General features: G+C 66.4%; 62 protein-coding genes, 1 tRNA gene and 1 pseudogene (1 of these 64 only partly in view). 25 read left to right on the top strand and 39 right to left on the bottom strand.

All coding sequences use genetic code 11. The annotated features are described in order from the left end of the window. Positions 1-321, top strand: partial view of an MFS transporter gene (locus tag AWC31_RS03975; RefSeq protein WP_234816718.1) — the 3' portion only. Its footprint begins 903 nt before the window's first position; only the last 321 of its 1,224 coding nucleotides appear in the window; its start codon lies beyond the left edge, outside the window; it ends in the stop codon at positions 319-321. Here the strand turns inward: AWC31_RS03975 and AWC31_RS03970 are convergent. From AWC31_RS03970 to tgt, 3 genes and pseudogenes are all read right to left on the bottom strand, one after another. After that, a pseudogene (locus AWC31_RS03970) lies at positions 288-1,504 on the bottom strand (saccharopine dehydrogenase family protein). The gene AWC31_RS03975 and the pseudogene AWC31_RS03970 sit on opposite strands and share 34 nt — an antisense overlap. A 75-nt stretch (positions 1,505-1,579) precedes the next feature. After that, the gene (locus AWC31_RS03965) at positions 1,580-2,812 is read right to left on the bottom strand and encodes a cytochrome P450 (RefSeq protein ID WP_085142926.1); all 1,233 of its coding nucleotides are present in this window, start codon (positions 2,810-2,812) and stop codon (positions 1,580-1,582) included. A 41-nt stretch (positions 2,813-2,853) separates the two neighbouring features. Further along, the gene (gene tgt / locus AWC31_RS03960; RefSeq protein WP_085142924.1) at positions 2,854-4,086 is read right to left on the bottom strand and encodes a tRNA guanosine(34) transglycosylase Tgt; all 1,233 of its coding nucleotides are present in this window, start codon (positions 4,084-4,086) and stop codon (positions 2,854-2,856) included. Positions 4,087-4,153: 67 nt separating this feature from the next. Here tgt and AWC31_RS03955 point away from each other — a divergent pair, with 67 nt between their 5' ends. Next, complete coding sequence (locus AWC31_RS03955; RefSeq protein ID WP_234816717.1) at positions 4,154-4,600, top strand: lipoprotein LpqH; 447 nt, start codon at positions 4,154-4,156, stop codon at positions 4,598-4,600. On the opposite strand, the gene AWC31_RS03950 is transcribed toward AWC31_RS03955, so the two are convergent. Further along, on the bottom strand, positions 4,587-5,495 hold the full coding sequence (locus tag AWC31_RS03950; protein WP_085143414.1) for a haloalkane dehalogenase: 909 nt from the start codon (positions 5,493-5,495) through the stop codon (positions 4,587-4,589). The genes AWC31_RS03955 and AWC31_RS03950 overlap by 14 nt on opposite strands. A 136-nt stretch (positions 5,496-5,631) precedes the next feature. On the opposite strand from AWC31_RS03950, the gene AWC31_RS03945 reads away from it, so the two are divergent. The 5 genes from AWC31_RS03945 to AWC31_RS03925 all read left to right on the top strand — a co-directional run bounded on the left by AWC31_RS03945 (position 5,632) and on the right by AWC31_RS03925 (position 10,306). Beyond that, entirely contained in the window at positions 5,632-6,150 is a 519-nt protein-coding gene (locus AWC31_RS03945; protein WP_085143413.1) for a lipoprotein LpqH, read from the top strand. Positions 6,151-6,228: 78 nt separating this feature from the next. Beyond that, positions 6,229-7,524, top strand: coding sequence for a PE-PPE domain-containing protein (locus tag AWC31_RS03940; protein WP_234816716.1), 1,296 nt, complete (start codon positions 6,229-6,231; stop codon positions 7,522-7,524). Positions 7,525-7,536: 12 nt separating this feature from the next. Beyond that, on the top strand, positions 7,537-8,190 hold the full coding sequence (locus AWC31_RS03935; RefSeq protein WP_085142920.1) for an SGNH/GDSL hydrolase family protein: 654 nt from the start codon (positions 7,537-7,539) through the stop codon (positions 8,188-8,190). 10 nt (positions 8,191-8,200) lie between these two features. Continuing rightward, the gene (locus AWC31_RS03930) at positions 8,201-9,973 is read left to right on the top strand and encodes a penicillin-binding transpeptidase domain-containing protein (RefSeq protein WP_085142918.1); all 1,773 of its coding nucleotides are present in this window, start codon (positions 8,201-8,203) and stop codon (positions 9,971-9,973) included. Between the two features lie 96 nt (positions 9,974-10,069). Continuing rightward, positions 10,070-10,306: a hypothetical protein gene (locus AWC31_RS03925; protein WP_067851581.1), complete on the top strand. Its 237-nt coding sequence runs from the start codon at positions 10,070-10,072 to the stop codon at positions 10,304-10,306. On the opposite strand, the gene AWC31_RS03920 is transcribed toward AWC31_RS03925, so the two are convergent. The 4 genes from AWC31_RS03920 to AWC31_RS03905 form a co-directional block, all read right to left on the bottom strand. Next, complete coding sequence (locus AWC31_RS03920) at positions 10,303-12,093, bottom strand: diol dehydratase reactivase ATPase-like domain-containing protein (protein WP_085142916.1); 1,791 nt, start codon at positions 12,091-12,093, stop codon at positions 10,303-10,305. The two genes, AWC31_RS03925 and AWC31_RS03920, sit on opposite strands and share 4 nt — an antisense overlap. Then, the gene (locus AWC31_RS03915; RefSeq protein ID WP_067851577.1) at positions 12,033-12,365 is read right to left on the bottom strand and encodes a diol dehydratase small subunit; all 333 of its coding nucleotides are present in this window, start codon (positions 12,363-12,365) and stop codon (positions 12,033-12,035) included. The genes AWC31_RS03920 and AWC31_RS03915 overlap by 61 nt, the downstream gene beginning before the upstream one ends. Beyond that, complete coding sequence (locus tag AWC31_RS03910) at positions 12,362-14,581, bottom strand: propanediol/glycerol family dehydratase large subunit (protein WP_085142914.1); 2,220 nt, start codon at positions 14,579-14,581, stop codon at positions 12,362-12,364. The genes AWC31_RS03915 and AWC31_RS03910 overlap by 4 nt, the downstream gene beginning before the upstream one ends. An 86-nt stretch (positions 14,582-14,667) precedes the next feature. Further along, a complete protein-coding gene (locus AWC31_RS03905; RefSeq protein WP_085142912.1) occupies positions 14,668-16,023 on the bottom strand; it encodes a WS/DGAT/MGAT family O-acyltransferase in 1,356 nt (451 codons plus the stop codon). A 92-nt stretch (positions 16,024-16,115) separates the two neighbouring features. Here AWC31_RS03905 and AWC31_RS03900 point away from each other — a divergent pair, with 92 nt between their 5' ends. From AWC31_RS03900 to AWC31_RS03875, 6 genes are read left to right on the top strand one after another with little or no spacing between them, the layout of a single operon-like run. Beyond that, positions 16,116-16,526: a hypothetical protein gene (locus tag AWC31_RS03900; RefSeq protein ID WP_067851573.1), complete on the top strand. Its 411-nt coding sequence runs from the start codon at positions 16,116-16,118 to the stop codon at positions 16,524-16,526. After that, positions 16,486-18,279 carry a peroxidase family protein gene (locus tag AWC31_RS03895; protein ID WP_085142910.1) on the top strand — a complete coding sequence of 598 codons (1,794 nt, stop codon included), beginning with the start codon at positions 16,486-16,488 and terminating at the stop codon, positions 18,277-18,279. The genes AWC31_RS03900 and AWC31_RS03895 overlap by 41 nt, the downstream gene beginning before the upstream one ends. Then, positions 18,276-18,746 carry a hypothetical protein gene (locus AWC31_RS03890; protein WP_085142908.1) on the top strand — a complete coding sequence of 157 codons (471 nt, stop codon included), beginning with the start codon at positions 18,276-18,278 and terminating at the stop codon, positions 18,744-18,746. Before AWC31_RS03895 ends, AWC31_RS03890 begins: the two co-directional genes overlap by 4 nt. A 5-nt stretch (positions 18,747-18,751) precedes the next feature. Next, a complete protein-coding gene (locus AWC31_RS03885) occupies positions 18,752-20,101 on the top strand; it encodes a hypothetical protein (protein WP_133060107.1) in 1,350 nt (449 codons plus the stop codon). Continuing rightward, positions 20,098-21,513, top strand: a complete 1,416-nt coding sequence (locus AWC31_RS03880; RefSeq protein ID WP_085142904.1) for a Dyp-type peroxidase — start codon at positions 20,098-20,100, stop codon at positions 21,511-21,513. Before AWC31_RS03885 ends, AWC31_RS03880 begins: the two co-directional genes overlap by 4 nt. Then, a complete protein-coding gene (locus AWC31_RS03875; RefSeq protein ID WP_085142902.1) occupies positions 21,510-21,959 on the top strand; it encodes a DoxX family protein in 450 nt (149 codons plus the stop codon). Before AWC31_RS03880 ends, AWC31_RS03875 begins: the two co-directional genes overlap by 4 nt. An 8-nt stretch (positions 21,960-21,967) precedes the next feature. Here the strand turns inward: AWC31_RS03875 and AWC31_RS03870 are convergent. The 3 genes from AWC31_RS03870 to AWC31_RS03860 form a co-directional block, all read right to left on the bottom strand. Next, positions 21,968-22,058 (bottom strand) — tRNA-Ser (locus AWC31_RS03870). Positions 22,059-22,175: 117 nt separating this feature from the next. Then, positions 22,176-22,628, bottom strand: a complete 453-nt coding sequence (locus tag AWC31_RS03865) for a nucleoside deaminase (RefSeq protein WP_085142900.1) — start codon at positions 22,626-22,628, stop codon at positions 22,176-22,178. After that, positions 22,625-23,131 carry a tRNA adenosine deaminase-associated protein gene (locus AWC31_RS03860; RefSeq protein ID WP_085142898.1) on the bottom strand — a complete coding sequence of 169 codons (507 nt, stop codon included), beginning with the start codon at positions 23,129-23,131 and terminating at the stop codon, positions 22,625-22,627. The genes AWC31_RS03865 and AWC31_RS03860 overlap by 4 nt, the downstream gene beginning before the upstream one ends. Positions 23,132-23,230: 99 nt before the next feature. On the opposite strand from AWC31_RS03860, the gene AWC31_RS03855 reads away from it, so the two are divergent. After that, positions 23,231-24,175 carry a prephenate dehydrogenase gene (locus AWC31_RS03855; protein ID WP_085143412.1) on the top strand — a complete coding sequence of 315 codons (945 nt, stop codon included), beginning with the start codon at positions 23,231-23,233 and terminating at the stop codon, positions 24,173-24,175. On the opposite strand, the gene AWC31_RS03850 is transcribed toward AWC31_RS03855, so the two are convergent. From AWC31_RS03850 to AWC31_RS03830, 5 genes are read right to left on the bottom strand one after another with little or no spacing between them, the layout of a single operon-like run. Next, positions 24,138-24,746, bottom strand: coding sequence for a putative glycolipid-binding domain-containing protein (locus AWC31_RS03850; RefSeq protein WP_067851557.1), 609 nt, complete (start codon positions 24,744-24,746; stop codon positions 24,138-24,140). The two genes, AWC31_RS03855 and AWC31_RS03850, sit on opposite strands and share 38 nt — an antisense overlap. Beyond that, entirely contained in the window at positions 24,743-25,549 is an 807-nt protein-coding gene (locus AWC31_RS03845; protein ID WP_085143411.1) for an ABC transporter permease, read from the bottom strand. The genes AWC31_RS03850 and AWC31_RS03845 overlap by 4 nt, the downstream gene beginning before the upstream one ends. Then, the gene (locus AWC31_RS03840) at positions 25,546-26,208 is read right to left on the bottom strand and encodes an ABC transporter permease (RefSeq protein WP_067851554.1); all 663 of its coding nucleotides are present in this window, start codon (positions 26,206-26,208) and stop codon (positions 25,546-25,548) included. The genes AWC31_RS03845 and AWC31_RS03840 overlap by 4 nt, the downstream gene beginning before the upstream one ends. A gap of 3 nt (positions 26,209-26,211) precedes the next feature. Then, a complete protein-coding gene (locus AWC31_RS03835) occupies positions 26,212-27,318 on the bottom strand; it encodes an ABC transporter ATP-binding protein (protein ID WP_067851552.1) in 1,107 nt (368 codons plus the stop codon). Continuing rightward, positions 27,315-28,256, bottom strand: coding sequence for an ABC transporter substrate-binding protein (locus AWC31_RS03830; protein ID WP_067851549.1), 942 nt, complete (start codon positions 28,254-28,256; stop codon positions 27,315-27,317). Before AWC31_RS03830 ends, AWC31_RS03835 begins: the two co-directional genes overlap by 4 nt. A gap of 116 nt (positions 28,257-28,372) precedes the next feature. Here AWC31_RS03830 and AWC31_RS03825 point away from each other — a divergent pair, with 116 nt between their 5' ends. Beyond that, entirely contained in the window at positions 28,373-28,735 is a 363-nt protein-coding gene (locus AWC31_RS03825; RefSeq protein WP_085142896.1) for a LapA family protein, read from the top strand. Positions 28,736-28,747: 12 nt separating this feature from the next. On the opposite strand, the gene AWC31_RS03820 is transcribed toward AWC31_RS03825, so the two are convergent. Together AWC31_RS03820 and AWC31_RS03815 are read right to left on the bottom strand one after the other, a co-directional pair. After that, the gene (locus AWC31_RS03820) at positions 28,748-29,767 is read right to left on the bottom strand and encodes a phosphotransferase family protein (RefSeq protein WP_085142894.1); all 1,020 of its coding nucleotides are present in this window, start codon (positions 29,765-29,767) and stop codon (positions 28,748-28,750) included. 3 nt (positions 29,768-29,770) lie between these two features. Next, complete coding sequence (locus tag AWC31_RS03815; protein ID WP_085143410.1) at positions 29,771-30,379, bottom strand: histidine phosphatase family protein; 609 nt, start codon at positions 30,377-30,379, stop codon at positions 29,771-29,773. Positions 30,380-30,438: 59 nt separating this feature from the next. Here AWC31_RS03815 and AWC31_RS03810 point away from each other — a divergent pair, with 59 nt between their 5' ends. Then, positions 30,439-31,194, top strand: a complete 756-nt coding sequence (locus AWC31_RS03810; protein ID WP_085142892.1) for an SDR family NAD(P)-dependent oxidoreductase — start codon at positions 30,439-30,441, stop codon at positions 31,192-31,194. Here AWC31_RS03810 and AWC31_RS03805 read toward each other — a convergent pair. Continuing rightward, entirely contained in the window at positions 31,191-33,068 is a 1,878-nt protein-coding gene (locus AWC31_RS03805) for an alkyl/aryl-sulfatase (protein ID WP_085142890.1), read from the bottom strand. The two genes, AWC31_RS03810 and AWC31_RS03805, sit on opposite strands and share 4 nt — an antisense overlap. Before the next feature lie 103 nt (positions 33,069-33,171). On the opposite strand from AWC31_RS03805, the gene AWC31_RS03800 reads away from it, so the two are divergent. After that, complete coding sequence (locus AWC31_RS03800) at positions 33,172-33,909, top strand: GntR family transcriptional regulator (RefSeq protein ID WP_085143408.1); 738 nt, start codon at positions 33,172-33,174, stop codon at positions 33,907-33,909. On the opposite strand, the gene AWC31_RS03795 is transcribed toward AWC31_RS03800, so the two are convergent. The 5 genes from AWC31_RS03795 to AWC31_RS03775 form a co-directional block, all read right to left on the bottom strand. Then, a complete protein-coding gene (locus tag AWC31_RS03795) occupies positions 33,906-35,231 on the bottom strand; it encodes an MFS transporter (protein WP_085143409.1) in 1,326 nt (441 codons plus the stop codon). The two genes, AWC31_RS03800 and AWC31_RS03795, sit on opposite strands and share 4 nt — an antisense overlap. Positions 35,232-35,320: 89 nt before the next feature. Next, entirely contained in the window at positions 35,321-36,019 is a 699-nt protein-coding gene (locus AWC31_RS03790; RefSeq protein ID WP_085142888.1) for a phosphonatase-like hydrolase, read from the bottom strand. A 16-nt stretch (positions 36,020-36,035) separates the two neighbouring features. After that, positions 36,036-37,181, bottom strand: coding sequence for a TIGR03364 family FAD-dependent oxidoreductase (locus tag AWC31_RS03785; RefSeq protein WP_085142886.1), 1,146 nt, complete (start codon positions 37,179-37,181; stop codon positions 36,036-36,038). Positions 37,182-37,247: 66 nt separating this feature from the next. Continuing rightward, positions 37,248-38,132, bottom strand: coding sequence for an NAD(P)-dependent oxidoreductase (locus AWC31_RS03780; protein ID WP_085142885.1), 885 nt, complete (start codon positions 38,130-38,132; stop codon positions 37,248-37,250). Next, positions 38,129-38,995, bottom strand: coding sequence for an NAD(P)-dependent oxidoreductase (locus tag AWC31_RS03775; protein WP_085142883.1), 867 nt, complete (start codon positions 38,993-38,995; stop codon positions 38,129-38,131). The genes AWC31_RS03780 and AWC31_RS03775 overlap by 4 nt, the downstream gene beginning before the upstream one ends. Positions 38,996-39,098: 103 nt before the next feature. Here AWC31_RS03775 and AWC31_RS03770 point away from each other — a divergent pair, with 103 nt between their 5' ends. Then, positions 39,099-39,437 carry a winged helix-turn-helix transcriptional regulator gene (locus AWC31_RS03770; RefSeq protein ID WP_085142881.1) on the top strand — a complete coding sequence of 113 codons (339 nt, stop codon included), beginning with the start codon at positions 39,099-39,101 and terminating at the stop codon, positions 39,435-39,437. Between the two features lie 2 nt (positions 39,438-39,439). On the opposite strand, the gene AWC31_RS03765 is transcribed toward AWC31_RS03770, so the two are convergent. Continuing rightward, the gene (locus tag AWC31_RS03765) at positions 39,440-39,856 is read right to left on the bottom strand and encodes an MmcQ/YjbR family DNA-binding protein (RefSeq protein ID WP_085142880.1); all 417 of its coding nucleotides are present in this window, start codon (positions 39,854-39,856) and stop codon (positions 39,440-39,442) included. After that, positions 39,853-40,353: a metallophosphoesterase family protein gene (locus AWC31_RS03760; protein WP_085143407.1), complete on the bottom strand. Its 501-nt coding sequence runs from the start codon at positions 40,351-40,353 to the stop codon at positions 39,853-39,855. The genes AWC31_RS03765 and AWC31_RS03760 overlap by 4 nt, the downstream gene beginning before the upstream one ends. A gap of 178 nt (positions 40,354-40,531) precedes the next feature. On the opposite strand from AWC31_RS03760, the gene AWC31_RS03755 reads away from it, so the two are divergent. The 3 genes from AWC31_RS03755 (at position 40,532) to AWC31_RS03745 (ending at position 41,651) form a co-directional block, all read left to right on the top strand. Next, positions 40,532-40,885 carry a Fe-S protein gene (locus tag AWC31_RS03755; RefSeq protein WP_085142878.1) on the top strand — a complete coding sequence of 118 codons (354 nt, stop codon included), beginning with the start codon at positions 40,532-40,534 and terminating at the stop codon, positions 40,883-40,885. Positions 40,886-40,996: 111 nt separating this feature from the next. After that, positions 40,997-41,410 (top strand): hypothetical protein, encoded by a 414-nt coding sequence (locus AWC31_RS03750; protein WP_234816714.1) that lies wholly within the window; start codon positions 40,997-40,999, stop codon positions 41,408-41,410. A gap of 67 nt (positions 41,411-41,477) precedes the next feature. Continuing rightward, complete coding sequence (locus AWC31_RS03745; RefSeq protein ID WP_067851523.1) at positions 41,478-41,651, top strand: CsbD family protein; 174 nt, start codon at positions 41,478-41,480, stop codon at positions 41,649-41,651. Between the two features lie 10 nt (positions 41,652-41,661). Here the strand turns inward: AWC31_RS03745 and AWC31_RS03740 are convergent, their stop codons facing one another. Then, positions 41,662-42,324, bottom strand: a complete 663-nt coding sequence (locus AWC31_RS03740) for a hypothetical protein (RefSeq protein ID WP_234816713.1) — start codon at positions 42,322-42,324, stop codon at positions 41,662-41,664. 330 nt (positions 42,325-42,654) lie between these two features. Between AWC31_RS03740 and AWC31_RS03735 the strand changes: the two genes are divergently transcribed. Continuing rightward, the gene (locus AWC31_RS03735) at positions 42,655-43,227 is read left to right on the top strand and encodes an LppU/SCO3897 family protein (protein WP_085142874.1); all 573 of its coding nucleotides are present in this window, start codon (positions 42,655-42,657) and stop codon (positions 43,225-43,227) included. Positions 43,228-43,637: 410 nt separating this feature from the next. Next, positions 43,638-43,961, top strand: a complete 324-nt coding sequence (locus tag AWC31_RS03730; RefSeq protein WP_085142872.1) for a hypothetical protein — start codon at positions 43,638-43,640, stop codon at positions 43,959-43,961. Positions 43,962-44,010: 49 nt separating this feature from the next. Here the strand turns inward: AWC31_RS03730 and AWC31_RS03725 are convergent, their stop codons facing one another. Then, positions 44,011-44,199, bottom strand: coding sequence for a helix-turn-helix domain-containing protein (locus tag AWC31_RS03725; RefSeq protein ID WP_085142870.1), 189 nt, complete (start codon positions 44,197-44,199; stop codon positions 44,011-44,013). Between the two features lie 223 nt (positions 44,200-44,422). On the opposite strand from AWC31_RS03725, the gene AWC31_RS03720 reads away from it, so the two are divergent. Continuing rightward, complete coding sequence (locus AWC31_RS03720) at positions 44,423-45,295, top strand: hypothetical protein (protein WP_085142868.1); 873 nt, start codon at positions 44,423-44,425, stop codon at positions 45,293-45,295. Between the two features lie 257 nt (positions 45,296-45,552). Here AWC31_RS03720 and AWC31_RS03710 read toward each other — a convergent pair whose 3' ends face one another. Then, positions 45,553-45,825, bottom strand: coding sequence for a hypothetical protein (locus tag AWC31_RS03710; RefSeq protein WP_133060106.1), 273 nt, complete (start codon positions 45,823-45,825; stop codon positions 45,553-45,555). A gap of 62 nt (positions 45,826-45,887) precedes the next feature. Between AWC31_RS03710 and AWC31_RS03705 the strand changes: the two genes are divergently transcribed. Continuing rightward, complete coding sequence (locus AWC31_RS03705; RefSeq protein ID WP_133060105.1) at positions 45,888-46,445, top strand: hypothetical protein; 558 nt, start codon at positions 45,888-45,890, stop codon at positions 46,443-46,445. A gap of 7 nt (positions 46,446-46,452) precedes the next feature. Here the strand turns inward: AWC31_RS03705 and AWC31_RS03700 are convergent, their stop codons facing one another. The 10 genes from AWC31_RS03700 to AWC31_RS38245 all read right to left on the bottom strand — a co-directional run bounded on the left by AWC31_RS03700 (position 46,453) and on the right by AWC31_RS38245 (position 54,296). Next, positions 46,453-46,761 (bottom strand): hypothetical protein, encoded by a 309-nt coding sequence (locus tag AWC31_RS03700; RefSeq protein ID WP_133060104.1) that lies wholly within the window; start codon positions 46,759-46,761, stop codon positions 46,453-46,455. Continuing rightward, a complete protein-coding gene (locus AWC31_RS03695) occupies positions 46,748-47,194 on the bottom strand; it encodes a hypothetical protein (RefSeq protein ID WP_133060103.1) in 447 nt (148 codons plus the stop codon). Before AWC31_RS03695 ends, AWC31_RS03700 begins: the two co-directional genes overlap by 14 nt. Positions 47,195-47,675: 481 nt before the next feature. Beyond that, positions 47,676-48,014 (bottom strand): hypothetical protein, encoded by a 339-nt coding sequence (locus AWC31_RS03690; RefSeq protein WP_085142856.1) that lies wholly within the window; start codon positions 48,012-48,014, stop codon positions 47,676-47,678. 26 nt (positions 48,015-48,040) lie between these two features. After that, positions 48,041-51,733, bottom strand: coding sequence for a hypothetical protein (locus AWC31_RS03685; protein WP_085142854.1), 3,693 nt, complete (start codon positions 51,731-51,733; stop codon positions 48,041-48,043). Further along, the gene (locus AWC31_RS03680) at positions 51,717-52,829 is read right to left on the bottom strand and encodes a hypothetical protein (protein WP_085142852.1); all 1,113 of its coding nucleotides are present in this window, start codon (positions 52,827-52,829) and stop codon (positions 51,717-51,719) included. Before AWC31_RS03680 ends, AWC31_RS03685 begins: the two co-directional genes overlap by 17 nt. Then, positions 52,826-53,062: an SMP domain-containing protein gene (locus AWC31_RS03675; RefSeq protein WP_085142850.1), complete on the bottom strand. Its 237-nt coding sequence runs from the start codon at positions 53,060-53,062 to the stop codon at positions 52,826-52,828. Before AWC31_RS03675 ends, AWC31_RS03680 begins: the two co-directional genes overlap by 4 nt. Then, positions 53,037-53,402, bottom strand: coding sequence for a helix-turn-helix domain-containing protein (locus AWC31_RS37090; RefSeq protein WP_133060102.1), 366 nt, complete (start codon positions 53,400-53,402; stop codon positions 53,037-53,039). The genes AWC31_RS03675 and AWC31_RS37090 overlap by 26 nt, the downstream gene beginning before the upstream one ends. Positions 53,403-53,405: 3 nt before the next feature. Continuing rightward, entirely contained in the window at positions 53,406-53,711 is a 306-nt protein-coding gene (locus tag AWC31_RS03670) for a WhiB family transcriptional regulator (RefSeq protein ID WP_085142848.1), read from the bottom strand. Continuing rightward, complete coding sequence (locus AWC31_RS37085) at positions 53,708-53,887, bottom strand: Trm112 family protein (RefSeq protein WP_133060101.1); 180 nt, start codon at positions 53,885-53,887, stop codon at positions 53,708-53,710. The genes AWC31_RS03670 and AWC31_RS37085 overlap by 4 nt, the downstream gene beginning before the upstream one ends. 286 nt (positions 53,888-54,173) lie before the next feature. Continuing rightward, complete coding sequence (locus AWC31_RS38245; RefSeq protein WP_420087017.1) at positions 54,174-54,296, bottom strand: zinc finger domain-containing protein; 123 nt, start codon at positions 54,294-54,296, stop codon at positions 54,174-54,176. Positions 54,297-54,663 lie beyond the last annotated feature (367 nt).

Here is a 54,663-nt window from a genome sequence, read left to right as displayed (position 1 = left end):
ACCGTCGCCACCCTCATCGGCCTGGCGCTGTTCGATGCGGGCTTGTTCGCCGCCCAGGTCGCGAACCAAAGCACGGTCCTGGCAATCGAACCCGCCGCACCGGCGCGGTTCAACAGCGCCTACATGGTCGTGTACTTCATCGGCGGCAGCCTGGGGACCGCGTTCGGAGCGGCTGCCGTGGGATGGGTGGGCTGGCCGGGCACGGCCGCCGTCACCGTCGCGATGATCGCGGTTGCCATGGTGCTCACCGCGGTACCGGCGAAACGTGACGTATCCGAAACGGCCGCTCAGAGTTCCTTGATGCCCCATGGCGAGCCGTAGTCCTTGAGCAAGTCCAGGAACGGCACGGCGTCGAACGCCTCTGGGCCGAGCACCCCTGCGCCACCCCACGCACCGGTTGACAAGAGTTCGAGGGCGACAACAGGATTGATCGCGGTCTGCCACACCACGCACTGGTGTCCGTATTCGGCCATCGACCACTGGTTGTCGACGACGTGGTACAGGTAGGTCGACCGCGGCCGGCCGTCTTTTCCGGTGCCGGTGACCCACAGGCCGGCACACGTCTTGCCGTGCATCTGCGGGCCGAGGGTCGCGGGGTTGGGCAGGCAGGCCGCGACGACGTCGCGCGGGCTCACCTCGACAGAACCGCTCGAGCTGCCGACCCGCACCTTCTCCGTCCGATCGAGCCCGAGCTTGTGCAACGTCTTGAGAACACCGATGAACTCCGAGCCGAGGCCGTACTTGAACGTGGCGCGTTTGCACTCGACCCATCGTGGCATCAACAGCACCTCTTCGTGCTCGACGTTGACGCACTCAACCGGGCCGATACCTTCGGGGAAGTCGAAAACCTCAGGCTACTGAAGGGTTCGGTGACGAACCAGCCGCGGTCACGCTCCCAGACGACCGGCGGGTTCAGGCATTCCTCGATCGTGGTCCAGATCGAGAACGACGGCGCGAAGTCATACTCATCGACCACCAGATTGGACCCGTCGCGGGTACCGAGTTCGTCGATCTCGGAGAACAAATGGTCGGCGGCGTAGCGCGCGAACACATCGGAGAGCCCGGGCTCGACGCCGATACCGACCAGTGCGAGCCGGCCCGCGGCGGCCCAGTCGTCGGCAACCGCGAACTGGTCGTCGCCGAGTTTGACGCCGGTGAGCTCGTACGGCCGGTCGGGGTGGCGCTGCGACAGACTCATCGCCATGTCGAGATAGTCGGCACCACCGGCCAACGCACCGTTGAAGATCGGCATCACGAACCGCGGGTCGACGGCATTCATCACGTGCGTGATGCCGTGTCGGCGGACCAGTTCGGCGACCGCCTCGGCCGACGTCGCATCCACTTGCGCAGCGCTAAACCGCGCGTCACCGACCCTGTCGACGGCTTGCCGCGCCCGGCTCTCGTCGTAATCGCACACCACGATCTGATCGAAGAAATCGCGCCGCGCGGCGATCGCACAGAATGCCGAGCCCACGCCACCGGCGCCCACCAACAAGATGCGCATGCGGACGACCGTACCGCCGACGTGCGGTTTCCGTCGGGTTTGCCGGATTCTGCTACGAGATCAGCGTGAGCACCGTTATATGGCGACGGAAAGCGTCGACATACCCCGCAAGGTCAGGTTTCGCTTGTACACCGGTTCCTCAGCGAGCCGGGCCTGCGGAAAGCGCCTCGTCACGGCGGACAGCGCGACCGCGGCCTCCAACCGGGCCAACGGCGCGCCCAGGCAGAAGTGCGGCCCCTTGCCGAACCCGAGGTGGCGGATCGCGCCGCGGTCCGGGTCGAACTCGCCGGGCCGGTCGGTGACCGCGGCGTCGCGGTGCGCGGCTGCCAGAAGCAGCAGCATCGTGTCGCCCTTGGCTATCGCGGTGTCGCCGATTGTCATGTCGTCACCGGCAATTCGCGACACCAGCTGCACCGGCGGGTCGTACCGCATGGTTTCCTCCACCACGGCCGGGGCCCGGGCCGGGTCCGCGGCGAGCGCCGACCATTGTTCGGGGTGACGAAGCATCGCCAGGATCGCGTTGGCGATCAGGTTCACCGTGGTCTCGTGGCCTGCGATCAACAGCAGGTTGCACGTCGCGATGATCTCGTCCTCGGTGAGCTGGTCCCCGGACTCCTCGACCGCGATCAACCCTGACATCAGGTCGTCCCCCGGTGCACGCCTGCGTTGTTCGATGAGCTCGCGCAGGTACTCGCGCAACCACTGCCCGGCCTTCATCTGCTCGTCGAACAGATCGGACGATTCACCGGTCACGGTGAAGAACGGGTCAAGTGCCGACGCCAACAGCTCCGAGGCGTGGCTGAACTTGGGCTCGTCCTCGATCGGGACACCGAGAAGCCGGCAGATCACCGCGACCGGCAATGGGTAGGCGAGATCGGCGATCACCTCGAACCGGCCTCGCTCCTCGACGGCGTCCAGCAGCCCGTCGACCAGTGCGGTGATATCGGGTTCGAGCGCGTTGATCACTTTGGGCACAAAGGCTTTGCTGACCAGCTTGCGCAGCCTCGTGTGATCGGGCGGGTCGAGGAACAGGAAGCTGGTGGTGCCCCGCGGCCGGGGTTCGGTCTCCTCGGCCATCTGGCGCTGCGTCATCGTCGACTTCATCGGGTCGCTGCACGACGAGGGATGCCGCAACACCTCGTCGCAGTCCGGGTAAGAACTGAACACCGTGAGAGCCGCGTCGGCCAGACACAGCGGCCCGCAGTCCCGGATCCGGTCGTACAGCGGATACGGATCGGCCCGGTTCGACGGGTCCAACATCTGAAGCATCAAGGCCTCTGCGGCCTCACCATCCGAGATGGTCGTCATCTCTTTATTGTGCACACGTCGAAGAGGGAGCCAGGTCAGCGCTACCGCACGGGCGTCCCGTAGTAGCGCCCGAGCACATGCGCTCGGAGCTCGTCGAATTCGTCCGCGACGATGGCGGCCCGGATCTGGTCGACGAGCCGGATCACGAACCGCTCGTTGTGGATCGTGCACAGCGTCGCCGACAACATCTCCTTGGCCTTGAAGAGGTGGCGGATGTAGGCGCGCGAGTAGTTGGCGCACGTGTAGCAATCGCATTCGGCGTCGATCGGCGTGAAGTCCCGTTTGTACCGCGCCCCGGTGATGTTGAAGCGCCCGGTCGCCGAATACACCGCGGCGTTGCGGGCCACGCGTGACGGCGACACACAGTCGAACGTATCGGCGCCCGCGGCCACCGCGTCGAACAGATCATCGGGCTCGCTGATCCCGAGCAGGTGCCGCGGCTTGTCGGCGGGCAGCTCACTGCTGACCCATCCGACGATGGTCGCGAGGTTCTGTTTCTCCAGCGCCCCGCCGATACCGTAGCCGTCGAAACCCTCGCCGTTCGGCCCGACGATCGTGGTCAGCCCGTGCGCGGCCTGGCGCCGCAGATCCTCGTATTGCGCACCCTGCACGACACCGAACAGCGCCTGCCGCGGCCGCTCGGGCGTCGACTCCTGCAGCCGCTGGTGCTCGGCCAGGCATCGCACCGCCCACTCGTGCGTGCGTTGTACCGAACGTTCCTGATAGCCACGGGTGTTGACGAGCGTGGTGAGTTCGTCGAACGCGAAGATGATGTCGGCGCCGAGCTGATGCTGGATGCCGATCGACACCTCCGGCGTGAACCGGTGGGTCGAGCCGTTGAGGTGCGACCGGAACGTCACGCCGTCGTCGTCGACGACCGCGAGGCGTTCCTTGCCGTCGGCGATGATGTCGTCGGCCTGCACGCGCTGGGTGTCCATGGCCAGCACTTTCTTGAATCCGACGCCCAGCGACAGCACCTGGAACCCGCCGCTGTCGGTGTACGTCGGCCCCGGCCAGTTCATGAACGCGCCGAGGCCGCCCGCCTCGGCCACGATATCGGGGCCCGGCTGCAGGTACAGGTGGTAGGCGTTGGCCAGGATAGCCTGGGCGCCAATCTGTTTCATCGTTTCCGGCAGCACCGACTTGACGGTCGCCTGGGTGCCCACCGCGATGAACGCCGGGGTGTGGATGTCACCGTGCGGCGTGTGGATGGTGCCGACCCGGCCGAGTCGGCCGGCTAACTCGGCCTCCACGGTGAAATACGGCTGGTCCACAGCAGGTATTCAACCGGATGCGCGTCCGATTTCCGTCATCGGGGCGGACGCGACCATACTGCTGCTCGTGAAGCACCGATTCGCCGTCACCACCGCTGGGTGCGCGGCCATGCTGGCCGCCGTTGTCGGGTGTTCGTCAGAGGAGTCCGGTTCGGCGGGCGGCTCGCAGTCGGGTGAGGCCAAGGTGACGTTCGGCAGCAACGACGCCGGGCCCGTCACCTCGGTCGGCTGCGAGACGAAAGATGGTTTCACCACCATCAACATCGAGGGCAGCCTGCACACCACCGTGATCGTCACCGACGGCGAGGCTCCTGCGGTGGAGTCGGTGAGTATCGGCGAGGTGGGAACTGACAAGCCGTCACTCGCCTACATCGAAGGGCTCTCGAGCCAGCCGGTGGTCGCCTCGCGCGACGCCAAGAGCTACACCATCACGGGTACCGGCGCGGGCACCGATGCAGCGAACCCCGGCACGCCCGTCGACATGCCGTTCGACATCGCGGTCACCTGTCCCTGAGAAACGCCACGATCGCCGCGGCGAGTTCCTCGCCGGCATCCTCTTGCAGGAAGTGGCCGGCGCCGGCGATCAGCGGATGATCGATGCCTCGCGCGCCGCGCATCTCGCGCTGGAAGATCGCGGCCATGGGCCCGGTGATGGGATCACCGTCGCTGAACGCGACCAGCATCGGAGTTTCGCTCGCGGACAACACTTCCCACGCCGAGCGGTTGGCCGCGGCGGCGGGGTCGTCGGGCGTGGTGGGCACCAGACCGGGCATCGCCCGCGGCCCGGCACAGTACGAATCGTCGGGAAACGGGGCGTCATAGGCGGCGCGGACCGCATCGCTCATGGGCCGCAGGCATCCCGACGCGACGAACCTCCCGACTTCGATCGTGGGCAGACCTTGGATGGCCGAACGGAACTGCCACCAGATGTCCGGCATCGGGATGTCGCCGGTGGGCAGCCCGGTGTTCGCCACGACGATGTTGGCGAACCGCTCGGGGTGTTCGGCAGCCAGCCGCAGCCCGATCAGGCCACCCCAGTCCTGACCGACCAGGGTCACCCGGTGCAGGTCCAGCACGTCGAAGGCCAGTGCGCGGACCCATTCGACGTGCCGCGCGTAACTGTGGTCGTCGATCCGCGCCGGTTTGTCAGATCGGCCGAACCCGACCAGGTCCGGGCAGATGACCCGGTGGCCGGCCGCCACGAGGGTCGGAATCATCCGGCGGTACAGGTAGGACCACGATGGTTCCCCATGCAATAACAGGACCGGTTCGGCGTGGGCCGGACCGTCTTCCACCCAAGCCATCCGCAGCGTTCCGCCCTCGCTGTCATCGACCTCGCAGTACTTTGGGGCATAAGGGAATTCGGGTAGGTTGGCGAACCGTTCGTCCGGCGTTCGCAGTGTCTGCATGAAGGCGAACTTACGGGCCGCCACCGCCCGGCCCGAGCAATTCGCGCAATCGGGTACCGGACAACGGAGCTGACCCCATACTTTCCGAGACGGTCTGCTGATCTTGACGGGCCGCACAACCGTGAGGAGAACAGTGGTGAAGCGTGGGTTTCTGGTAGCTGTCGGCGGCGCCGCGATCGTCGTCGCCGGTCTGTCTGGCTGTTCGTCTGATGAGAAGGGTTCGGATTCGACCGAGGCGTCACCGACGGCGACCGCCTCGGTTTCGCCGTCGGCATCGGTGCAGGCGGGCGATGCCACAGCAACCACCGGCTCGGGCACCGCGCGGGTCGTCATCGACGGCAAGGAAACGCCGGTAGAAGGCAGCGTCGTGTGCGCGACCGTCGCCGGCAATGTCTCGGTCACGGTCGGCCAGGGCATGTCAGCCGTCACCGCCACGCTCTCCGAAGGTGATCAACCGACCGTCAGCGCGGTCGCGCTCGGCAACATCGACGGCGTCAGCCTCGGTTACACGCCAGGCGTGCCCGGCGGCAGCGCCGAAGCCACCAAGGACGGAAACAAGTACACGATCAAGGGCAACGCGACCGGCGCCGACATGGCCAATCCGATGGCGGGCGCGGTCACCAAACCGTTCGAGCTCGAAGTCACCTGCCCGTAAGTTCTACCCAGCCGAGTGTGGGCCCGGGACCATCCCGGGCCCACATCCCATTTCCGTCCATTCGATCCGAGGAGCACGGTGGCAAGGCATCGCAAACGTCAGCGCCGATCCGCAGTCATGGTGGCCGGGGCCACCGCAGGCATCACCACGGCACTGGCATTCGGCCACGCCCCCAACGCCACCGCGATCGCGATTCCGCCTAACGACGTCGTCGTCGGGGTGGGCGGCGCCGGCAATACGACCAGCGACCGCATCAAGAACAAATTCCAGGGCCAACTCGTCGCGAACGATCATCCTTTCGTCGGCGTGCAGTATCCGGCTCTGCTGCCGGTCGATCCGAGCGTGGAAGCCGGGATTCCCGCCCTGCACGACGCCGTCGACGCCGAGATCGACGGCGACAGGACCGTGCTGATCGTCGGCTACTCTCAGGGCTCCCTGGTCGCCGAAAAGTACAAGCGCACACTGCTGTCGGACCCGGGTGCGCCGGCTCCCGCCGACCTCAAGTTCTTGTTCCTCGCTTCACCGTTCGTACCCAACGGCGGGATCTACTCCCGCTTTCCCGGCATGGCATTCCCCGGCTTCGTCAGTACCGGCGCCGCGGTCCCGTCGCCCTACGACGAAACCTTCGTATCGCTCGAATACGACCTGATCGCGGATTTCCCGGCCTACGCCAACCCACTGTCGATCGCGAACGCGGTGGCGGGCATGAAATACGTGCACGGCGACCATGGGCCCGACAACGTCGACCTCGACGACGACGACCAAGCGGTGCTCGTCGTGACCACCCCCGAAGGCGGTACCGACACCTACGTGCTGATCCGGGCCGAACACCTCCCGCTCCTGCAGCCGGTGCGCGATTTCTCCGCCGCGCTGCAGACGACCGCACTGACCGAGCCGGTGCTCGGCGCCATCGAGCCGACGCTGCGCGTCGTGATCGACATGGGCTACACCGATCGCGACTACCAGAACGCGGACAAGCCGACACGGTTCTCACTGTTCACTCCGCACGACCGCATCGCCGAAGCCATCGAAGCGCTGCCCGAGGCCATCGACGAGGGCGTCGAGAACTTCCGCAACGGATTCTCCACGGCGCCTTCGACATCCGCCGACCGTGACGAGGAGCCGGCCGACAAGCCCAAGCTGCAGGCCGTGCCAGATGAGCAAGCCGAGCCTCAACACGATGAGCAGGACGACACATCTGACGCGGCACCGACCAAGCCGGACAAGCCGAAGAAGCCCAAACTGTCCGAGCGGCGCGACACGCTCCCCAAGGCGGTGTCCCGCGCGGTCGACAAGCTGAAGAAGGACCTCAACCCGAAGAAGCACGACGCCGACGCACCCGCCGAGAAACCCTCCGACGACGACGGCGTGTGATCTGCTTGGGCCATGCCTGCCAAGCGAATCCTGTGTTTCGGTGACTCACTGACCTGGGGCTGGATCCCCGTCGAGGACGGCGCGCCAACGGACCGGTTTGCGGCCGACGTGCGCTGGACCGGGGTGCTGGCCGAGCAGCTCGGTGCCGAATACGAGGTGATCGAGGAGGGCCTGAGCGCCCGCACCACCAACATCGACGATCCGACCGACCCGCGCCTCAACGGGGCCGGTTATCTGCCGTCGTGCCTTGCGAGCCACCTTCCGTTGGACCTGGTCATCATCATGCTGGGCACCAATGACACCAAGGCCTACTTCCGGCGTGAACCACTCGACATCGCGGTGGGCATGTCGGTTCTGGTGACGCAGGTGCTGACCAGTGCCGGTGGGGTGGGGACGTTGTATCCCGCCCCGCAGGTGCTGGTCGTGTCGCCGCCCGAACTCGCCGCGATGCCCCACCCGTGGTTTCAGCTGATCTTCGAAGGCGGCCAGCGCAAGTCAGCCGAACTGGCCAAGGTCTACAGCGCGCTCGCGTCGTTCGTGAACGTGCCGTTCTTCGACGCGGGCTCCGTCATGACGACTGACGGCGTGGACGGGATCCACTTCACCGAGGACAACAACCGCGATCTGGGCGTGGCCCTGGCCGAGGAGGTCCGGGCACTGCTGTAAAGCTGGAGGGATGAATCGTCTCGCTTGTGCGTGGCTGCTGCTGTTCGGCCTGCTTCTATCGGTCGTCGGTTGCTCGTCGTCCCCTGACCCTGCCGACCGCTTCGCCGCGTTCGCCGACGCGCTGCAACGCAAGGACGCCCACGCCGCGGCGGCCCAGACGAGCGATCCGGCGGCGGCTGAACCGGTGATCGCATCGATGTTCGACGGCATGGGCGAGGCCGCGACGGTCAAGGTCAGTGCCCAACCGCAAGAGGACGACGAGGCCGGCTCGACGCTGAAGTACCAGTGGTCGTGGGGCGAAGGACACGATTTCGGTTATGACACCACCGGAACGGCCGCCAAGAACGGTGACGACTGGCTGATCACCTGGGCGCCGACGCTGCTGCACCGTGATCTGCAACCCGGTCTGACGTTCCAGTACAGCCAGGACAGCGAGTTGCAGACGCCGGTGCTCGACCGGACCGGGCAGCCGCTGATGACCTGGCAGACCGTGGGGGTGATCACGCTCGCCCGCACCCATCTGGCCTCGGCTGGGCCGCTGGCCGCGGTGCTGACGCGGTTCGATGCCACGACGACCGCGGAATCGATCGGCGCGCAGTTCAATTCGACGTCCGACGACCGCGTGACCGTGATGAAGCTGCGCGAAGACGACCTGGCACAGGTGCGCGATCAGCTCGCCCAGATCGCGGGTGTCACCGTCGCCGAGCAGGGTGAGCTGCTGACGGCCGACCGCCAGTTGTCGTCACCGGCGATCAGCGGCCTCGGGCAGTTGTGGCATGACCGGATCACCAAGAACGCCGGCTGGTCGGTGTACCTGGTCGACGGAGAGGGAGCTCCGGCACAGCAGCTGAAATCGACTCCGCCCGCCCCGACCGATCCGCTGCGCACGACGCTGGACCTGCGCCTGCAACTGCTCGCGCAGCAAGCCGTCGCGCAGGAGACCCGGCCTGCGGTTCTGGTCGCGATCTCGGGTTCCACGGGCGGCATCCTGGCGGCCGCACAGAATCCCGCCGCGGATCCGCAGGGGGCGATCGCGTTCTCGGGTCTGTATCCGCCCGGGTCGACGTTCAAGACCATCACCACCGCAGCGGCATTGGAGGCCGGCCTGGCGACTCCGGACAGCCCGGTGGCCTGCCCCGGCCAACTCACGATCGAAAACCGCACGATCCCGAACGACGACAACTTCGATCTGGGCACGGTGCCGCTGACGTCGGCGTTCTCGCACTCCTGCAACACCAGCATGGCGGCGCTGTCCGACAAGCTGCCTGCCGACGCGCTCACCAACACCGCCCGCGACTTCGGCATCGGCGTCGACTTCGCCATTCCGGGCCTGACCACCGTGACGGGACGAGTTCCCAACGCGGACAATGCCGCTCAGAAGGTCGAGAACGGCATCGGGCAGGGCACTGTGACGGTAAGCCCGTTCGGGCTGGCAGTCGCCGAGGCGAGCCTGGCCCACGGCTCGACGATCCTGCCGACCCTCGTCGACGGCGAGAAGACGACGGCCGACACGGAGTCGGTGTCGTTGCCGCCGAACGTCGTCGAGGCATTGCGCGCGATGATGCGCATGACGGTGACCGAGGGGACGGCCAGCGAGCTCAGTGACATCGCCGATCTCGGCGGCAAGACCGGCACGGCGGAGTTCGGCGACAACACTCATTCGCATGGGTGGTTCGCCGGTATCGCCGGTGATATCGCATTCGCGACGCTCGTCGTGGGCGGAGATTCGTCGGCTCCGGCAGTCAAGATCTCCGGCGACTTCCTGCGCCCCGCTACCAGCTAGCCATACCCGCGAAATGGATGTCAGCGGTGGCGACTACGAGCCGCCGCGGCGCGATAGTTGGTACCGCAAACGCGACAACCGACTCAGGAGACCATCATGAAGATGCCACTCAAGTTCATCGCACCCTGGCTGGCCGCGGCGGCAATCGGCGGGGCCGTTGCCTTTGCCCCCGTCGCCAGCGCTGCCGATACAAATACTCATTCACAGGTCTCCGGTACCGACCCGCTGGTGCCCGTCGGCACCGACCCGGTGATCCCGTACCGGCTGGGCTATGTCGACTCCAACCACGACGAAGCCAACACCACCGGCGGTGGGGTCGACCTGCCGTTCTAATGTCCGGCTGCGGACAGATGCACGAGGCCGGACGCGACCGCGAACCGAGGTCCGTGAATGCCGTCGATGTTGGCGCGCCCCACCACGATCGGCACCGCCCGCAGCGACTCCCCCACCGTGCGTAGCAGTTCGTCGTCGAGTGCGCCGCCGCCTGCGAGTACCAACGCCGTCGGCGGCTTCTCGAACGCCTTCATGCACCGCGCGATGTTCGCCGCCACGGTTTCCTGTTTGATGGCCAGCCGCAGACTGCGCCACTCTTCGGCGGCCAGCTTGTTCGAGAACGGCACCAGACCGACGGTACCGCGCGTGCACAGCCGTCCGATCGCCTCCGCGGGTGCCGGAGAATCCAGAAACAATCGCCGCCCGTCTTCTTCGTGCGCGACATGTGGCCCTTCGACCCGGATGGCCGGAGTCCTCTTGACGCGCTCGGCAAGCGCGCGAGGAATGTTCAGCATGCGCGCGACCGCCACGGTGATGGTCTCCCCCGCGCCCGCGGCCGTCACGATGCGGTCATCTCCGACGAGATCGATTGTCCCGCCGCCGATGTCGCACACCACGGAATCCGGTGGCAGGCCCGGTGTGGTTCGCGCACCCCAGGCCGCGGCCTCGGGTTCGGTCGCGATGGTGCGTGCGGGCCGGTCGGTGAGTTCACCCAATGTGGCCGCGGCGTCCTCGACATGGTCGGCGGCCAGCAGGGCGACCACCGTACCGCGCGCGTCGGCGACCCCACGGCGCAGCCATGCCCCGTTGTCGAGCGCGGACAGGTCGGTGAAAAACGCGTCGTCGACCGCCATTTCGTGATGCGGTAGCGACCGCAACCGGATCCGCACCACGTTGCCCGGAGGTTCACGGCGCAGGATGCTGTGCGCTTGCGCGGGTGAGTAACGCACCGTCGGCGGTGCCGACAATTCAGCCTTGGCCTCCCCGTCGACCCTGAACTCCACGTAGTCGTCGTCCACGGCTGGCGGACGGGGCGGTCCGGTGCGCGGCGTGACGGCGATGGCAGGCGAATCGGAAAGCTCCCTGGTGAACTCGGCGACCTCGCGGATCTGCTCATGTCCGAGTTCGAGCGCGGCACACAGTGCGATCGGGTCGGCCAACGCACGGTACGCGCGCCCCTCGGCCACGACTTCGACGGCGACCAGCACGCCGGCCTCCAGACCGGCGAGATCCACCTCGTCGACCACGGGCACGTCGACCGGGATGCGGTTGCGGATCAGCACCGCATCGTCCTGTGCGGCCAGCACGCCGACGATGTCCCAACCCCTGGCCACCGCGTCGCCGATCGCCGCCGCCGCGTCCTCGAAATCGGTGTCGCCGTCGACGGAAACGATTGTTGCGCCGGCTGATACGGCACCGTTCAGGTCGGCCAATGGCACATGGTGGCCGACCGCGTAACCGGTACCGGCCGGGGTACTGGCGTCGGGCCTGCGCAGGCTGCGCACCGGCGCGTGCGGCGACGCGGCGGGCGCGAGGGGCGCCGTCTCGGTGTCGACCGGCCGGATCGCCGATAACACGAGTTCGTCGGCCCGGGTGCCGGATTCGACCTCGATGCGGTGCAGCAGCGCGGCCGCACCCTCGAGCGAGTCCCGCGAGCCCTTGCGACCCCGCGTGGGCGCCTGCCCGTGTCCGACGGGATGCACGGCACCGCCGGCGACGCGGGCGAGCACGATTTCGGTGGTGTGGTTGCCGACGTCTATGCCCGCGACGGTTCTCGCGCCACCGCTCACCGCAACAGGCCCCGGCGCGCGTAGACGTCGGCGGCCTGGCGCACGAGTTCGGCACATCGCGTCGCTCCGCGCCCCTCCAGCGACGCCCGCAGTGCAGCCAGATCCTCTGCGGTCGACCGGTGTGGACGCAGCGCCTCGTAGAGGTTCATCACGTCTTCGTCGTCGATGGTGGCCAATTCGGCTGCGCGCAGGAAGTTCTCGGCGAGTTGCGGGTTGCCGTTCTCTTCGGCGATCACAGCCTGGTGGGCGAGAACGGCCGGATCCATCCGCAGATCGGCCAGTTCGAGCTTGCCGTCGACTGCTGCCTCGACAGTGAACTTCTCGCTCATTTCCGGGTGACCTCCACCGTGACGGGCGCCTGGCCCGGTTCGCTCGCGTCGCGTTCCAGCGCGACGAGCGCGACGGCCCGCGCGTGGTAGCGCGCCGATATCGATTCGTCGGTACCACCGGTCAGGATCGGCACCGGGGCCATGCCCTTGGCGTGGCGGGCCGCGTTACGGCCGAGCTCGCGATAGTTGCGCGCGGTGAGCAACGGGGCGACGCTGAACAGTTCCAGGTTGGCCAGCGGCGCCAGGTCGCGGCGGTGGATCAGCGCAGTGCCCTTGCCCTGCAGGCCTATTCCGATGCCCGAGCCCGACAGCTTGGCGGCGGTCAGCCCGATGAGGCCGACGTCGATGGTCGAGCGGATCCGCACGAACCGCGGCACACAGCCTTCTTCCTCCAGCCCCGCCGAGATCTGCCGGATCACCTCCCCGATCGGCAGCCCACACAGCGTGAGCCACACACTGCGACCCAGCGCCGGCGACAACCCGATGCACACCTCGCGCGGATCACTGCCCTGCCGGGCCGGCTCCACGTCGGTGACGACGAGGTGTCCGGCATGCTCGGCCTGATCGGCCGTGAGCTCGGCCGCGCTGCGTTGCTGGCGGATGTTGTCGATCTCAGCGCGGCGCTCGTCGCTCAGCGTGTATCCGGTTCCGGGCCCGGCATAGTCGTTGGGGTCGGTGATCTTGGACAGCACCCGGAACTGTTCGTCGAATATGGCCGAGGTCTGCAGTTGATCGCCGCGCAGGCGTTCGGCGGTCAGCCGCATGATGGCCTCGGCTTCCTCGCCGTAGCCGGTGCGCTTGAGTGAGGCGACGATGTCGAACACCGTGAGCTGCTTGGCCTCGATGGCGTTGGCGGCCTCGGCGACGGCCTTGGGGTCACCCGGTGGGAGATCGCGGGATCCGTTGGCCAGTACCACGTCGTCGATGTGGCTGTCGTCGAAATCGGCCAAGCCCAGGTCCCGGTAGACGGCTTGCACGGCCGTGGCCGCGCGGCGGCGCACCGCGGCCAGATGTTCGGCCGATACCGTGCGCAGTCCGCCGTCGGCACCCCAATCCCGTTGCAGCACAAGGAAGTCGTCCATGTCGTCGGAGTTGAAGTTCGACAGCGCGAACGCGTTGTCGTACCGCGGGATGGAGCCGAAGCCGGAGAAGATGAAGTCGGCTCCGGCGAGCAGCACGGGCAGCGTGTGGGCGCTGCGGCGGATGTCGGACTCCGAAATGAGATTGTCGTTGCCCGCGCATGATTCGAGATCGCGCATCATCACCATGAGGTTTTCGGCCAGCAGCTCCTTCATGCCCTCCGGCACCGAGGCCACCACGCCGACACCGTCGATACCGCCGTTCTGCACGCCCTGCGAGCCCAGCGCCCGCGCCAAGGACACACAGCGCGATTCGAGGTAGAGGATCGAGCACTTCTCGGCGGCACCCATCAACACCTCGGCCCCGCCGCCGCTCGTCACCCGCATCTTGAGTCCGCGCGACGCGTAGGCCGACGTGAGGATGGCCTTGGAGAACGGCGTGTCGTCGCCGTCGACGAACACCTGCTCGGTGCCGTAGATCGAAATGGTCTCGGCGTAGCTGGTGAGCCCGCGCAGCCCCAGCCGCAGCTCCATGGCTTCTTCGATGGAGCACTGCGCCATCGCGCCGGGCACCCCTACCTGCGAACCGATCAGCAGCGCAACGGCATTCGACGGCGCGTCACCCAGCACGGGCACCGTCGTCTCGACCTCCCGGAAGCCGTAGGCCACCGCGCTGGCGGCATCGGCGGCGATCAGCATCGGATCGTCGAGTTGATTGGTCACGTGAGCCTGGTTGCTCGGCGTGCGACGGGCCCGCATCTTGGCCATCGCCATCTGCATCTCGACGGGCGTGAGAACCGCGACGACCTTGGCCAGTTTGGCCGGGGTGGTGCCGCCGATCAGTCGCACGACCTCAGCACGTGGCACGGACAGATCGACGGCCATGCGGGCGAGTTCGACGTCGGAGCGCGCCATCGCCTCCGGCGCGACGTCGAGGTCGATGCCGTAGCGGGCGATGAACTCGTCGATCACGTCGAAGTCCTCGGCGGCCTTGCCGTCCATTTCCACGACGCGCCCGTCGCGCACCACCAATGACGGGTCCGGGTCGTTCGGGCTGCTCATCGCGGCCAGGCCGAGGTCGGGGTTGGCGACACTGAAACCATCGAGATTCACTGGCTTCGCGTCGAGAATCCGCATCCGACCGAGGGCGTCGGCGCCGTTATCTGTCACGGCAACCATTTTGCGTTATTGCACCTATTTGGTCTACCCATTACGCCTTTGGGTCACGCACCACTGGCGACCTCGAGTGCTTTGAGCGAGCTCTCCAGGTGGCTGAGCATGCGCTGCAGGTGCGGAACGCTGCGGCGGCAGCCGACGAGCCCGAAGTCCAGGTTGCCCGCGTTGCTGACCACCGTGATGTTCATGGCCTGGCCGTCCAACGCGATCGACAGCGGATAGTTTCCGTCGAGGCGCGCGCCCCGCCAGTACAACGGCTTACGCGGACCCGGCACGTTCGAGATCACGATGTTGAACGGCGGTGCCGTCGCACGCGTGAACCCCGGCACGCCGGCCAGTCCCAGCGGCGCGATCATCAGCGCTGACAGCGCGAGCGCCTGCACGCGCGGCAGTTCGGAGAAGATCTTCTTGTTGTCGCGCATCGACTGGCTGATGACCGCGAGCCGGTCGGCGGGATCCTCGCGATCGGTGCCCAGATTGCACAGGATCGTTCCGACCATGTTGCCGCCGGTGTCGGCCTCGCTCTCCGAGCGCAGGCTCACCGGAACCATTGCGACGAGTGGGCGGTCCGGCAGCGCGTCCTGCTCGCTCAAGTAGGCGCGCAGCGCACCGGCACACATCCCGAGCACCACGTCGTTGATCGTGACGCCGGCCGCCGCCTTGACGCGGTGGAACCGCTCGAGCGGCCACGACTGGGCGGCGACGCGGCGCGCGCCGCCGATCTTGACGTTGAACATCGTCTTCGGGGCGCCGAACGGCAGTGTGAGTTGCTGTTCGAGAAGCGCTGCGCGCGCCAGCTTGAGCGTCGACGGCGCGAGCCCGACGGCTGAGGACGCCAGGTCCGTCACGGTGCGCAGCACCGACGATCCCTGGCGGTCGCGCTTGCGGCGCGGCAGCGTCCACGGCACGCGGAGCTCGGTGTCGTTCGGGTCCTCGGTCAGTGTGCGCTGGATGAGCTTGATGGCCGAGACTCCGTCGATCAGTGCGTGGTGCAGCTTGGTGTACACCGCGAAGCGACCGTCCTGCAGACCCTCGATCAAGTGGGCCTCCCACAGCGGCCGGTGCCGGTCGAGCAGGCCGCCGTGCAACCGCGACGTGAGTTCCAACAGATCACGCACCCGTCCCGGCGACGGCAGCGCCGAGCGGCGCAGGTGGTAGTCGAGGTCGACGTCGTTGTCGAAAGCCCAGCCCACGTTGGCGATCCCGCCGAGAATCGTCGCCGGATGCTTGCGGAACACCGGCTGGAAGTCGGTGTGGGTGATCATCTCCTCGTACAGTTCGCGCACGAAGGTCGGGCCCGCATCCTGCGGCGGCTCGTACAACGCCAGCCCGCCGACATGGAACGGATGCTCACGCGTTTCGGCGATCAGGAACATCGAATCGGTCGGCGACATGAGCTCCATGCGCCCATTCAACGCGGATCCGGCCCGGGCCGGGCGAAAACAGGTAGCCCACTACTCGTTCGATCACCCGGAAACCGGCGCAGGATCGGCCCATGCTGAGCCCAACGGCCGCACGCAAGACGCTCGCGGTGATCAGGATTCTCAACGGCACGGCGGGGCTGCTGGCCCCGGAGAAGGTGCTGGCCCGGTTGGGCGTCGACACCACAGAGGACCGGTCCGGCACGTACCCGTTCCGGATGTTCGGCATCCGAACGGTTCTCATCGGGCTCGACCTGCTCCTGCTCACCGGCGACGAACTGCGTCGGGCCGAAAAGCTCGCGGTACTCATCCACGCCACCGACACTGTGTCTGCCGCCGTCACCGCAGCCCGCGGCGACCTGCCACGCAAACAGGGCCGGGTGGCCGTCGTCATCTCCGCAATCAACACCGCACTTGCCGTCACCGCTTGGAAAGGAGGCCAGGATGCCATCACTGCTCACGAGGTGGTCCATCAAAGTCAGTGAGGCGGTCGACCGCCGGATCGGTTGGGACAAGCTGCCACCGTGGCTCGGGCTCGGCGCACTCATCGGGATCCGCGACGCGCTGCGCGAGCACAACCTCTACGACTCCTACCAGGGCAAGCCACCGGCGGCGCCGGACCACAAGCCCGCCGAGTACCTGACCGTGCGAACGGTCGACGGCTCCTACAACGACCTGGCCACACCGTCGATGGGCATGGCGAACACGCGGTTCGGGCGCAATGTGCCGCTGGACAAGGGACATGCGGAGACGATGCCGCGGCTGATGGACCCGAACCCGCGCGTCATCAGTAATGAGCTGCTGCGCCGTCACGAGTTCAAACCGGCAGAAACCCTGAATGTCCTTGCGGCGGCCTGGCTGCAGTTCGAGACCCGCGACTGGTTCAGCCACGACACCGACCCCAAGAAGATGATCGAGATCCCGGTACCCGAGGGCGACACGGAATGGTCCGGGGACACGATCAACATTCCGTCGACGCCTGCCGATCCCGATCCGACGCCGGGGCACACGACGTTCATCAACACCGAGACCCACTGGTGGGACGCATCGCAGATCTACGGCAGCAATCCGGAGTTCCAGGCAGCGATCCGCACAGATCGCAACGACGGCAAGGTCCGCATCGACGCCGACGGCTTCATCGAGCTCGACCCGAAGCTGCTCGGGGCGTCCGGCGGGGCGGACGGCTGGTGGCTGGGCCTGGAACTGATGGGCACGATCTTCCTGCGCGAGCACAACGCGATCTGCGATCGGTTGAAGGCCGCCTATCCGACGTGGACCGGCGATCAGATCTTCAACAAGGCGCGCATGATCAACGCCGCGCTGATCGCGAAGATCCACACCATCGAATGGACCCCGGCGATCCTCGGCCATCCGACGCTGCAGATCGGGATGCGCGCGAACTGGTTCGGCCTCGCGGGCGAGCGGGTCAAGGAACTGTTCGGCCGGGTGAGCTCGAGCGAGGCGGTCAGTGGCGTCCTCGGATCGGCCACCGACCACCACTCGGCGCCCTATTCCATCACCGAGGACTTCGTCACCGTCTACCGCATGCATCCGCTGGTGCCCGACGATTACGAGTTCCTCAGCTTGTCGGGAGCCGCTGAACCGCAACATCTCTCATTCGACAGCATCCGCGGTGGTGCGAATTCGCGAGGTGTGCTCAAGAGCGTTGGGGTGGCGAACTGCCTGTACTCGCTCGGCGTCGCACATCCGGGCGCGGTCACCCTGCACAACAGCCCCAACTTCATGCGCCGCTTCGACCGCACCGACAACCTGGTCATCGACCTGATCTCCACCGATCTCATCCGCTCCCGCGAGCGAGGGGTGCCGCGCTACAACGAGTTTCGCCGGCAGCTGCGGCTCAAGCCGGCCACGTCGTTCGAGGAGATCAGTGGCGGCTGCCTGGAGACGGCGGTGAAGATGCGTGAGATCTACGGTGGTGACATCGAGAAGGTCGACGCCATGGTCGGCATGTTCGGCGAGAAGCTGCCGAAGGGTTTCGGTTTCAGCGACACCGCGTTCCGCATCTTCGTGCTGATGGCGACCCGCCGGCTCAAGAGTGACCGGTTCTTCACGGTCGACTTCACCCCGCGGGTCTACACACCGGAGGGCATGGCGTGGATCGACGAGAACGACATGTGCTCGGTGCTGATCCGGCACTATCCCGAGCTCGAACCCGTGCTGCGCGGGCAGAAGAATGCGTTCGCGCCGTGGGCGCGCCTGAGCAAGGCCAAGCGATGACAAGCCAAGGGCCGGAACTGAACCGGGCGACGCCACTCAACGAGGCGGCGTTGCTCCAGTACAACAACCGCATGCTCGACGCGCTGTTTCGGCAGTCGCCGGCCGGCCCCATACCCGACGGGGACACCCGCGGCACGCTGCTGGCTTGGCCGGGCACGTGGCTGACCAAACCGCTGGCGCTGCTGGTACGGATCATCGTGTGGCAGGGCAAGGTCCTCGACCGTCGCGAGGCCGTGCTCCGCAACAAGGTCACGCCGTTCGGTCTGCGTCTCGTCAAGGCCCGGCTGTCGGTCGCCGACAGCTGGGTCGACGGCGGCGACTGCGTTCTGATCGACTACTCCAAGACCTCGTGGCTCGCCCGGATGGTGCGTGACGAGATCCGGCTGGTCAGCCCCGGCCTCTACCTCGGCGTCGTATGGCTGTGGCGAAAACGCTTCGGGTGGTTCGCCATTCGTTCGACCGGGTGATCACGATGCCGCACCAGGAAGCCTTCACCGTGCTCGCCGAGGTCTCCGGCGGTCGGCTGAGTTCGCTGCGGGAGCTGCTCGGGCGCATCCCCGACCACGTCGAGCGGTGGGAGGTCATCCCGTTCGAACGGCTGAGCGGCGTGCACTTCGCGCGGCTCGTGCTGTTCGACCCGACCGAGGATCTCGACGGCACGCCCGTTCCGGCACAGCTCGCGTTGTTGACCGACGTCGACGCGCCGCTCGGCAGGCATATCGATGAGCTGGCCACGGTCTGCGGATCCGGGCTCGACGCGGTGTTCTCACACTGTGTGGGTTATCCGGGTACGGGCTCGGCAGCCGACCGGCGGGCGTTCCTGCGGGCCCACGCCGTCAAGGCCGCCGCGGCTCACATCAACCGCCGGGGCCGCGCACTGGTCCAGATCCAGCAGGAAGATCTGCTGCAGCGCGAGATCAACGCGTTCCTGGACGCCAACGACTTCGGCTCGCTCGACCCGGGCAAGATCAAGAGCGCGATCGTCGACTTCGTGCGCGACCGGGACGATCTGGCCTGGGCGCTGCGGCCGGCCTCGCCGCCTTCGCTGGTGTGGCGAGCCAAAGAGGCTGCCCACCAGTATTTTTGGATCGCCGCACTCTCGTTGGTGACTGTGCTGTTTTTGCCGCTGGTGATCCTCGGGCTCGGCGTGTTCGCGGCGCTGCTGCGCTACCACGAGAAGCGCGACGTGCCCGACACCCGCGCGGCCGCACCCGAGGCGGTCCAGGCGTTCCGTGACGACGAGGATTTCTGGGCGCACAACCAGATCGTCGCGGTCGGTTTCCTCAAACCGGGACTCTTCCGGCGGCTGACCACCACCGCGATCCTGTTCCTCACCGACTACGCGACCCGCCACATCTACAACCGCGGAACGCTTTCCGGGCTCAACACCATCCACTTCGCCCGGTGGGTGCGGATGAACGACAACCGAGGCCTGTTCTTCTCCAGCAACTACGACGGCAGCCTGGAGAGCTACATGAACGATTTCATCGACAAGGCCTTCTGGGGACTCAACGCGATCTTCAGCAATGGCGACGGATTCCCGCGTACGCGATTTTTGTTCTTCGGCGGCATCACCGACGAGAAGGCCTACAAGCGGTTGTTGCCCACCCGCCAGGCCCCGAGCAACGTCTGGTACAGCGCCTACCCGCACCTGACGACCAAGAACATCGCGAACAACGAGGCGATCCGGCAGGGCCTGTCGGAGAAGACCGACGAGGCCGGGACCCGCCGCTGGCTGCGCCGATTCGGTTGCGGCAACGACCTTCCCGAATCCAACTGGGTGGCCAAACGGCTCGACAGCATTCCCTGGGACCGGCTATGACGCTGCAACTCGACGACATTCAGGGCATCATCCTGCACGGCTACGGCGCCTTGGACAACGCGGCCTTCGTGTTGTTGGCGGTCGACGATGTCACGGCCGCCAAGGAATGGCTCGCGCAGCTTCCCCTGCGCGACAGCGCGGTTCGGCCCGAGATCACCGACACGTGCACGAACATCGCCTTCACGCCGGCCGGCCTGGTGCGGCTGGGGTTGCCGCCCGAGCACGTCGGCATGCTGGCAGGCGAGTTCCGGGAAGGCATGACCGGCACCGAGCATCGCCGCCGCATCCTCGGTGACTACGACGGAAGCTCGCCGTCCCATTGGCGCTGGGACGGCGGTGGCGTCGATGCGCTCTTGATGCTCTACGGCCGTGACGCCGACGCGGTCGCCGAGCTCGAAGCCCGTCACGACCTGTCCGGCAACGGGCTGCGCGTCGTCTCACGGCTCGATTCGCTGACCCTGCCGGGACGCAAGGAACACTTCGGTTTTCGCGACGGCATCTCGCAACCGTTGGTCGACGGCTACGACGTGGGCGGACCGCCGGGCAACACCGTGGCGGCGGGCGAGTTCGTGCTCGGCTATCCGAATGCCTACGGTCAGTTCACCGACCGGCCGCTCGTCGACCCCGCCTCCGACCCCCGCGGGCTGCTACCCGAGGCGGCCGACGCCCCCGGCCTGCGCGATTTCGGTAGGGACGGCAGCTACCTCGTCTTCCGCCAGCTCAGACAGGACGTCGCCGGTTTCTGGAACAGCCTGGCCGACAGGTCCGGTGACGCGCTCGACCGGGTGCCCGCATGCGTCGGGCTGGCGGCCAAGATGGTCGGCCGCTGGCCCAGCGGCGCACCGCTCGTGAAGGCGCCGACCGCAGACGATCCGACGTTGGCCGACGACAACGACTTCATGTACTTCCGGTCCGAGGACCCGGACGGCCTCAAGTGTCCGATCGGCTCACACCTTCGGCGGTCGAACCCACGCGACGCGCTCGACCCGTTCCCCGGTTCCGACCGCTCGATCGACGTCGGCAAGCGTCACCGCATCATCCGGCGCGGCCGCGCCTACGGGCCGCCGCTGGCGCCGTCGATGGAGCCCGCCGACCTGATCGCCACCGCCGACGACGGCGTCGACCGCGGCCTGCACTTCATCTGTTTCAACACCCAACTCGGTAGGCAGTTCGAGTTCATCCAGCACACCTGGGTCAACAGCACCAAGTTCGACGGCAGCTACCGCGAGGATGATCCGATCACCGGCCCGCGCGGCAACGGGCACGGCGAGGCCGGCGGCACCTTCACCGTGCAGCAGGACCCGATCCGCAAACGCGTCACCGGCCTGCCCCGCTTCGTCCACACGGTCGGCGGCGCGTACTTCTTCATGCCCGGCATCGCGGCCACGCGCTACCTCGCGGCACTGCCATGACCGCGTGGCGGGATTGGGCGCCGCTGCCGCTTCGGGTGTTTCTCGGCGGCGGGCTCATCCTGCACGGCGGCATCAAACTGTTCGCCCCGGGTGGCCACGCCAACATCGCCCACCTCGTCGGGCAACTCGGGGTGCCGTTCGCCGACTTCGTGGGCTGGGTGGTGGGCGTCGTCGAGTTCGGTGGCGGGCTCGCCATCCTGCTCGGCGTTTTCTTCCGCGTCGCGACCATCGTCAACGCGCTCAACGTCGGTGGCCTGCTGGTGCTCGGGTTCATCGCCGGCGGCATCCCCGAGCCACTGCCGGGCGGCGATCCGCTGCCCGAGTTCCGGGAGGCACTCCTGATCCTCGCGGGCGTGTTGAGCCTGCTGCTGAGCGGACCCGGGCGGCTTGCGTTGGACACGAAGTTGCGCGGCCACAAAAAACTCCTCACCAGTGAAAACCGGTGAGGAGGTTATGGCGGTGGCGGAGGGATTTGAACCCTCGGACGGGGGTTACCCGTCACACGCTTTCGAGGCGTGCTCCTTAGGCCGCTCGGACACGCCACCGTGTGGCAGCTTACCGGGCGAGCCGCGTAGGCCCTAATCGGCGAGTGTGAAGAAGATGGCGAAGATCGGCGCGAAACTCGCAAACATGTTCACACTCGGCGCCGAGGATGCACGCGATCAGCGCTGACGCGCGAAAAACTCCTCGAGTAGGCCCGCGCATTCGTCGGCCAGGATCCCGCCGACCACCTCGGGCCGGTGGTTGAGCCTGCGGTCGCGGACCACGTCCCACAGCGAGCCGACGGCCCCGGTCTTGGGTTCCCACGCCCCGAACACGACGCGCGCCACCCGGGCCAACACCAGGGCACCGGCGCACATCGTGCATGGTTCGACGGTCACGGCCAGCGTGGTGCCTTCGAGCCGCCAGCCGTCGCCGAGGACGACGGCCGCGGCCCGCATCGCGACCATCTCGGCGTGTGCGGTCGGATCGCCGAGCAGCTCGCGCGCATTGCCCGCCCTGGCGAGCTCGGTGCCGTCGGGTGCGAACACCACCGCACCGATCGGCACGTCACGCGGGCCCGCCGATCGTGCGGCGTCGAGCGCGGCGCGGATCAGCTGTTCGTCGGATCTCACCGATTGAGGCGGTCCAGCACGGCCGACAGCTCGTCGGCGAAACCCATCTCGCGGGCGATTCGGCCGATCTGTTCGTCGGCATAGAGGTCGGTTTCGTCGAGGATGACGCTGAGCACCGCATCGGGTAGCCCGATGTCGGACAGCAGCCCGAGATCGCCTTCCTCGAATGGATCGGCGTCGTCGAGGTCGTCCGGTTCGATGTCGGCGTCGAGTTTCTCCAGGACCTCTGCGGCGATGTCGTAGTCCAACGCGGCCGTGGCGTCCGACAGCAGCAGCCGGGTTCCGGCGGGCGCGGGCCGCACGATCACGAAGAACTCGTCATCGATGTCGAGCAGCCCGAACACCGCGCCGGCACTGCGCATCTCGCGCAATTCGGTCTCGGCCACGCTCAAACTGTTGAGCGCGCCTCGGCGCATGGGCATACACCGCCACTTGCCGTCCTCTCGGACAACTGCCACGCCGAAGCCGTCGGGCAGGTCTGCCGGCGCGCGCTGTGCTCCCATGAGCGCCTACGGTAGTCGCCGACCAGCGAGTTTGACCAGGGATCACCCTCGGCCCCGGCCGGAGCGATGTGCCAACCTTTAATCGTGACGAACACTCCCGTGTGCGTGCTGGGGCTCGGACTGATCGGCGGTTCGGTGATGCGTGCCGCCGCGGCGGCCGGGCGGGAGGTCTTCGGCTACAACCGTTCGATCGAAGCCGTGCAGGCCGCCCGGTTCGACGGCTTCGATGTCACCGAGCACCTCGGCGAAGCCCTTGACCGGGCCGCAGCCAGTGACGCGCTGATCGTGCTGGCGGTCCCGATGCCTGCCCTGCCTATCCTGCTGGGCCACATCCGCGAAACCGCCGCTGACTGCCCGCTGACCGATGTGACCAGCGTCAAAGGCGCGGTGCTGCGTGAGGTCGAGCAGTTCGGGCTGCTGGACCGTTTCGTGGGCGGCCATCCGATGGCCGGGACCGCGCACTCGGGCTGGGCGGCGGGAAATGCGGGTCTGTTCATCGGCGCCCCGTGGGTCGTCAGCGTCGACGACCATGTCGACGCGCAGGTGTGGACGCTCGTGACGCAGTTGGCGCTCGACTGCCAGGCCGTGGTGGTGCCGGCCCGCTCCGACGAACACGACGCCGCCGCAGCGGCCATCTCACACCTGCCGCATCTGTTCGCCGAGACCCTGGCCGACATCGCCGGTGAGGTGCCGCTGGCGTTCGCGTTGGCCGCCGGATCGTTCCGGGACGGCACGCGCGTCGCGGCGACCGCACCCGACCTCGTGCGAGCGATGTGCGAGGCCAATGCCGGGCAGCTGCTGCCTGCCTTGGAGCAGGGCATCGAACTGCTGACCCGCGCCCGGGATGCCTTGGCGAGCAGCGGCTCGGTCGCCGAACTGGTCGAGAAGGGCCACGCCGCGCGCATGCGCTACGACAGCTTCAGCCGCCCGGAGATCATCACGACGGTCGTGGGCACCGAGAACTGGCGTGACGAACTCGCTGCCGCCGGACGGGCCGGCGGCGTGATCAGATCCGCTCTGCCAGTCCTGGGTAGTCAACGATGAAGCCGTCGGAGTCGACGGTGATGGTCGTCTCGGCCACCGGCGAGTGCAGCTTGATGCCGGCTTCGAGATCCGCTCCCGCGCTGCTGTAGCTGATGGTCGCGGTTTCGACCGTGAGCTCGGGCAGCCGCACGTAAGCCACCGGCAGGGTGACCGAATCGGCCCGCTGATGCAGGCCCATCCGCCGGATCGGCAACGCGTTGAAGAACGGGCTGAAGATGACGTCGACATCGACCGCGCCACCGTAGTCGGACCTCTTGGTCTGGGTGTGATCCTGCACCAGCCACATGCTCTCCTCGTCACGTGCGATGGAGAGCTGGCGTTCCCGCTCGGCGAGGGTGACGGTGAGCGAAAGCCGCTTGGTGGCGCCGCTCTCGTCGGTGACCAGGTCGTAGGACGCCGAGAACGCCGGGTGGGACGTGGTGGCGGCGGCCACGATGCGCCCGTAGGCCTTGATCCGGTTACCCGACAGCTGCACGCGTACCGATTCCATCCTCGGCACGTCGTGCGCCCGCCAGGTCAACACCGCCGGCCAGGCACTTTCCGTCTCGCTGGTGCGCGCCTCTTCACTCACCCTTCTACCGTATGCGACGGGGGTCCGCCTTCGTAGCCGACTCCGGAACTCCCGCCCGACCGGGCCGGAGAGCGCGATTCCAGCGCGATCTCGTCGTCGAGCAACGGCTGCGGCAGCCGGCCCCCTCCGGCACGCCAGGACCGCAATCGCCCGGTGCCCGGCACCGACAGCCACACCGCGAAAGCCAGCGCGGCGTCGAGGATCAGGGCGAGCGCCGTCACCATGAGCGCACCGACGAGCGCGATGTGGAACTGCCGGACCTTGATCCCGTCGATGAGGTAGCGGCCCAGCCCGCCGAGGCTCGCATAGGCGGCTACCGTCGCCGTCGCCACGATCTGCAGCGTCGAGGTCCGCAACCCGCCCAGGATCAACGGCATCGCGTTGGGCACCTCGACGCGCAGCAGCACGCGGCTCTCGGTCATCCCCATCGACCGTGCCGCGTCGACGACCGAACGGTCCACGTTCGCGATGCCGGCGTAGGTGCCTGCCAGCAGCGGCGGGATGCCCAGCAGCATGAGCGCGACCGTGGGCGGCACCAGGCCGAGGCCCCACAACAGCACGCCGAGCAGCAACACACCGAGCGTCGGCAGGGCACGCAACGCGTTCACCCCGGTGACGACGAGGAACGTGCCGCGTCCGGTGTGTCCGATGAGCATTCCGACGGGCACCGCGACCAGGACGGAGAACAGCACCGCGACGACCGTGTACTGCAGATGCTCGACGATGCGGATGCCGAGCCCGGCCGGGCCCGTCCAGTTCGCGGCGGTGAAGATGAACGTGAGCGCCTGCTGCAGGAAGTTCATGCGGCCGCCTTCACCTTCGACGCGCGCGGTTGCCGGGTCCATGGCGTGATCGCCTTGCCGATCAACATGATCAGCGTGTCGATGACGATCGCCAGCACGAAGATCGCGATGATCCCGGCGATGATCTGATCGCTCTTGTTGGACTGATAGCCCTCGGTGAACCAGGTGCCGAGCCCGCCGATCCCGATCACCGAGCCGACCGACACCATCGAGATGTTGGTCACCGCGACGACCCGCACCCCGGCCACCAGGACCGGAATTGCCAGTGGCAGTTCGACTTTCAGCATCCGGACCAGTGGCCGGTAACCGATGGCGGTCGCCGCGTCGCGCACGTGCTCGGGCACCGCATCGAGCGCCTCCGGCACCGCGCGCACCAGCAGTGCGGTGGTGTAGAGAGTCAGCGCCACAATGACATTCGCCTCATCGAGGATCCGGGTCGGGATGATGAGCGGTAGCACCACGAACAGCGCGAGCGACGGGATGGTGAAGATGATGCTCGCGGTGACCGTGGTCAGTCGGCGCAGCGTGGTGGTGCGCTGCACCAACGCACCGAGCGGGACGGCGATCAACAGACCCAGCACGATCGGCACGAGCGACAGCCGCAGGTGGATGACCGTCAACGCCCACAGGTCGTCGAGGTGGGTCAGCAGATACTGCATGCGCTATCCCAGCTCCGGCACGCGGCGCTGCTCCTTGAGCGCCTCGAGCACGTCGTCGGCACGAACCCCGCCGATGAGCCTGCCGTCGTCGTCGACGGCCACCCCCAGCCCGCTCGGCGACGACAACGCGGAGTCGAGAGCCTGTCGCAGGCTGCCGTCCGGCGGGAAGAACGAACCGCCGCCGATGGTGCAGTCGTAGAGCACGTTGCCCTTGCGGTGCACCTCGACGCCCTCGGCGTTGATCCACGCGTACGGTGCACCGGACTTGATGACGAGCCGCCACTCCCCCGGATTCAGGTTGAGTGCGTCGATGTCGTTCTCGTCGACATGCGCGATCTCGTGCAGCGGCAGCCCGGTGGCGTGGAAGAACTGCAGGCCGCGGTATCCCCGGTCGGCGCCGACGAATCCCGATACGAGTTCGTTGGCCGGGTTCGACAGGACGAAGGCGGGATCGGCGTATTGCAGGAGCACGCCGCCGCGGCCGAAGACCGCGACTTTGTCGCCCAGCTTGACCGCCTCGTCGATGTCGTGCGTGACGAACACGATCGTCTTGCGCAATTCGCTTTGCAGACGCAGGATTTCGGTCTGCAGGTCCTCTCGGACGACGGGATCGACGGCGCTGAACGGCTCGTCCATGAGCAGGATCGGCGGGTCGGCCGCCAGCGCACGGGCCACCCCGACGCGCTGCTGCTGACCGCCCGACAGCTGCGCCGGATACCGATCGGCCAGCTTGGGGTCGAGGCCGACGCGTTCCATCACGCCGATCGCGGCTTTGCGTGCGCTGCGCCGGGATTCGCCCTTCAGCACCGGCACCGTCGCGACGTTGTCGACGACCCGCAGGTGCGGCATGAGCCCTGCGCTCTGGATGACGTAGCCGATGCCGAGCCGCAGCTTCACCGGATCGACCTTGGTGACGTCCTCACCGTTGACGGTCAGCGTGCCCGACGTCGGGTCGATCATCCGGTTGATCATCCGCATCGAGGTGGTCTTGCCGCAGCCCGAGGGTCCGACGAACACCGTCAGCGTGCCCTGCGGCACCTCGAGGCTGAGGTTGTCGACGGCCACCGTGCCGTCCGGATAGCGCTTGGTGACGCCTTCGAATGTGATCACTTCACCACCGGCTTGTCGAATCCGTTGTCCTGAACCCACTTCCGGGCCGCCTCGTCGGGATCGACGCCCTGGTTGCCCTCGACCGCGGTGTTCAGTTCGATCAGCGCCTCGGTGGTGAGCTTGGCCGACACCGCGTCGAGCACCGTCTTCAGATCGTTGGACATCTTCTGCGAGGCCACCAACGGAACGACATTGGCGGCAAGGAAGGTGTTCTTCGGATCCTCGAGCACCACCAGGCGGTGCTGCTCGATCGCCGGCGACGTGCTGAAGATGTTGGCGGCCGTGATCGCGCCGCTGTTCAGCGCCTGCACCGTGGCGGGCCCGCCGCCGTCGCTGATCGCGACGAAATTGGCGGGCGCGATGTCGAGGCCGTATTTGTCCTTCAGGCCGACGAGACCGGTGACGCGCGTCTGGAACTCCGACGGCGCGCCGACTTTCACCTCGGCCGAGTGCTTCGCGAGGTCGTCGATGGTCTTGAGGTTCCAGCGCTGCGCGGTCGCCTCGGTGACCGCGAGGGTGTCCTTGTCCTCGGCGGGCGACGGATACAGGATCGACAGGTCACCGGGCAGCGCCTTGAGTAACCCGATCAGCACCGCGTCGGGGGTGGTCGCGGTGGTCTCCTCGTCGAAGTACTGCAGCAGGTTGCCCGTGTACTCGGGGATGAGATCGATCGAATGATCCTGCACGGCAGGCACGTAGGTTTCCCGGCTGCCGATACCGAACTGCCTGCTGATCTGAAAGCCGTTGGCTTCCAGCGCCTGAGCGTAGATCTCGGCGATGATCTTGGACTCCGGGAAGTCCGCGGACCCGACGGTGATCTCCTTGAGATCACCCGATATCGGCCCGCCGCCGAGTGGATTGGAGCTGCCGCAGGCCGATGCGAATGGCACCAGCAGGGCGAGCAGGAATGCGAGTAATGCCAGTGATCGGTGCCGCATGCACACGTCCTTTCGGCGTCACGAGCCTCTGTCGACCCTAACGGCACACCCGACATGCCGCCGCGCTTTACCTCACGGTGGTTTGCTTTGGCACCGATACGGGCAAAGATGGCAGCATGACCAGCGATCAGTCAGCATCGCCCGATTTGCCCGAGCCGATGCCCGGCTCGCCGCTCCCGCCGGAGACCGGCAAGCCGACGAAACCAGAAGCCCAACCCAAGTTCACCCGCGCCGCAGCGCTGTGGTCAGCGCTGATCATGGGTTTCTTGGTGTTGATCGTCCTGCTGATCTTCATCGCGCAGAACACCACATCGGCCGAGTTCGCGTTCCTCGGCTGGCACTGGACCCTGCCGTTGGGCGTGGCCATCCTCGGCGCCGCGGTGGCCGGTGGGTTGCTCACCGTCGCCGCGGGCACCGCGCGGATCTTCCAGCTGCGCCGGGCCGCGAAGAAGAACCTCAAGGCCGCCCTGCGCGGCTGACGCTCGTGCCGATCAGCCGAGCGCGCTCAGACCTGCGGCGATGAGCGGTGCCACGGCCTCACCGACCTGCTCCGGCCCGTCGGCGCCTTCACGACGGCGGAAATCGATCCCGGCCGCGATGATCGCAAGCTTGAAATAGGCCAGCGCCATGTAAAAGTCCCAGTGCGCGAGTTCCTGCCCCGACTGCACCGAGTAGAGCTGCGCCATGGCCTCGGCCGACGGCAGCTTCGACGAGGTCCAGGCGGCGTCGGAGTGGACGAACTCGAACATGGGGCTGCGGTAGACGCACATGAGGGCGGCGTCGCTGAGCGGATCGCCCAGCGTCGACATCTCCCAGTCCAGCACCGCACGGACTTTCGTGGCGTCCTCGGCGTCGAGAACGGTGTTGTCGATGCGATAGTCGCCGTGCACGATCGAGCTGCGGCTCTGCGGGGGAACCGCTTGCCCCAGCGCCGCATGGAGCCGGTGGACGTCGTCGTCGCGCGCGTCGTCGGGCAGCCTGACGTGCTCCCACTGCGAGCCCCAACGCCGGACCTGACGCTCCAGATAACCGTCGGGCTTGCCGAAATCGGCGAGGCCGACCGCGGCCGGGTCGACCGCGTGCAGGTCGGCGAGGACCTTGATGAGCGCATCGACACAGCCGTCGATCACGGCCTGATCGCCGAGTGCGGCGAGCTCGTCCTGGGTACGGACGACCCGTCCACCGACGTGCTCGACCATCTGGAACGGTGCGCCCAGCACCGAGTCGTCGTTGCGCATCGTGACCGCGCGGGCCACCGGAACCGGCGTATCGGCCAGCGCCGCGACCACCCGGTACTCGCGCGCCATGTCGTGTGCCGACGGGGTCAGCCCATGCAGCGGCGGGCGCCGCAGAACCCATTTCGAAGCGTCGTCGAACACCAGGAAGGTGAGGTTGGAGCGGCCGCCGGCGATGAGCTCGGCGTGCAGTTCACCTGTGCGGGATATGCCCTCGGCCCGGAGGTGGCGGTCCAGCGCGGCGAGGTCGAGGCCTTCCAGTGAAGTCACGGTCATTGTCTACCACCGGACATTTCTGGGCAGCAGGTCCCATACGTGTTCGGTGCCGTTCACCGACGCGACCGCCAGCTTTCCGGAGCGTGACGACAGCAACCGCGTGACCGACGCGTAGTCGACGTGAAACGACAGCAGGCGCTCGGTGCCCAGGATCTCGTGCAGGAGCACGTTGATCACCCCGCCGTGGCTGAACACCGCCACGGTGTCGTCGTGGTCACCCGCGGCCACGAGGTCGGCGACCGCCGCGTTGATCCGCGCCTTGAACGCATCCTCGTCGACCCCGCTGGGCAGGTGCCCGTTGACCAACCGGGCGAGCTCCTCGGGATTCTCCTTGGCGATGTCCTCGATCGGCACGTAATGCGACATGTCGCGGTCGTACTCGGCGAGTCGGTCGTCGATCTCCACCGAAAGCCCCAACGCGGCCGCGACCGGGTCCGCGGTCTGGATGGCGCGGCGCTGCGGGCTGCTCACGACACGCGAGACGGGGAACCGGGCCAGCGCTGCCGGCAGCCGGCCGGCCTGTTCGGCGCCGGCCTCGGACAGCACGGGATCGGATCCTTGACCGGGTTCGCTGCGCAACGGCAGCGCATGTCGGACCAGAAGCAGTTGCACCGTGACACCATATGGCCGCAGGAGCACAGGCCCGAGCCGGGCCGGAGAAAGGTGCGGTTATGGGCTACGCCGACGAATTGTTCGACCTCACCGACAAAGTCGTGCTGGTGACGGGTGGTAGCCGCGGCCTCGGCCGGGAGATGGCGATGGCGGCCGCGCGGTGCGGGGCCGACGTGATCGTCGCGAGCCGCAACATGGAGTCGTGCGTGCTGGCCGCCGAGGAGATCGCCGCCGCGACGGGCCGGCGCGCATTTGCCCATCAGGTGCACGTCGGACGCTGGGATGAGCTCGACGGCCTCGTCGATGCCGCCTATGACCGATTCGGCAAGGTCGACGTGCTGGTGAACAACGCCGGGATGTCGCCGCTGTACGGGTCACTCGGATCGGTCACCGAGAAGCTGTTCGACGCGGTGTTCAACCTCAATCTCAAAGGGCCGTTCCGGTTGTCGGCGTTGATCGGTGAACGCATGGTGGCCGACGGTGGCGGCTCGATCGTCAACGTCAGTTCATCCGGATCGCTGCGGCCGGACCAGTACATGCTGCCGTATGCGGCCGCCAAGGCCGGGTTGAACACGCTGACCGAGGGGCTCGCGAAGGCCTACGGCCCCTCGGTGCGGGTCAACACGTTGATGGCAGGCCCGTTCCTCACCGATGTCAGCAAGGCGTGGGACATGACCGGCGAACCCTTCGGGCATCTCGCGTTGCGGCGGGCCGGCGACCCGGCCGAGATCGTCGGTGCGGCACTGTTTTTAATGTCTGACGCTTCAAGTTTCACCACCGGCTCGATCCTGCGCGCCGATGGCGGCCTGCCCTAGGGCGTCACGATATCGAAGTTCGGGTCGGATCGATCGAGTACGGCGACGACCGATGCCAACGCCGAAGCGTCGCCGGCGATCTCCAGCCCCGCCGAGCCGCTGTCACCGCCGATGAGCGCGAGCAGCCGCAGCTTGTCGGCGAGCCTGACGGTCGCGGTGGCCGTCGATTCGTCGGCCGCGACCTTGCGGTACACCAGCACCCCGTTCCGCAGGGTCACTCGATAGTTGTCGCCGGTGTCGGCGAACGTGAAATCGAGCGCGACGTCGAGATCCCACGCGCGCGGCCCGTTGATGCTGATCGCGATGGTGTCGAACATCTGCTCCGGCGAGAGCTGCGCGAGCATGGTCGGTGACGCGACTTTGCCTGCGGTACCGAACTTTCCGTCCCGCAACTCGGTGGCCCCGGACAGGAAGAAGTTGCGCCACGTCGCGTTCTCGACGCCGTACGCGAGCTGCTCCAGGGTGTCGGCGTAGAGCGCACGCGCGGCCGGATGATCGGCGTCGGTGAACATGGCGTGATCGAGGAGGGTTGCCGCCCAACGGAAATCGCCCTCCCCGAAGGCGCGTTGCGCAAGTTCGACCACGCGATCGATACCGCCCATCGCGGCGACGTAGCGAGGCCCGAGCGCTTCGGGCGGATGCGGCCACAACCGGCCCGGGTTGCCGTCGAACCAGCCCATGTAGCGCTGGTAGATGGCTTTCACGTTGTGGTTGACCGAGCCGTAGTACCCGTGGGTGTGCCAGACCTTCTCGAGCGCGGGCGGCAGCTGGAACTGCTCGGCGATCTCGACGCCGGTGAAGCCCTGGTTGAGCAGCCGCAATGTCTGGTCGTGCAGATAGGCGTACAGATCGCGTTGCAGCGAAAGGTATTCGACGATGCGTTCGCGGCCCCAAGTCGGCCAGTGGTGCGAGGCGAACACGACGTCCGCCCGGTCGGTGAACGTGTCGATGGCCTCGGTCAGGTAGCCCGCCCAGGCGTGCGGGTCGCGCACCAGCGCGCCGCGCAGCGTCAGCAGATTGTGCAGGTTGTGCGTCGCGTTCTCGGCCATGCACAACGCGCGGTATCCCGGGAAGTAGAAGTGCATCTCGGCGGGCGCCTCGGTGCCGGGCGCCATCTGGAATTCGATCTCGACTCCGTCGATGGTGTGCTTCTCACCGGTGCTGCGGATGTCGAGCGTCGGCACGATCATCGACACCTCGCCGGTGGACATGTTCTGCCCGAGCCCGCAACCGACCTGCCCCTGCGGACCGCGTGCGAGCAGCGGGCCGTACATGTAGGACCCCCGGCGCAGCATCGCGGTGCCTGCATAGACGTTCTCCTGCACCGCGTGCTCGACAAATCCCTCCGGGGCCAGCACCGCGACCTTGCCTGCCTCGACGTCTGCCTGCGACGTGACGCCGAGGACACCACCGAAATGGTCGCCGTGACTGTGGGTGTAGATCACGGCGACAACAGGACGGTCGCCGCGGTGCTCCCGATAGAGCTTCAGTGCCGCGGCGGCCACCTCGGTCGAGATCAGCGGGTCGATGACGATCACACCGGTGTCGCCCTCGACGAAGCTGATGTTCGAGATGTCGAACCCACGCACCTGATAGATGCCCTCGACCACCTCGTACAGCCCCTGTTTGGCGCACAGCTGCGACTGTCGCCACAGGCTCGGGTGCACCGAAGTAGGGGCGTCGCCGGCCAGGAACGCGTACGCGTCGTTGTCCCACACGACCCGGCCGTCGGCGGATTTGATGACGCACGGGTCGAGCGCGGCGATGAAGCCCCGGTCGGCATTCTCGAAATCACCGGTGTCATCGAACGGCAGGGCCCGAAGATGGTCGCGGTGCGCAGACTCGATGGTTGCGGTGGGTGGCTTCTGCTCCATGCCTACGAGCCTGCCACTGCCGCGCTGGGCCGGCTTTCGATTCGAGCTGACTACTATGCGTAGTGAACTTGTCATGACAACCGGCCGGGAGGGTGATGCGGGGATGACCTCGTCCACTTCGCAGCCGCGTCACATCCACGTCGCCGGTGAGCTACGTCAACGCATCATGCGGCGGGACTACGCCATCGGTCAGTCGCTGCCGGCCGAGAGCGCGCTGTGCGCCGAGTTCGGGGTGTCGCGGGGCCCGGTACGGCAAGCCCTTGCCACGTTGAAAAACGAAGGGCTGATCCAACTCTCGCAGGGGAAGCCGGCCGTCGTGCGAAGCCACGACGCCACGCAGACCCTCGACACCTTCACACCGTTCACCCAGTGGGCGCGACGCAACGGCCGGACGGCGGGCAGCCGGACGCTCGAAGTGGCGCGGCGCCGGGTGTCCGAGCCGGCGATGGTCGCGCTGGACCTGAACGCCGACGATTTCGTGGTCGACGTCGTACGCGTCCGCCTGCTCGACGGTGAACCGGCGATGATCGAGCGCAGCACCTTCATCGACTCCGTTGGTTCGTTGTTGTTCGAGTTCGACACCGATTCCGGTTCGATGACCGACTATCTCGCGAGCCGTGGCGTCCACTTCGACTCGATGGAGCATGTCCTCGACGCAGTCGCGGCTGCCCGGGTCGACGCCGAGAATCTCGGTATCGACCCGGGCAGTCCGCTGTTGCGTGAGCGCCGCACCTCCCGGGATCAGGACGGGCGGGTGTTCGAGTACGCCGACGATCGGTACCGACCGGATCTGGTCGCGTTCAGCATCGTCAACGCCCGAACCATCGACGCCCGCTCCTAATCGGCGGCAGGCATCCGGTTCCAGTGCGGGATGAGCAGCAGCATCGCGACGAATGCGGCTGCCGCGAAACCGTAGAACAGCGCCGAGGTGCTCAGGTATCCCGGAAGCAGGCCGCCGAGAATCGCACCGGTGGAGCCGCATCCGTTGATCAGGCCGCTCGCGGTGCCGGCGTGCTTGGAGGTTCCGAAGTCGACCGCCGCGACACACGAGATCATCGCGTCGGCGCCGTAGATGCTCAGCCCGATGACGCCGAGCACCGCCGTCATGATCCACGCGTTGCCGGTCGCGGTCAGCGGCGCGAACAACGCGAGCACCGCCACGAGCACCGCGAGACTCAGCACGCACGCCGGGATACGGCGCGCCTTGAACACCCGGTCGGAGACGCGGCCGAGCAGGATCGGGGCGAGAATGCCTGCCACGCCGAACGCCACCGGGATGGTGACCGCCTGGAACTTGTCGCCGTCCTGCAGTCGCTCCGCCACGATCACCGGACCCCACAGCAGAATCGCGTAGCGGGCCGGTTTGAGCAGAAAGTACGACGCGCCAAGGGTTCTCACCATGCGATCGCGCAGCACGACCGCAAGCGATTCCCGCCAGGACGGCGTCGGCTCGGCGACGGCCTCCGCCACGGGTGAATCCTCGAGCTTCGCGATCTCTTCCTTGGCGTGGTACTCCTCGATCGGCGGCAGGCCGACATCCTGCGGCCGGTTGCGCTGGAACAGCAGCACCACGACGAACACGCCGACCACGATGGCCGCACCGGTGAAGAACGCCGCCCGCCAGCTGCCGAACACCGTGTAGGCGGCCCAACCCAGCAGCGGTGCGGCGACTAGGCCGCCGAACGCGTAGTTGGTGCTCCACAGACCGAGAACCCGGCCCCGCTCCCCGATCGAGAAGAACTGGGCCATGTTGTTGAGCGTCCCGGACCATCCGGTCGACTGGGCCAACCCTTGCACGATCATCAGCGGGAGCAGGAACACCAGCGCGGGCAGCAGGCCCATGAACAGGGTCGCGATCGCCGAGATCGCCAGCCCGCCGAGGACGACCACGCGTGGGCCGTACCGGTCGGACACCTGCCCCCAGACGAACTGGCCCACGGCGTAGGCCGCCAGATAGGCCGCGTCGAGATTGGCCATCGTGCTCTTGGTGAGGGTCATGCTCAGTACCGGATCCTCCAGGATCCCGAGCTTGGCCACCGAGAAGGCCTGACGGGTGAAATAGAAACCGGCATATGCGATCCAGGTGACGGCGAATATCTGGAAGCGCCAGCGCTCATAGCGTCGGATGGGGGTCTGGGCCTTGAATGTCGTTGCGTGGGACATGAAATGCACCTTTGATAGGTGTGATGCAAATGCTGCGCTGGCGCGACAGCGGCAGGTTCCTCAGACGAGAACGGAAGGCTGGGAATCGATCAACGCAGGGTTGCGAGCAATGACGGCAAGTCGGCAACGCTGTCGATGATGTGGGTGGCTCCGGCGTCGGCGAGCTGGCCCTTGTCGTGTGCACCGGTGAGGACGCCGATCGAGGCGCGGGCTCCGGCGCGCAGACCGCTGATGACATCCGACGAGGTGTCACCGAGGACGACCATCGAACGCACCGAATCGGTTTCGGTGCGCATCAGCGCGGTCAACGGCATGTCGGGGTACGGGCGGCCACGCATGCCGGGCTCGGGGCACAGCACGAGGTCGGCGAGATCGTGCCAGCCCAGCGCGTCGATGATCGCCGTCTGGGTCTCCCGCGCGAAGCCCGTCGTCAGTGCGGTCTTGATTCCGCGGGACCGCAACGAGGTGATCGCGTCTTCGGCGCCGGGGATGGCGCTGCAGTTGCCCTCGGCGACGAGCTGGCTGTAACAGCGTTCGAATTCCTTGTTGGCGGCCTGCGCCTGCTCCTCGTTACCGCGGGCCAGGTGACGGAAGACGACGATCTTCGATTGCCCCATGGTGTCGGACACGTAGCGCAGCATCTCCTCGCGGTCGGCGTCGGTCTTCGACAGGCCCGCGTGGCTGTCGGCGGCCAGGAAGGACTGCTGGACCAGGCCCGAATCCTCGACGGTGGTTCCCGCCATGTCGAAGACGACGAGACTGATCGACTCTTTGGTGTTGGTACTCATCGGATTTCCTCTCGGGTTAAACGTGTGCGACGACGCCGTCGCGGGTGAGTGCGTTCTCGACGCTGTCCTGGGCCAGGCCCATGCTCGTGGTCATGCCGATTCCGGTGGTGACGGTCACGACATGGGTCCGCTCGATCGGCTCCTCGATCAGGAACTCCTGGCCGGGTGCCGAGCTGTAGACGCCCTGCCATCGCTCGCTGATCTCGATGTCGTTGACTCCGAAGAGTTTCCGCGCTTCCTCGACGAGCACGGCGAACCCTTCCTCCGATTGGAACGGCGATGTGGAGACGTCGCGGTAGTGGGTGTCGCCGATCAGCAGCGATCCGTCGCGCTGCGGCGTGTACATCTGGTGGAGATCGATCGCGACGTAGTCGGGATGTTCGGCGCGCAGCCGCTCGGCGAGCGCCGCGGTGGATGGCAGGTTCTCGAAACCCGAATAGCGCACCAGGGACCACCCGGTGAAGAGCGGGGCGGGAAGCGCGAAGGCCAGCGGCAGCCGGGCGCGCAGCATGTGCAGGCGGCAGCGCAACAGGCCGTCGCGCTCGGCCAGCGCCGGGAAGAGCCGGTCGATGTCGTAGTTCACGGTGACAAACGTGGTTCCGGCACGCAGGGGGCCGCGTGAGGTGTGCACGACTCCGTGTGCGAATCCCGTTGCTGCCGTGCGCCAGTAGAAGTCGACGCCCACCGAGGACAGCCAGCGTGCGATCGACGGCGCGGCCGTGCGCGGGTCGACCTGCAGGTCGTTGGGCAGATACATGCCGCCGGTGACGTTCGCCGCACGGACCGGGATCCGGTCGAGGATCTGCTCGCGGTCCAGCAGGATGACGTCACCCGCGGGCCGCGTGGTCGCGAACTCGTTCATCACGGCGAGTTCGTCGTCGTGGCGGGCCACGCAGAAAGTACCCGCCTCGGCCGACCAGAACCCGGCCTGGCGCGACAGGTTCAGCCAGTGTCCCCGGCCCTTGCGGGCGTACGTGAGCGCAACGCCGGATTGCGCGGTGATGCAGGCGTGGCCGAAGTTCTGCACGGAGGCGCCGACGACGCCGTCGGCGTGGTCGATGACGGCAACCGTGAGCCCGCGCTGGTGTGCGTGATACGCGTGCGCGAGGCCCACGATGCCGGCGCCGACCACGACGACGTCGTAGTGCTGTTGATTTCCCATGCGGACACTGTGGTCCACGCCTCCGTACTTGTCAATACAAGTGTGGGAAATTCTTTACTCGTATACCTATGTGGCGAGCGCCCCGGCTGCTCGGGCTCGCCGCACCGGAGCGATCCGGCTGATCTCGTCGGCGCCGTGCCCGGCCTCGACTGCGACGTCGACGTAGTCCCGGAACGCCTCGAGCGCGGCGGCGTCGAACCCGGCCGCATGCGACGCCGCGATCAGATGCCGAACCGAGGCGGCCACCGACGACACCGGCGCGCTGGCGTCGTCGTGGCGTCCCGCCTCGACCCGTTCGGCGATCTCGCCGAAGATCGGCGGCAGGATCGCGGCGATGCCGTTGGCGTGCGGCAGCAACTCGCTCGGGGTGATGCCGTTCGACCCCGCCACCGCCAACGCGTGCACGAACCCGCTCACCGATGTCCAGAACAGGTCGAGCAGCGCCATGTCGAATGCGGCGGCACGTCCGACGTCCGCGCCGACCCACGTGCTGGTGGCCAGCGTGTCGAACACCGGACGATGAGCATCGAAGATGTCCTGCGGGCCCGCGAAAAGGATGCTGGCGCTGGATGTTCCGATGGTGTCGGTGGGTGTCATGATCGCACCGTCGAGATAACGGCCGCCGCGGGCGGCGACGAGCTCCGCAGTGCGGTGCGACGCATCCGGGATGTCCGAGGAGAGCCCCACGATCACCCGGCCTGCCATCGCGTCGCCCGCATCGCCGAGCACCGCGTCCACCACGGCGTGGTCGACCACGTTCACCAAGGTGACATCACTGGCGGCGACGGCGGCGGCCGGCGTGTCAGCCCACACCGCTCCGCGAGCCAGCAGCGGGTCCGCTTTCGCCGGTGTCCGATTCCACACGGTCGTGCGATGGTCCGCGGCCACCAGGGCGCCGGCCAGCGCCTGCCCCATCGGGCCGAGTCCGAGCACGCTCACTGTCGCGGTCATGCGGCACGGATGCTTTCGAAGATGCGGGCGAAGCCGTCGTTGCCATGGCCTGCGTCGATCTGCCGATGGATGAGCCGTTGCACGACGTCGACGACTTCGGTGCTGATGCCCTGGTCGCGGCTGGCGTTGACGATGTCACTGATGTCGGAGAAGTAGAGGCTCTGCTGGCCGGGGACGCCGTAGTCACCGCCGTCGATGACCGCCGCGTACTCCGTGATCACCGGCACGACGGTGGCCAGCCAGTTGGCCGCGCGGGCCGCGAACTCCTTGGCGGGCACACCGGCTGCCGCGACCATCGCCGCACCGTGGAAGAACCCGGCGAACATCACGTACATCCCGGAGAGCAGGGCCAGGTCATACAGCGACGCCATGCCGGCGTCCTCACCGAAATACTCGGCAGTGCCCCATATTTCGAACAGTTCGCGATAGTCGTCGAACAGGGCTTGTGAACCGCTGTAGAGGATCGCGGACTGCGGCGTCGCGATCATCTCCGGCGTCGCCATGATGCCGCCGTCGAGATAGTCGGCGCCGAGCCCCGAGGCCCAGGCGGCGAGCTCACGAGCTCCCTCCGGGGAAGTGGTGGTCAGATTGACCACGCGCCGCCCGGCCAACTTGCCCGCAACCGGGTCGAGCACTTCGTGCACCGAGGCGTGATCGAACAGGCACACCACGACGACGTCGGCATCCAGCGCTTCGGCCGGGGTCGGCACTGCACTCGCGCCGTCGGCGACCAGGGCGGCGGCCCGTTCCGGGCTGCGGTTCCAGACGGTGACCGGGTGGCCGGCATTCAACGCGGTGCGGGCGAGCTTCGAACCCATCTCTCCCAGTCCGAGGAAACTGATCGTGTGCGGTGTGGTTGTCATGTCACCATCGTTCAAGCGACACTGACTTCACGACAAGTACCCACTTTAAAGTGCGATACTTACCTATTCGTAACTATTGACCCTGAGCTGCAAGGACGACGAGATGAGTCAACTCGGCAAGTACACCTGCGGATTGGATGCGGCATTCGCGGTGGTGGACGGCAAGTGGAAACCGCTGATCCTGTGGGAGCTGCAGGCCGGCCCGAAGCGGTTCAACTCGTTGCACCGCAGCCTGCCCGGCGTATCGCAGAAGATGCTCACCCAGCACCTCAAGGAACTGCAGCGGCACGGCGTAGTGCATCGGGAGAGCTACCACGAGGTGCCGCCCCGGGTGGAGTACTCCATGACGCCCGCCGGCGAAGCTCTGCTGGATGCGCTTGAGCCACTGGGCGATTGGGCCACCAAACACATCGAGCTGATCTGCGCGGCCGAGGCCGGTTAGCGTCAGCCGCCGTGCTCGGCGAGCCATTTCTCCGCCCGCCGTGACGAGGCCCGCGAAAGCCAGGCGTCCTGGATCAACTCGGCCAACTCGCCGCGGCTGATTTCGCCTAACCGGCTCGCGCGCAACAGAACCGACGGATGGTCGTCGAATCGATCCGTGGTGAAGAACGGCGATCGCGGATCCTGCACGAGCGCGAGTTTGTCGCTCTCGCTCTCCACCCAGATCATGATCACGTCGGGATAGCGCTCACCGGTGTCGGGGTCGACCGCATCGGGTTGGGGGGTGCGGAAGAAGACGAACGACTTACCGCCGACCTGATAGATCGGGTTGCCTTTGGGCCCTTCGATGCGCTTGACGTAGGGCATCGAAGCGGCGATCTCGTGCACATCGTCGAGCCGCGCGCGATCGCGTCGCGTCATCGCCGATCCAGCGCATGCAAGGTGACGTCGGAGAGCACACCGCCCGCCACCTCCGCCGTCATGTACGTGCAGTACGGTTGGCGCCGCCGATCGGTCGGCGAACCCGGGTTCAGCAGGCGCAGTCCGGTTTTGGCGGTGGTATCCCACGGAATGTGGCTGTGGCCGAACACCAGCACATCGGTGTCGGGGTAGTCCCTGGCCACTCTGGCCTCACGTCCGGTGGCAGCGCCGGTTTCGTGAACGACCGTGAAACGCAGGCCCGCCAACGTGACGTCCGCGCGCTCCGGGAGACGCCTGCGTAGTTCGGCGCCATCGTTGTTGCCCCAGCAGGCGACGACACGGGCCGCACGCGCACTCAGCGCGTCGAGCAGGGCCGGCTCCACCCAGTCACCGGCGTGGATCACGACGTCGGCGTGGTCGACCTGATCCCAGACCTGCGCCGGGAGATCGCGGGCGCGCTTGGGCACGTGAGTATCGGCGATGAGCAACAGCCGCACCGATCCCACAGTACGTGACGTCGGTTGCGCAGACGCGCCACAGCAGTTATGACGAACCCTGGAATATGAACTGGTTCAGGTTTACTCTGGGCCGAAGTTGGCGCGTTTCGCTCCTTTCCCTAGCTGAGCGAGGCGCGCCGACCCTTGCCTAGCCCTGTGCACACCCTAGAATCCGGCCATGGATCTACTACGCAACGTAGTTGTTTATTTGCATCTGATCGGATTCGCCGTGATGGTCGGCGCCTGGGTCGCCGAGGCGGCAGCCCGTCGCTTTCAGATCACCAAGGTCATGGACTACGGGATCACCCTGTCGTTGGTGACCGGCTTGGTCCTGGCAGCACCATGGCCGGCAGGCATCGAACTCAACTACCCGAAGATCGGCGTCAAACTCGTCATCCTGATCGCCCTCGGTGCGGTGCTCGGCATCGGACGGGTGCGCGAGCGTCGCGCCGGACGGCCGGTGATGCCGCTGTTCATCGCCGCGGGCGTCTTGCCACTGCTCGCCGCCGGAATCGCGGTCCTGTGGACGTGAACCCGCACCAATCCTGATCTTGATCCAGCCTGTGCCCTGACGTTCACGTAAAGTCGGTTGCACAACGATATTTGTCGGGGCAGGTACCGGTTGATGGGTCATAGACACGCGATGGCGACCGCCAAGGTCATGCGGACGGCAGCATTCACGGGTTGCGGTTCGCCGCACGGCGGCGTCCGGGTTCGCGCCCGGCCCCGGCCCACTGGGCTCCCCCGCCAGTCCCACCACAAGTCGGTGCAGAGCCCGTGGCGGGGCCGGTACGCCGGGCAGATGCGGACGTCGGCGACGGCGGTGCCCGGACGCTCACCGTGGATGAACGACCGCGTCTCGGTATTACTGCGACTCCTCGAAGAACACCATGGCCTGCATGTGCCGTGGGAGCTGGCGCGGGTCCAGGTGACCTGCCACATCGATCTGCTGTCCTCGGTGTTCCGGCTGAACCGTCAGGCCGCGCGGAAACATGTCACCGACGCGGTGCTGTACGAAATCGCCTGCGAGATCGCGGCGACCGTCACCTCGGAGTGAAAACCCGGAGCATCGGGTATCCCGCTATTGCTTCAAGTCCGAGTCGACATGCAATAGGGGGCCCACCATGGGCACGAACGACAAGATCAGCAACAAGCTCGACGACGTGGCCGGCAAGGCCAAAGAAGGAGTCGGGCGGGCTACCGGCGACCGCGACACGGAGAACGAGGGCAAGCTCGACCAGGCGAAGTCGAACCTGAAGGACGCCGGCGAGAAGATCAAGGACGCCTTCAAGAAGTAGCGAGTTCCGCTCAAAAGTCGATGAGCGCAAGGGTATAGAGCACCGCAACCGATGTGGGATCGAGCAGGCCCTGCCCCAAAACGGGGTAGACCTGGTCATCGATCGCGCGTTGAGCGAGCGCAGCCCGCGTCGCGTACCAACACGTGGGGCACAAGCGGCCCAGCACCGCCAACTCGTCGCCGTCACCGCTGACGAGTGTGTCGCCGTCGGCGGCCACGGTGACCGAATCCACTACGAGCGCATCCAATTTGGCGCATACCAAGTCACGCATCGCCGCGGCGGCACGTGACAGGTCACGCATATCGGGCTCCCCGAGGCGGACGCGTTCATCGCGCGCAACGGACAGCAGGTAATCCTGCCCGCTGGTGAGCGCGACGCTTTCGCCGAGCGGCAACGCGGTGTTGATCATCGCCAGCATCGACGTTTCCCGACGGACCGCGTGATAGCGCGCGACATCGCGGGCGGACCGCTCGGCATCGAGGCGCATGGCCTCTTCGTCGAGGAGATGACGGTCCTCATCGACATGGCGATGGTCGTCCTCAGCCAAGTACGGCAGTAACGCTTCGCTCCTCGTGTATCCGCTCAGGATGTCCGGAAACTGAACCGTCTGGCGGGCGGGGAGAAACAGGCCGCACTCGAATGCGTCGCCGACTCCGTCACGCTGCATGGCCATGCCCCTCCTCGCATTCCGAACCGCCTCTAGAAAATTTGCTGATCACGTCGCGCCAGTTTCCTGTGGCTGCACATACGCGCTACACGTTCCACCGCGCAGCAAATTTTTCAGTGCGTGACGATACGCTAAGTATCGGCGCATCTTTCTGTCAATGCTCAGCTGCTATCACCCAATGATCCTGCGCGAACAGCTAGCTTCGAGCCATCGGCCAATGGCAATCCGGAGCACTTCAGCAATCCCCCTCTAGCTTGACGACGGTCGACGCGCGCGCAGCAAACCATGTAGCTATGATCCGTCTTTCAGATAACTGAGACCCAGGGGGGTTAGCTCATGATCGAGAACCAGACACCGGCCAAGCAGCGCTGGTGGCGCAACAAGAAGGTCCGCATCGCGCTCGTCGTCATCGGCACCGCGCTCATCCTCCTCGCCAAGTTCGGCATCGCCGAGAAACGCGAGGAGCGCCGCGCCGCATCGGAGGCCAAGCAGGAGATCACCAGCTTCTCCGTCGGGGACTGCGTGACCATCAGCCCCGGCAAGCCGGAGACCGGCACCGACATCCACCGCAGCCCGTGCACCACCGACCCCAGCTACACCGTGGGCGCCGTGATGGAGACCGACCAGCCCTGCGCCAACACCAACTACATCGGCTACACATGGAGCGTCGGCGACACCGACACCGTCGGCCGGCTCTGCCTCGTCGAGAACCTCACGGTCGGCCACTGCTACCACCCGCAGCCGGGCACCGACCTACTCGAACAACTCGACTGCGCCACGACCGACGACAAGGCCTACAAGGTCGTCCAGAAGCTCGACAGCGACGACGCGCAGGCGTGCCCGCCCGACACCAGCGCCTACAACTATCCGGCGCCGCCACGCACGTACTGCCTGGGCAGCACGCACTGAGACAAAACGAGGCGCGGTCGATGACCGCGCCTCGTTTTCGTGTGCGCGCCCGAAGGGATTCGAACCCCTAACCTTCTGATACTTTCAGTGTGTCCGCCGATGTCCGCAATAGTCCGCTATTGTCTTGTGCCACAAAGTAATGTGCGGATATCAGTCCGTGGAGGTCTGGCTGAATCCGTACCGGTTCGGGCGCGTTTGTATCAGGAAAGTGGAGACTTCCGGAAAGGGACGAAAGTTTCGGCCGCGACCCGGCCACCTCCCGCACCTGTTCGCGCCCGCGGACCGCCCGCCGTCACGCATGCCTATTGGAGCAAACCGACCACCTGTACATACATCCGAACAAGCAAGACCCCCGGCGGCTGCGGGAACAGCCCCGGGGGAATGGCCGAACCTGAATAGGAGATTCGACAATGCAAGACGATACGCGCCCCGCCGGCGCCGACTCGACCGATAACACCCCGACGCCTCTCGGCGCGGTCGCAGTAGACGACTGGACGCCGAGCGGCTGGCGCTCATTCAAAGGAACATCCCGAACCATCGCCGCCGACATCACCGAGACCACGGAATTCCGCGTGGACATCGCAGGCGAGCAGGACCGCGACGGAACCGTCGACCGGTACATCCACGTCTTATCAGCGGTGTACGGGGACGCGATAAACCCCGCAGGAGCCCGGGCACTCGCCGCGGCACTCATCGACGCAGCAGACGAATGTGAGCGCGCCAGCGCCATGTAGTCCCAACCTCAACCCGGTGAGCCCGTCGCCCTTCACTATGGTGGCGGGCTCAACTCTGTGGCTCCCAGCTAGGAAGTTCGGCGACGAATCGGCGCAGCTCGGCGACTTCGAAGACGACACGCGCGCCGAGCTTTTTGGCGTTGAGCCGGCCGGCGTAGACGTGCTCCATCAGGGTGCGTTCACTGATCCCGCCGAGATACTTGCAAGCGTCCCGCTTATTCAGCAGCGCGGGGTCCACGATCGCAGTCCAGGGACGGTCGCACGAATAATGGTCTGTGGCTATGGGTTCGAACTTTATAGATGGTTGACACCGACGTCTCGGGCATGAGCGGTGATCGTAGAGCCGATCATCCCGCGTCCGAGGCTTGCCCCCCGCCGTGAGTCTCGCTTCGACCGTAACGATATTTACCATTCCGTCGAAAGCACGGCCGTTTAGGGGATCCAAGTGCGATATTCACACGGTGACAATCGCGCTCGTAATCAAGGTTAACGACGGCCTGGTGTTGGCCTCGGATAGTGCAACCACCTTGGCTAGCTGGGGTCCGGACGGCCAAGTCCTGGTTGCCAATATCTACAACAACGCCAACAAGATCTTCAACCTGCGTAAGGGTCTGCCGATATCGGCGATGACATGGGGCCTGGGCAACATTGGCCCAGCATCGATTTCGACTCTGGCGAAAGACCTGCGACGCAGGTTCTCGGGCGACTCACAAGCACATCACGACTGGGTCCTCGATCCCGACACCTACACGATGGACGAGGTTGTCGGACGGTTCAAAGAGTTCTTCTACGACGAGAATTACCGGCCGTATATCGAAGACGGTGGTGACAAGAACGCCGGCCTCGGCCTGCTAGTTGCTGGCTACGGCGCAGGTCAGAATCATCCGGAGATGTTCTGCTTCGGACTCGGACCTGATGGTTGCACCGGCCCAGTTCCGCTTCTCGCCGACAACACCGGCGCCTCATGGTGGGGCGAGCCGGAGGCGATTTCACGGCTGGTCAACGGTGTTAGCAACTACGTACCGCAGGCACTGATCAACCTCAAGACATCGGCTGACGAGGACGCGGCCGTCGCCCTCATGCAGGAACTGGTCAATCAATGCAACGTACAGCTTGTGGCGCCGGCAATGCCGATTCAAGACGCGATCGATCTCGCGGAGTTTCTTGTGCAGGTAACCATTGGTTTTATGCGATTCTTGCCAGGGAACCCTACAGTGGGAGGTCCAATTGAGATCGCAGCGGTGACCAAGCACGAGGGTTTCAAGTGGGTGAAGCGAAAGCACTACTTCAACGACCAACTGAATCCCCGCCTACCGGGAGGGCACGATGACTGAACACTTGAGCCGGAACATGGCTCGTGGACGTGGTTCTACGTACACGAGCGCTCCCCAGGGCGCCGCGGTCCGGGCGGGCACCTCCAAGTCGTCGACCGCCTTTTCGACGACATCGTCAACGAAGAAGACCTCTTCCACCTCCGCTAAGCCAGGAAAGTAGAGCTGGATCGTAGGATCGCTTAGCATCCGAGCCGCCCCCGAACCAAAACGTCGGGGGCGGTTCCGTGTCCGGAACGTACCTCGACTGCGCCGAAGCCCTAACGCTGCTCCTTGACGTTCCCTGAGGCTCGCAACTCGGACAGGTCGCCGGCGACGCTGCGCCGGTCATCGGCGTCGAACGCACCGTCGTCGATGAGCGCCTGCACCGCGTCCAGGTGGCGCGCAGGAACTGCGACGCGGTCTTCAACACCAACCTCGACCAGCGTGACGATGGCCGGCAGATGCTCACCAGCGGCCAGCATGCGGCTGATCATCGCGTCACCAGGCGCGATCATCTCCTGCAGCTCCGCGGCCAGCCGGCCATCATCCATGCCGTTCATTCTACGAGCCGTGTTTCGCGGTCGTGCCGTGCTTGATGGGCTATAAGTACGCGGTGGACCTACACACACTCCGTCACAAAATCGCCGACTCCACTAGCGGCGGCTGGAACAAAATCACATGCTGGGGCGCCGGATCGGGCCCGGTCTACCACTACGGGCTGTCGAGCGAGAACGGCGACAACGGAATCGAAACCGAGGCCAAGGGCCACGCCAACACCGCGGTGCTCATCGAAGACGTCGATATCAGCATCGCCTGGGGGTACGACCCTGACGAGACGCAGAGGATCGATCACCGCCAGACTTTCGACTACGACTTTCTGCCAGAGCTCGCCGACGACGACACCCCAGTCACCCGCATCTACGCCGACGTGTTCTACCGCGGCGCGCTCGTCGACCGCATGCTGTTCGCCGTCGCCGACGGAGGCCGTTACTACGTGCCCATCCCGCGCACCGTCTATCCGAACAGGGTGAGCGTGCGAGAACGCGGCGAGCCGGAACACCACTACACCCGCTGGCAGTTGGGATTCGCCAGCCTCCTGAACAGCTTCGAACACGCAGAGCCGATCGAGGACTTACTCGCAGAGGTTGACTACGTCGTCGACGACGACTGAGCCGCGACTAACGCGCCGGCACCACAACATCGTCGACGTCGACGATCATGCGCGTTGGCCACCCGTGCGGTAACTCGACCGCGCCGATTCGCTCGACTATCACCCGGGCGATCGTTACTGCGTGCCCGGCCTCCAGCTCGACCAGCACTGTGCGCGCTGGCCGCTGGAAGAAACCAGCGGAGGTGTCACCGGGTACCGCCCAGGTGATACGTGAACACCGGTCCCGTTCGTGTTCGAGCAGGCTCGCATAGATGCCGGGCATATGAATGCCCGCGCGGGCCGCGGGCCGGCTGCGTCCGCCCTTACGCCGAGCCATGGCTGCGGAGAGCTCCGGCGGCTGCCCGGCCGTGCCTGCCGCCGCGGCCAGCCCATCTGGTCAGCGCGGCCTTCGACGCTTTGCGTGACGTCGACGATTCCCAGGCGGTCGGCTGGTCGGGCACCTCGGTGCTCAGCTGCTTGAGCAGCCTTGCGATCGCGCCCTCCAACAGCCGGATCTCGCTCGAGAGCTTCACCCGCATCTGGACGTCCGCACAGACTCGGTAACGCGACTGCAGGTCGACTCGGCGATCGACGGTGTCGGCGATCATCTCCCGCACTGCCCGCTCGGCAGCCGACCACTCCAGCGGTTCGTCCTCGGTCTCGGAGTTCTCCGCCAGCTCGGCGTCCAGTGCGGCCAGCAACGCCAGGGCCTCCTTCGTGTGCCCGGCAGCAGCGGCATCGGGGGCCGATTCGTTCTGATCGGTCGTCACCGTCACCGCTGGGCAAGCGTTACGGTTCGCGTTACGTTTAGCGCCGCTGCGGGACCGATGGGCACGCTGCTTGCACGCCGGCGAACAGTACTTCGCCCCGGCCCGGCCGATGAACTTGTTTTCGCAGGAAGCGCAGGCTCTCTTGGTGCCTGTCATGGTGCCCTCCTTTCGCTTGGAATCGGCGGCCGCCAGGCCGTAAATCGGGGCCCAACCCGGGCGCGTATCCGTAACGCGAACTCTGCGCGTATGCGTGCTCAGAACCCGAGCCACAGAACAGCCGGGTCGGGGTTGATGCCGGGGGGAGGGCTGGAGGCCATGGGGGTGCGGCACGGCGCAGGTACGAGCTCGGCAACCCTTTTCCGTTGTCGCCGTCATGGCCACGTCCTTACCGCGGTGAGGTGGTTTGACGCCGTGCCGCATGGTCATTGGGTTTCGAGTGGGTGGACAGCGTAGGTGGCCATGGGTGTTCTCCTTCGATGGGTTACTGATCTGTGAGGCGTTTCTCGATGCCGCGCGAGATCATCCATTCGATGCGGCGGATGGCTTTGTCGGTTCCGACAAGTCCGTCGTCGCTCTCTTCGTCGTTCTCCATTTCGATGCTGGAGGCGAACATGCCGGCCATGCTGACTGCGATGCCACGGAGGCATGAGGGGCAGTCGCCGGCCTCGCTGTCCAGGATCCTGGACCTTGAGTCTTCATCGCCCTTGAGTGATGCGAGGACAAGTCGCAGCGCGCGATCGGAGTCGATGGCAATCGTCGATCGCACTGTCTTGTCGTTGATCTCGCGGCCGGCTATTGGTCTGCAGCGTTCATCGGTCATCGTCGTATTGTGTCTGCTTGGGTCGGTCATCGGCTCTTGAATCCTTGGCTGATCTCAGCGGACTTGAACTGGTTGGCAACGGAATTCGCCACCGAGTCAGGTGCCTGCTTGGGTGCCTGGTTGACGGTGTCGATGTGCACCAGCGGTCCAGGAGGCTGGCCTGCATTCTGGCCGTGCTGCTGTTGCTGGCCCTGCTGCTGTGCTTGCTGCTGTGCCTGGCCCGCCGCGTTCGGCAGTGCGGGGCGGGCGCCCATGATGCCGGCGAGCACGCGCCCGGGCAGCGACTTGAGCGGATCGGCCAGCGGGTTGCCGTTGGATACGCCGAAGGTCTCCAGGATGCCGCCGACACCGATGCCGGCGAGCTGACCGAGATATCCGATCGTGCGGTTGGCCAACTGGATTCCGGTCTGGGCGGCCTGCCCAGCGCCGGGAGCCAGCATGTCGAGGCCCGCCGCGCCGGCCGATATCGCCGCCCCGGTCAGACCGCCGGCCACGCCGGAAAACCCACTGCCGGCCCCGGGTGGGCCCGACATCGGTGCGCCGGGAATAAGCGACGGCGCGGTGAACGGCGCCGCCTGCGGCATACCGACGCCCATACTCGGCAGTCCGCCGGGCATGGATGGCACGCCGGCCGGGATGGGGACGCCTGGCGCCGCAGGGTTGTTCAGTGCGGGGTACGCCAGCGTTTGGATCGGGGTGGTCGTGGACATTGGCGCACCGCTGGGCAGTTGGTACTGCGATCCAGGGAGTCCCGGTAGCGGGATCGCGGCCGACTGCCGCGTGTGGACGTGATTCTGGTGCCCACCGAGCGCGCCGCTGAAGTAGCCGGGTTGCGGCCGGCCGCCCGCGATCTCGGTGGCCTGCCCCGTGTTCGGGTTCTGCCAGATGACCTGTTCGAGCGCGCCGGGAATCTGGGAGAGGTAGTCGGCGAACCGCTGCATCGCGTCGACCGGTCCCGACCAGTCGATACCGCGGTTCTCGTGGTTCGGGTTGGGTGCGTACCCAGCTTCGTGCCGATCGGTCTCCTGATGGCCGGAGTAGGTGCTGGCCTTGATGCCGAACATCTGCTCCAACGCGTGCACCCACGGCGGGAACACCGCGCCGCTGCTGCCGTACCCGCCGGTGTCGGTCCCAGGTGCGAGCCCGTACGGCTCTCCCATCGGAATGCCAAGTCCGCCGCCGAGCGCGGCCGGTCCCATCGCCGACGCGCCGCCGTATCCGTACTTGCTGTAGTCGATGCCGGTGTGCTCGGGGCCGAAGGCGCCCTGTGCGCCCATGATTCCGAACAGGCCGTGACCACCCTGGCTCGGGTTTGCCTGGCTGATCGCAGACAGCGGCCCTAGCAGCGGTGCCGCGGCAAGGCTCGCAGCGAATTTCACCAAGTTCTCGGCGAAACCAGCCAACCCGTCGGACAGTCCGAAGTCCGCGTCGAGCGCCGCGCCGATCTGGTCCATGCCGCTGGCGAAGCCCTGCGCGGTCTTCTCCATGTCCTTCCAGGTGCCCTGCTGCGCCTCGACCACCTCGCGCTGCGCGGCGATCCACGCGCGCTCGTCCTGGGTGACCTGGTTGCGCGCCCGAAGCAACTGCAACTGGTCCGCGTTGCCCTCCTTCTCCAGACGCAGCAGATTCAGTCGGGACTCTTCGAAGCTGTTGCGCGCGGAGATCTCCCGCGTCTGCGCGTCGTACACCGCGCCGGGGTCGACGACATACTGACCGGGTCCACTGCCAGGACCGCGGGTGTTCGTCGTGTAGGGCACTGGCCCGCCTGGTCCCGCGACCATCGGCATCTGCGGCGCCGGACCGGTCACCTGGTACTCGGACGGATCAACGAACGGTGGCGGCGTGCTGGAGCTACCGGACGCGCCCGGGCCCGTCAGCGGTGTCGGTATCGCCGGCAGTGCGCTCGGCGGCGGCGCGTAGCCGATCGATCCATCCCGACGCCGATACTGACCGGGTGCCAGGCCCGGGCGCGTCGCACCACCCGCAGCCTGATCGGCAACCAGCCACTTATCGGCTGGCGATAGTTGATCCCACGGCACTGCCGGAGCACCGCGCCCCGGCTGCATCAGCGGTGGCGGCGGGGACGGCGGGCCGAATGAGCCGCCGCCGCCCGCGTACTGTCTGCCCGCGGCCATGCTTGGTATCTGCGGTATGTCGGCAACGGGTAGCCGGTTGAAGAGGTCGATGCCTGCGCGGACGGGGTCGAACATCTTGTCCAGCAGGTCGCGCACTTTGCTGAATACGAGCTGTGCGAAATCGCCGACGCTGCCGATGATTCCCTTGAGCGCGGAGAAGTCGCCGTGTGCGATTCTGGCTGCCGATGCGACGAAATCGACTGCGGGGCCGATCCTTTGGATTCCGTTGACAATCGGGGGTACGACTTGCGCTATGGCATCGAACCCTGATGCGATCTTCGGCAGGACATCTTGCCCGATCGGAGCCAGGGACATGAATACGTGTCCCACGTCCCAGGCCACTGCGGCGAGGTCCTTGATTGCGGCGATGCCGTCGGCCATCCACTGCCGCAACTGGCCGGATTCGCGTGCATCGCTGATGAATTCGGAGAATGCGGTCGCAGCGTTCGTGATGCTGGTGGCGAGCTCGGGAAGGAAGTCTGAACCGACCGCCATGATGTCGGCGATAGCCTTGGTGAACGGCGCGGCGGCCGGCGCGAGGTTCTGGAACGACCGCGCGATGTTGTCCATCGTCGTCTGCAGCGCCGCTTGCGTCTGCGGGGTCATCAGCTGGTTCGTGACACCCATGAACATCTGGTTGAACGACCCGGCGATGCTGGTCGTCATCTGCTGCACAGCGGGCAGGAACTGAGTGGAGAGCTGGGTGATCTGCTCCCCAACGTTGAGGAACAACGCATCCTGCGTGGCGGCCTTCAACTGATCGAACGCCGGCAGCAAGCCTCGGATGGCTAGAGCTGCCTGCTGCGCGTTCGGCGACAGTGCGCGCAGCGCCTCGGCGAACTTCTCTGGGTCGCGGATGTTCTCCAGCGCGTCGGAGAACCCGATCGTCGCGAGCTTCAGCGTGCCGAACCCGGCCGCGGCCGCACCGACAGCGCCTGGGAGCAGCCACACCGACTGCGCCGCTGACGCCGCGACGCCGGCCAGGTTGATCAGGCCGGCGGAGATGGCAGTGGCGGCGATTGGTCCGCCAACGCGGCTTAGCGCTGTGATCGACGTGCTCAGCTGACGGACCGTCGTCATGGCGGCCTGTCCGCCAACTGCCATCCCATCGAGCGCGGCTTCGTTGTCGCGGTGCATGGTGGCCACCGACTTGACGGCGTTATGTTCGTCCCGCAGCGCACGATTCAGCCGCTCCGTCGCTGTGACGTGCTGCGTGGTGAGCTGCTCCAGGCGGGACCGGATCTGCTCGAGTTCCCGCTCGGCGCGCGCCAAATCCTTGCTGCCGTCGCCGCTTTCCTTCTTGACATCGGCAACGCTTTTCTCGGCCTTCTCGTACGCCTTCGTCGCCCGATCCAACTGGGCCCGAGTCTGAGTCACCTTGGCGTCGCGTTCGATCACCACGCTGGACGCGTCGGCGGCTTTCTTCGCCGCGTTGCGCATCCTGTCGGAGTTCTTCTCGAAGCCCTTGGCCCACGCAGCCGATGACTCGGTGCCGGCGCGCTGCCACTCCCGCTGCACCTCGGCTGCGGAATCGCGGACAGTGCGGCGGTCGACCCACGTTTCGACGTCAAGATGAATCGTCACGGGCTACCTCACGGGAATCGACGGGGCTGGAGGAATCGCTTGCAGCCCGCTGTTCGAGTTGCTCTGTGCGCCTCTGGTTCTCGTGCCCATCACCTGCATCCGATTCCTGTGTATCAGACGCATTGGACTTGGATCGCTTCGGATTCGCGAACTGTGCGCCCGACTGATCGACCTTCTGGTAGTAGCCATAATGGTCGTAACGTCGTTTGATTTGGAGCGGCGGCGACCCGGGCTTCTTCATTGGCAACTTCTGCGCAGCAATCTCTTTGAGGAAGATTGCGATCTCCGCGGGCGTGGGGCACCAGATGCCGGAGTCGTTGCGGACGAACCACACGAGCTTTTCGACGGGGTCCGCGGGCCACGGCACTGTTCCGTACCGTTCAACGCGGTTCGAGTCCGTGTGTCCGCGCCAGTCCGGAGCGGTCGTATTGAGGTTCTGGTGATAGTACAGCCGTGCCTCTGAATCGGTGACACGTTGATTGTTGTCACCGCACGCGTCACGATCGAAATAGATTGTCTCGCAACCGTACAGGGTACGCTGAATCTCACGGATACCGTCGTAGTCGCGCCGCAGCGCCGCCAAAGTTTTCCAGGGGTCAGCTACGCCGGCGTCGATCGCTTCGGCCGCGGTGGACACGTCCGGGCCCAACGCGTCGACTGCAGTGGCGGCGTCGGCGACGAGAGTCTGCAGCTCGCTGTTCAGCTGTTCTAGCATCGGGATGGCGTTGGTTTCGATGCACTGCCAGGCGTCCTCGCGGGCGTGAAACTCGACTTCGCGCAGCAGTTTGATCTTCTGGTCGGCGTCACTGCCGTACCGGCGGCGCCCTACTTCGGCGGTGACCCATTCGGCGGTGACTGCTTCTGGTGTCGACGGCAACTCCGTCGACGAACTGCCACCGCCGGTGTGCGCGATTTCCAGGGCCATTTCGGCGGCCCGGTCGGCGGTGGCGATCGCCACCTGCAGCTGCGGCAAGTCGGCCAGCATCACCTGCAGTCGCGGAAGCCGCTTGGCGCGCGCCAACACCTTGTGCTTGCGCGGCTGGTATGCGGGCCTGGAGAACGTGTCCGCGTCGCTCATCGTGTCCGCGTCGCTCATCGTTTGCCTCCCGTCGGGTTCCCGTTCGCGTCGACGTAGCCGCGGCGGTACGCCTCCTGAAGGCCGTAGTTCGAGAATTTCTTACGACCGCTTTCGATCTCTCGATCGCGTTGTCGCTCATCCTCGTTCGATCCGCCAGGCTGTTGCTTGCGCACTCGCGACACGAGTGCTTTCCATTCGTCGTCGGACAGCGATCGGAGGTGCTGTTCAAACGCTTCGGCGATGTCGGCCATCGGTTTTCTCCTGTGCATACTCGGCCACGGTGGAGAGGCTGAAAAGTACACGGCCGCTGATCGTTTCGCCGTCCAGGTCTCCGGCGATACGGCGCACATGCCTGGGAGAAAAACCCAGGATCGCAGCAGCTTCACGTGTTCCGATCAGCCTCTCCGGTTCTGATTGTTCTCCGCCGCTGTCTAATTCGTGTCCCCGATCGGACAATGCGCTGGTCAGGTTCAACCTCCGGGCTAGCTGAATCATCCACGGCGGCACTGGAATATTCGCGCGGCGACGGCGATCGACCACCTCGACGACGCAATACAGCGCCGCCTGAACTTCGTCGTCGGTCAGCTTCATTGCTCAGTTCACTTCCCGCCGGCCCGCGATGACTCCGTGCAGATTGCGTTCGGTGGCGGCCCACTGGCGGCACGGCGCCAGGTCTGGGCACATGTGGCACAGTTCGGCTGCCGCCGACGCCGTCGAAGACCACTGTGCGTCGAACAAGTCGGCTTGACCGCGGCACAGCGCTCCGGGGAGGGCTGGCGTGCCACGCACGATCGCGGCCACGAGATCGATCCAGCCGTCCCGGCCAGCCGCCGAGGTCGCCGGATGTTCGCGGCGCGGGGATTGAGCGCTGCCGCGGCGTTCCTGCTCGGTGCTGGTCATCGCGGTGCGCCGTCGATCTGGAACGGCGCCCGTTGGGGCAACCGCGGGCAGAGGACTTCGCCGCGGCGGTCAGGCAACCAATGCCGGCCATCGCACACCGGGCAGACGATGTGGACCAGGCGGCGGCCGTCGGCAAGTCGACGAGTGCGCCGAACAGGCGCTGTCTTGAGCTTCATCACGAGGTGGCCTCCTTCAGTTGTGCGGCGCCACGCCTGCTCATCGCGGTTCCGCCGCGTCGAGCACGTCGGTCGTGATGCTGGTGAGCACGTGGATGAGTGCGTCGTGGCTGCCTGCGATGTCGGCGAGGGATGTGACGTATCGGGCTGCGAGGAAGTCGATGACTTCGGCGAGTTCGTTCGGGTTCGTTGCGCAGTTCGTCGATCACGAGATCGCGTGCTGGCTCGTTTTTCTCGGCAGTTGCGAAGATGATTCGCAGTGCCCGGCTGTGTGCGTGGTTGTTCATCATGCGGGGCCGCCCTGGGCAAGCTGCATGCGCGCGATGCACGGCACGGAACGAACTTCCCAGTCCGGCCGTCGGCACCAGTCATTCGGTGCGGCATGGCAGTTCGGGCATTCCTGTTCCATAGCGGCGTCGGCATAGACCTCGTCGAATAGTCGCCGTCTCATGACGCTGGCCTTGCGGTGAGTTCATCGATGATGCGTTGGCGCGCGGTTTCGGTGTTGCAGTCGGGACAGCGGCCGACAAGGTCATCGGCGAGGTCGACATGTCCGGTTCCGGCGCACGTGAGGCATTGCAGGCGAGCCCGACGAATCGCGGACCGCTCGCGTTCAGCCTGGGCCTGCTCCGCGATTGCTTCCGTTTCGCTCGCTCTGCGAGCGTCGCCGCAGCCGCCGCAACGCCCCGGGTTCGGGTCGTAGAGGTGCTCGCGGCAGCGTGGGCCGTAGGGCCCGCTGAGGTATCCCGGTGTTTGCTTTGCAGGGGGATGGGGGG

Origin of the sequence: Mycolicibacterium wolinskyi (genome assembly GCF_002101965.1) — a bacterium.
In the GTDB taxonomy this organism is placed as follows: domain Bacteria; phylum Actinomycetota; class Actinomycetes; order Mycobacteriales; family Mycobacteriaceae; genus Mycobacterium; species Mycobacterium wolinskyi.
The sequence above is the reverse complement of the archived record's forward strand: the minus strand, read 5'-3'. Positions and strand labels throughout refer to the sequence as shown.

Bases quoted from the DNA above. Each gene is read 5' to 3' on its own strand.
- AWC31_RS03675 (WP_085142850.1), bottom strand. From the start codon at position 53,062: ATGGCCGACATCGCCGAAGCGTTTGAACAGCACCTCCGATCGCTGTCC.
- AWC31_RS03875 (WP_085142902.1), top strand. From the start codon at position 21,510: ATGACCGCGTGGCGGGATTGGGCGCCGCTGCCGCTTCGGGTGTTTCTC.
- AWC31_RS03845 (WP_085143411.1), bottom strand. From the start codon at position 25,549: ATGAACTTCCTGCAGCAGGCGCTCACGTTCATCTTCACCGCCGCGAAC.
- AWC31_RS03885 (WP_133060107.1), top strand. From the start codon at position 18,752: ATGCCGCACCAGGAAGCCTTCACCGTGCTCGCCGAGGTCTCCGGCGGT.
- AWC31_RS03805 (WP_085142890.1), bottom strand. From the start codon at position 33,068: ATGGAGCAGAAGCCACCCACCGCAACCATCGAGTCTGCGCACCGCGAC.
- AWC31_RS03700 (WP_133060104.1), bottom strand. From the start codon at position 46,761: ATGGCTCGGCGTAAGGGCGGACGCAGCCGGCCCGCGGCCCGCGCGGGC.
- AWC31_RS03735 (WP_085142874.1), top strand. From the start codon at position 42,655: ATGATCGAGAACCAGACACCGGCCAAGCAGCGCTGGTGGCGCAACAAG.
- AWC31_RS03860 (WP_085142898.1), bottom strand. From the start codon at position 23,131: ATGGGAGCACAGCGCGCGCCGGCAGACCTGCCCGACGGCTTCGGCGTG.
- AWC31_RS03800 (WP_085143408.1), top strand. From the start codon at position 33,172: ATGACCTCGTCCACTTCGCAGCCGCGTCACATCCACGTCGCCGGTGAG.
- AWC31_RS03670 (WP_085142848.1), bottom strand. From the start codon at position 53,711: ATGACCAGCACCGAGCAGGAACGCCGCGGCAGCGCTCAATCCCCGCGC.
- AWC31_RS03905 (WP_085142912.1), bottom strand. From the start codon at position 16,023: ATGGAGCTCATGTCGCCGACCGATTCGATGTTCCTGATCGCCGAAACG.
- AWC31_RS03920 (WP_085142916.1), bottom strand. From the start codon at position 12,093: ATGTGCCGAACTCGTGCGCCAGGCCGCCGACGTCTACGCGCGCCGGGG.
- AWC31_RS03780 (WP_085142885.1), bottom strand. From the start codon at position 38,132: ATGACCGCGACAGTGAGCGTGCTCGGACTCGGCCCGATGGGGCAGGCG.
- AWC31_RS03890 (WP_085142908.1), top strand. From the start codon at position 18,276: ATGACAAGCCAAGGGCCGGAACTGAACCGGGCGACGCCACTCAACGAG.
- AWC31_RS03750 (WP_234816714.1), top strand. From the start codon at position 40,997: ATGGCGACCGCCAAGGTCATGCGGACGGCAGCATTCACGGGTTGCGGT.
- AWC31_RS03840 (WP_067851554.1), bottom strand. From the start codon at position 26,208: ATGCAGTATCTGCTGACCCACCTCGACGACCTGTGGGCGTTGACGGTC.
- AWC31_RS03895 (WP_085142910.1), top strand. From the start codon at position 16,486: ATGCCATCACTGCTCACGAGGTGGTCCATCAAAGTCAGTGAGGCGGTC.
- AWC31_RS03730 (WP_085142872.1), top strand. From the start codon at position 43,638: ATGCAAGACGATACGCGCCCCGCCGGCGCCGACTCGACCGATAACACC.
- AWC31_RS03830 (WP_067851549.1), bottom strand. From the start codon at position 28,256: ATGCGGCACCGATCACTGGCATTACTCGCATTCCTGCTCGCCCTGCTG.
- AWC31_RS03950 (WP_085143414.1), bottom strand. From the start codon at position 5,495: ATGCAGACACTGCGAACGCCGGACGAACGGTTCGCCAACCTACCCGAA.
- AWC31_RS03755 (WP_085142878.1), top strand. From the start codon at position 40,532: ATGGATCTACTACGCAACGTAGTTGTTTATTTGCATCTGATCGGATTC.
- AWC31_RS37090 (WP_133060102.1), bottom strand. From the start codon at position 53,402: ATGAAGCTGACCGACGACGAAGTTCAGGCGGCGCTGTATTGCGTCGTC.
- AWC31_RS03745 (WP_067851523.1), top strand. From the start codon at position 41,478: ATGGGCACGAACGACAAGATCAGCAACAAGCTCGACGACGTGGCCGGC.
- AWC31_RS03925 (WP_067851581.1), top strand. From the start codon at position 10,070: ATGAAGATGCCACTCAAGTTCATCGCACCCTGGCTGGCCGCGGCGGCA.
- AWC31_RS38245 (WP_420087017.1), bottom strand. From the start codon at position 54,296: ATGGAACAGGAATGCCCGAACTGCCATGCCGCACCGAATGACTGGTGC.
- AWC31_RS03825 (WP_085142896.1), top strand. From the start codon at position 28,373: ATGACCAGCGATCAGTCAGCATCGCCCGATTTGCCCGAGCCGATGCCC.
- AWC31_RS03765 (WP_085142880.1), bottom strand. From the start codon at position 39,856: ATGACGCGACGCGATCGCGCGCGGCTCGACGATGTGCACGAGATCGCC.
- AWC31_RS03910 (WP_085142914.1), bottom strand. From the start codon at position 14,581: ATGCGGATTCTCGACGCGAAGCCAGTGAATCTCGATGGTTTCAGTGTC.
- AWC31_RS03690 (WP_085142856.1), bottom strand. From the start codon at position 48,014: ATGACCGATGAACGCTGCAGACCAATAGCCGGCCGCGAGATCAACGAC.
- AWC31_RS03785 (WP_085142886.1), bottom strand. From the start codon at position 37,181: ATGGGAAATCAACAGCACTACGACGTCGTCGTGGTCGGCGCCGGCATC.
- AWC31_RS03790 (WP_085142888.1), bottom strand. From the start codon at position 36,019: ATGAGTACCAACACCAAAGAGTCGATCAGTCTCGTCGTCTTCGACATG.
- AWC31_RS03775 (WP_085142883.1), bottom strand. From the start codon at position 38,995: ATGACAACCACACCGCACACGATCAGTTTCCTCGGACTGGGAGAGATG.
- AWC31_RS03710 (WP_133060106.1), bottom strand. From the start codon at position 45,825: ATGGATGATGGCCGGCTGGCCGCGGAGCTGCAGGAGATGATCGCGCCT.
- AWC31_RS03930 (WP_085142918.1), top strand. From the start codon at position 8,201: ATGAATCGTCTCGCTTGTGCGTGGCTGCTGCTGTTCGGCCTGCTTCTA.
- AWC31_RS03900 (WP_067851573.1), top strand. From the start codon at position 16,116: ATGCTGAGCCCAACGGCCGCACGCAAGACGCTCGCGGTGATCAGGATT.
- AWC31_RS37085 (WP_133060101.1), bottom strand. From the start codon at position 53,887: ATGAAGCTCAAGACAGCGCCTGTTCGGCGCACTCGTCGACTTGCCGAC.
- AWC31_RS03740 (WP_234816713.1), bottom strand. From the start codon at position 42,324: ATGGCCATGCAGCGTGACGGAGTCGGCGACGCATTCGAGTGCGGCCTG.
- AWC31_RS03965 (WP_085142926.1), bottom strand. From the start codon at position 2,812: ATGACGACCATCTCGGATGGTGAGGCCGCAGAGGCCTTGATGCTTCAG.
- AWC31_RS03680 (WP_085142852.1), bottom strand. From the start codon at position 52,829: ATGAGCGACGCGGACACGATGAGCGACGCGGACACGTTCTCCAGGCCC.
- AWC31_RS03770 (WP_085142881.1), top strand. From the start codon at position 39,099: ATGAGTCAACTCGGCAAGTACACCTGCGGATTGGATGCGGCATTCGCG.
- AWC31_RS03795 (WP_085143409.1), bottom strand. From the start codon at position 35,231: ATGTCCCACGCAACGACATTCAAGGCCCAGACCCCCATCCGACGCTAT.
- AWC31_RS03935 (WP_085142920.1), top strand. From the start codon at position 7,537: ATGCCTGCCAAGCGAATCCTGTGTTTCGGTGACTCACTGACCTGGGGC.
- AWC31_RS03810 (WP_085142892.1), top strand. From the start codon at position 30,439: ATGGGCTACGCCGACGAATTGTTCGACCTCACCGACAAAGTCGTGCTG.
- AWC31_RS03820 (WP_085142894.1), bottom strand. From the start codon at position 29,767: ATGACCGTGACTTCACTGGAAGGCCTCGACCTCGCCGCGCTGGACCGC.
- AWC31_RS03880 (WP_085142904.1), top strand. From the start codon at position 20,098: ATGACGCTGCAACTCGACGACATTCAGGGCATCATCCTGCACGGCTAC.
- AWC31_RS03915 (WP_067851577.1), bottom strand. From the start codon at position 12,365: ATGAGCGAGAAGTTCACTGTCGAGGCAGCAGTCGACGGCAAGCTCGAA.